The following is a 57,545-nucleotide window of genomic DNA, read 5'->3' as shown; positions in this document are numbered from 1 at the left end:
CCCGGCTCAACGACCAGGTCCAGGAGCTGCTCCAGGAGTACGCCGACCTGATCTCGATCACCGGCGGGGACGCCTTCCGGGCCCGCTCCTACGAGAAGGCCGCCCGCGCGGTGGGCGGCCACCCGGAGGACGTCGCACGGCTGGACGCCAAGGGGCTCCAACAGATCCCCGGCGTCGGCAAGTCCACCGCCGAGAAGATCGCCGAGTACCTCGCCACCGGCCGGATGTCCGCGCTGGAAGCGCTGCGCGCCAAGATCCCGCCCGGCGTCCGCGAGATGATGGCCGTGCCGAGCGTGGGGCCCAAGCGCGCGCTCGCCCTCTACCGCGACCTCGACATCGCCTCCGTCGACCAGCTCGCCGAGGCCGTCCGCGCCGACCGCCTGAGCGAGGTGGCCGGCTTCGGCGAGCGCAGCGGCGAGAAGATCCTGCACGGCATCGAGCTGATGCGGCAGTCCGGCGGCCGGACCCTGCTCGACGCCGCCACCGAGCAGGCCGAGCAGATCGTCCGGGCGATCTCCGCCGTTCCGGGCTGCACCCGCTGCGCCTACGCCGGATCGCTGCGCCGGATGCGCGAGACCGTCGGCGACATCGACGTGCTCGCCACCGCCGAGGACTCCGAGCCGCTGATGACCGCACTCACCGAACTCCCGTACGTGGCCGAGGTGATCGTCCGCGGGCCGACCAAGACCTCGGTGCGCACCGCCAAGGGCCTGCAGGTGGACCTGCGGGTGGTGCCCGAGGAGGACTGGGGCGCCGCGCTCGTCTACTTCACGGGCTCCAAGGCCCACAACATCAAGCTCCGCACCATGGCCGTCCGGGCCGGGCTGAAGCTCTCCGAGTACGGGCTGTTCGACGCGGAGAGCGGGGAGAAGGTCGTCTCGGCGACGGAGGACGAGGTCTACGCCGCGCTCGGGCTGCCCTGGATCGCACCGCCGCTGCGCGAGGACCGGGGCGAGGTCGAGGCGGCGCTGCGCGGCGAGCTGCCGGACCTGGTGGCCGAGTCCGACCTCCGCGGCGATCTGCACACCCACACCGACCTCACCGACGGGCTGGCCACCCTGGAGGACATGATCGACACGGCCGCCGCCCGCGGCTACAGCTACTACGCGGTCACCGACCACGCCCCCGACCTGGTCATGCAGCGGATGACGGACGAGAAGATGCTCGCCCAGCGCGAGCAGCTGCGCGGGCTCGCCGACCGGCACAAGCGGATGCGGCTGCTCCACGGCACCGAGCTGAACATCGGCCCGGACGGCGGGGTGGACTGGCCCGCCGAGTTCCTGGCCGGCTTCGACGTCTGCGTGGCGTCCGTCCACTCGCACTTCGGCGCCGACCGGGCCGCGCAGACCCGCCGGCTGATCCGCGCCTGCGAGAACCCGCACGTGCACGTCATCGGCCACCTCACGACCCGGCGGATCGGCCGGCGCGGGCCGATCGACGTCGACCTGGACGCCGTCTTCGAGGCCGCCGCGCGGACCGGCACCGCGATCGAGATCAACAGCTCGCCCCAGCGGCTCGACCTGCGGGACGAGGACGTCCAGCGCGCCAAGCGGTACGGCGTGAAGTTCTCGATCGACAGCGACGCCCACGCCACCGGCCACCTGGCCTACCCCCGGTACGGGATCGGCACCGCCCAGCGGGCCTGGCTGACCACCGAGGACGTGATCAACACCTGGACCTGGCAGCGGCTGAAGAAGTTCCTGCGAAAGGACGCGCTGCGCTGACCACGCGGCCCGGAACATCGCAGTTCGCCCGGATTCACGGCGGCAGAACCCTGGTGCAACGACCAGGACAGGCGCATCATGGAAGTGGACCTGCGAGGTAGACGCGGAAGTTCGACCGCAGGAGGCAGTGGCGACAGATCGAGACGGATCAGGGTCTGCCGCTGGTACCTAGGTCGACGATCGAACTACAGGCCGGAGGACGCGACGTCCGGAGGCCACCCCCGCCTCGCAGGTTCCGCACGTCCGGACCACCGCCGGCCTCCCGCACACACCGCCGGCGTTCCCGGGCGCCGGACACCCGCTACCGTTCCTCCGTACCGACAACGGCCCGGCCGCCCGACGGCGCCGGGCCGCCCGCCACCGCCCCGGAGGACGGCCCGATGCCCGACTACCGCCGACTCGCCGTCGCCGGGCCGTACTTCGCGCTGGACACCGCCACCGCACCCACCGACACGCCGCCACCGGGCTACCGTCCGCTGCGCGAGCTGTACGCGACCGGGTCAGACTCCCTGCTGGCCGCGCGGGTCCGGGAGGTCGCGCGCCGGCTCGGCACCGCCGAGCCCCGGGTGGCGGCCTCGATCCTGCACCTCGGACTCGCCGCCCGGTTCTGCTCGGTAGGCCTCGGCGCCGCCGTCCTGCTCGGCACCGTCCCGGAGTTGGACCCCGACCGGGCCCACGTGCGCATACCCGAGCAGGGGCCGATCGAGCTGTGGACGCCCCAGCGGCCGCAGCCCGCGGGTGAGGACGCCTCCCCCGGCGAGGCCGGCCCCGACCGCCTCCCGGAGCTGGCCGACCGGCTCCACCGGGTGCTGGTCCAGGGCCAGTTGGCGCCGCTGGCCGTCGCCGTCCGGGCCGCGGTGCCGCTCTCCGAGCGGCTGCTCGACGGCAACGCCGCCTCGGCACTGGCGGGCACGCTGCGGATGCTCCGCCCGCACGCGGCCCCCGGCCGGGCCGAGGCACTCGTCGCGCACCTGCTGGAGAGGCCACCGCTCGCCGGCACCGGGACGCTGCACGCCGGCGGCTTCCGGCGCAGCAGTTGCTGCCTCTACTACCGCGTCGGCCCGGCCGCGGGCGTCTGCGGCGACTGCTGCTTCACCCGCCCACCCCGCCGCTCCTGAGCCGCATCGGCCGCAGCCGCATCGGCGGGCGCTCCGCCGGCGCCCCCGACGGCCGGCGGCCCACGGACGGCTCCACCCGCCCACCGGGTCACCGGTCCGGCCCCCACCGGCAGCAGCCCCCCCGGGGAGTCCCCCCGCACGGGCCGGCGGGTAGGGTCGCGCCGTGTCGCTCGCTCTCCTCCTGCTCGCCGTGGTGGCCGTCGGGGCCTACTGCCTCGGCCTGCTGGCCGTCCGGTTCACCGTCGGTGCCGGTCGGTTCGCGGCGGTACTCGCTGCGCTGCTGGTCGCGGGCGCCGTGACGGCGACCGCCGGCTGGGCGGCGTGGCCGTCCTACCTCACCCCGTTCTTCGCCCTCGGCGGCGCGGTCGGCTCCCTGCTCGGCGCGGGCCGCGGCCTCCTCGGCCGGGGTTCGGCCGGCCGCTACGCCCAGGTGCCGGGCCGGCGCTGACCGCGCGAGCCGCCGGCCCGGGCCGGCGCCGCACGCCCGCCCGGGCCACCGCCGCCGGGCCGGCTACCGGTGCAGGGTCGCGAGCAGCAGGTTCGGGTCGGTCTGGGTGAAGAAGGCCGCGCTCGGGACGTAGACGGTGTCCCCGCGGACGGCCACCGAGGTGGGGTTGGAGAGGCCGTCCTGCGAGGTGAGGACGGTGCGGCGGTTGCCGTGCTCGTCGAGGTAGACGGCCTCGCTGGGCGTGTTGAGCGCCGCGATCAGCCTGTCACTGCGACCGATGAAGCCGAAGTCGTCCAGGCCGGTGAGCCCGGTGGCCCGGACCTGCGGCGTCCCGGCGGCGCCGTCGTGCTCGATCGGGATGCGCAGCAGCGTGCCGGTGTCGGTGTTGCCCACCCAGACGGCGTGGTGGTGCAGCTTGAGGCCGTTGGCGCCGAACCCTCCGGGGGCGGGCTTGAGCAGCGCGTCGTCCGACCAGACCGCCGGGTCTCCACCGGCCACCGGCACCGTGCGGACCAGGCCGAGCGCCGAGTCCGCGGAGTAGAGCAGCCCGGCGCGCTCGTCGAGGGCGAGGCCGTTGGGCAGGCTGTCGACCGGGAAGGCCGAGATCCGCTCCGGCGTGCCGCCGGGGCAGAGCCGCCAGATGCCGGTGAGATCGGCGGTGCCGGTCGCGTAGGCGAAGTACAGGGTTCCGTCGTGCGCGCGGGCGATGCCGGTGACGATCGGGGCGGTGATCAGCGGGGTGTTCGGGTGGTCGGGCGCGGGCAGCGTGGCCAGGATCGCGAGGTGTCCGGCGGGGTCGACCCGGCCGACCTGCCGGGCGAAGGCGAAGGTGAGGTCCGCGGAGCCGTCCGGTTCGAGCGCGATGTTCTCCGGCGTCTGGCCCTGGGCCAGGTCGAAGTGGGCGATGATCCGCGGGTCGGACAGGGGCGGCGAGACGGCGACGGCCGGCGTGGCGGCGAGCAGGGCGAGCGCGACGGAGGCGGCCGAGGCCGTACCGAGCAGTCCGGCGAGGCGGTGGCGGGGCGGGCGGGGCATGGACATCTCCTCGGATCGTCGAATCGATCGGATTTCGGCGTGGGAACGGGCGACGCGCGGGAACGGGCGACGGGCGCGCACCTGTCAGCAGAGCACGCCGAACGGCCGCCGCTTCGCCCTGCGGCGCCGCGCCACCGGGAGATCCCCCGCTCGGGCGGCCCCTGTTCGGGGGACTACCGGACGCACCGCGAGCGACCGCCGCCCGCACAGCCGGCCGAAGACAGGTCGTCCGGCCGGAACGCCCACTGCCCAGGAGGCCGCGCCCATGCCCAGAATGATCCGGAGCCGGAGCCGGCCCCGGACCCGGACGGGCAAGCGGGCGGGCGGCCGACGTGAACGACGAGAACGCCAGGGAGAACGATGCGGCAGACGGCGCGGAAGGTCCTCACCACCACCCGGACGGTGCCCGTCCACACGTCCGCCGGGGGTGCGGCATGAGCGGCGACCGCACCCGACCCGCCCGGCCGACGGCCCCGGCCCTCCCGCTCTCCGACGTCCTGGTCGCCGACTTCGGGCGGGTGCTGGCCGCCCCCTACGCGACGATGCTCCTCGCCGACCTCGGCGCCGACGTGGTCAAGGTCGAGCGGCCGGGAGCCGGGGACGACACCCGCGCCTGGGGCCCGCCGCACGCGCAGGGCGAGGCGACCTACTTCCTCTCCGTCAACCGCAACAAGCGCTCGATCGCGCTGGACCTGCGCGATCCGGCCGACCACGTCCGCGCCGTCGAACTGGTGCGTCGGGCCGACGTGTTGGTGGAGAACTTCCGTCCGGGCACGATGGCGCGGCACGGCCTCGGCCACCAGGACGCGCTCGCGCTCAACCCCCGGCTGGTCTACTGCTCGGTGACCGGCTTCGGCGCGGGCGCGGGCGCCGCCCTGCCGGGGTACGACCTGCTGGTCCAGGCCGTCGGCGGCCTGATGAGCATCACCGGCGCCGCCCCGGGCGAACCGGTGAAGACCGGGGTCGCGGTGGTGGACGTGCTGACCGGGCTGCACGCCGCCGTCGGGGTGCTGGCCGCACTGCGCGAGCGCGAGGCCACCGGCGAGGGGCAGGTGGTCGAGGTCGATCTGCTCACCACCCTGCTGTCCAGCATGGTGAACCAGTCCGCCGGCTACACCCTGGCCGGCGCGGTCCCGGGCATCCTGGGCAACCGCCACCCGTCGATCGCGCCGTACGAGGTGTTCCCGGCCGCCGATCGGCCACTGGTCGTGGCGGTGGGCAACGACCGCCAGTTCGCCGCGCTCTGCGGCGGGTTGGGCGTACCGGATTTGGCCGGGGACCGGCGGTTCGCCACCAATCCCGACCGGGTGGCGCACGTCGGGGAGCTGGCCGCCGAGCTCTCCGCGCGGCTCCGACTCCGCACGGCCGCCGAGTGGTTCGCCGTCCTCACACCGCTCGGCGTACCGTGCGGACCGGTGAACGACCTGGCCGACGCCTTCCGGCTCGCCGACAGCCTCGGCCTGGAGCCGCGGGCGACGGTACCGGGCCCGGACGGCGAGCCGCTCGACCTGGTCGCCAACCCGATCAACCTCTCCCGTACGCCGCCGCGCTACGCGCACCGGCCGCCCCGGCTGGGCGAGCACACCGAGGAGCTCAGGGCCTGGCTGGACGCCCCGGCAACCGGGGACGCCGGCGATGCCCCGGCGACCGGGGACGCCGCGGCCCCCGGCGCCGCGCCCTGACACCGTCCGCGTCGACCCCGTCGCCGTCGCACGGTCAGACCGCGACGGCCTCGTCCATCTCCGCCTCCGCCTCCGTCGCGGGCGCCGCGGCCCGCCCGCGCCGCTCGTACAGCGCCGCGCCGGTCATCACCAGCCCGCCGAGCAGCAGCCAGAGCGCCAGCGTCAGGACGTGCCCGCCGAGCCCGGCGCCGCCGTCGAAGTAGAGCAGGCTGCGCACGCCCTCCAGGAAGCCGGCGCCGGTCCAGAAGGAGTGCAGCGTGCCGAAGAAGCCGTTCTGCAGGTCCGGCCGGTAGACCCCGCCGGAGGTGGTGAAGTTCAGCATCACGAACAGGACCATCATCACCAGCGTGGTCCACTTCCGGAGGAAGGTGTGCAGGCCGATGCCGACCGCGACGACGCCGGCCGAGTAGAGCCAGCCCAGCGCCCAGACGGCCGCCAGGTCGTGGTCGACGACGTGGAAGACCGGTCCGGCGGTGACGATGCCGATCAGGCTCACCACCAGCGAGACGGCCAGGCCGACCAGCGCCCGGATCCGCATGCTCAGCGCCGCGCCGGCCGCGCCGATCACCGCAACGCTCGCGTAGCAGCCGATGCTGAGCGCGACCAGCAGGAAGAACAGGCCCTGGCCGGTCGGGTCGCCCTCGGCCGGGGCGGCGAGGTCGGTGACGGTCAGCGGCACGCCCTGCCGGTCCGTGACGTTCTGGAACACCGCTTCCGCCGCCATCGCGGAGGTGTCGGAGCCGGCCTTGGCGACGAGCAGTTCGGGCCGCCGGGCGTCCGGGAGGAACGCGCCGACCAGGTCGCGGTCGTGCAGGTGCCGTTCGGCGGCCGCGCGGTCCGGCAGGGTGCTGACGTCGAGCGCCGGGCCCGCCTTGGCCCGCACCGCGTCGGCGAGGCCCCGGTCCTGCGCGGAGGTGCCGACGACCGCGACCTTCAGGTGGTGGGGCTCGGGCTGGTGGAACGCGCCCTGGTAGGCGAGCGCCATGCCGAGGCACATCAGCAGCGGGGTGAGCAGGTGGACGGCGAGGTGCTTGAGCGCATGCCCCGGGGTGGGCGCCGCGGCGGTGGTCTGGGGTGTGCTCATGGCGTTCGTCCGGTCCTCCGGGTTCGGGCTGCGGCCCGGGCACGAGCCCGGACGAAAAGGATGGTAAATGCAACCATCTGGATGCAGTCTACAACCACCTTGCGGCCGTACGAAAGCCCGGGCCGCTGCCCGAGGCGCGCCGTGCGGAAGCCGCGCCGGGCGCGCGCCGCGGCCCGGGCGCCCGGCGACCTCACCGAACGCCCGGAGCCGCCCCACCCCTCACGCCAGCTCGAACACCCCGTACGAGAACCCGTCCGCCCGCAGCCGCCCGTCGACCACCCGCACCCCCTGGACGTCCAGCGGCCGCACCCCGACCCGCCCGAGCGGCACCTCGCCCGGCTCCCGCCGCGGGTTGACGGCCACCAGGTACCGCCCGGCCCGGGTGTACACCAGCGGGTACCCGGCGTGCCGGACGTCCACCTCCCCCGCCGCGCCCAGCCCCGGGTGGGCACGGCGCAGCGCGATCAGCCGCCGGACGGTGTGCAGCAGCGAGGTCGGGTCGGCCCGCTGGCTGGCGACGTCGGGCCGGTGCGGATCGGGGTCGATGGGCAGGTAGAGGCGGTCGGCGGGCGCGGTCGAGAAGCCGGCGTTCGGCCCCGGCTCCCACTGCATCGGGGTGCGCGAGCCCGCCCGGTTGTACTGCGGGCCGAGCACGCTGCCCTCGACGTCCGGCAGGCCCGGCAGGTAGCGCATGCCGATCTCGTCGCCGTAGTAGACCGCCGGCAGGGTGGGCCAGGTGAGCAGGAAGGCGAAGGCGGGGGCGAGTTGGGCGCCGGTGCGCGGGCCGGTGGCGAGCCGCGAGAAGTCGTGGTTGGCGGTGGGGAGGGCGATGTACCCGGCGCCCTCGGTGAGTTCGGCGGCGGAGCGCCAGGCGTCCAGGAACACCTGCGGGGTGCCGCGGCCCTCGGCCTCGAAGTAGCAGGGGCCCTGCTGCCAGAACTCCTCCACCGTGCCGGCGTTGTTGTTCCAGAGCGAGCGCAGCGGCAGGCCGCGGTCGGCGCCGCCGAACTGCAGGAAGAAGTCGGCGTGGAAGCCGGCCGCGACGGCGGCGGCCGGGTCGCCCCACTCGGCGAACAGGGCGGCCTGCGGGTGGGCCCGGTCGAGCCAGTCGCGCAGTTCGGTCCAGAGCTTGGCGGTCTCGGTGAACCCGGGGTCGTCCTTGACCAGCGAGGACGCCATGTCGACGCGGAAGCCGGCCACTCCGAGGCCGAGCCAGTGCGCCATGATCCCGCGCAGCGCCCGGCGGTTGGCGCGCGGGCCGTCGGCGTCGACCGGCTGGCGCCACGGCTCGTCGGAACGGCTGCGCGCATAGCCGAAGTTGAGCGCGGGCTGGCAGTCGAAGAAGTTCGGCCGGTACCAGCCCGGGCGGCTGCCGGGCGAGGCGACGAAGCCGTCCACCCGGTCCTCGGACCAGATGTAGCGGTGGTCGGACGGGTCCTCGGCGGCGGCCAGGAACCAGGGGTGCCGGTCGGAGGTGTGGCCGGCGACCAGGTCGAGCAGGATCCGGATGCCGCGGCGGCGGGCGGCCTCGACCAGCGCCGCCAGGTCGTCGGAGGTGCCGTAGCGCGGGGCGGGCGTGAGGTAGTCGCTGACGTCGTACCCGGCGTCGCGGAACGGCGAGGCGAAGCAGGGGGTGAGCCAGACCGTGTCCACGCCGAGCCAGGCGAGGTGGTCGAGCCGCTCGGCGGCACCGGCGAAGTCGCCGATGCCGTCGCCGTCGGAGTCGGCGAAGGTCTGCGGGTAGATCTGGTAGAGGACGGCGTCGGCCAGCCAGTCGGGGCCGGGGCGGGTCGAGGTCATGGGGTGGATCCTCCTGCCGGTTGCCGGGGGCCGGGTCTACCGATTCTCGTCCAATCCCGGCCGTCCCGACAGCCCGCACCGGCCCCCGGCGTGGCGCCGGCAGCGGCCCCGGCCCGGTCCGGTGCGACCCCGCCGCCGCACTACCGACCGGCGCAGGCCTCGGTGAACGCCTTGGCCCGGCGGGTGATCTCCGCCCAGTCGCCGGCCGCCACCGCCTCCGGCGCCACCACCTCCGAGCCGGCGCAGACCGCGAGCGCGCCCTGGGCCAGGAACTCGCCGGCGTTGCCCGCGTTCACGCCGCCGGAGGCGACCAGCGGGACCTCCGGGAAGGGGCCGCGCAGGTCCTTGAAGTAGCCGGGGCCGAACGCCCGGGCCGGGAAGATCTTGACCGCGGCCGCGCCGAGCTCGTGGGCCTGGAGCACCTCGGTCGGCGTCAGCGCGCCGAGCATCACCGGCACCCGCTCGGCGTGCGCGCGCCGCGCCACCTCCGGGCGGAGCCCGGGCGTGACCAGGAACCGGGCACCTGCGCCGATCGCCCGGTCGGCCTGCTCCGCGGTCAGCACGGTGCCGGCCCCGACCCGCCACCCCACCCGGGTGGCGCGCCGCAGATGTGTCGTCACGTCCGGTGTGGTGAAGGTGAATTCGGTCAGGTGGATGCCGCCCTCGGAGAGCGCGGCGCAGAGCGCGGCGGCGTCCGGTATCCGAGGGGCGCGGACCACGGCGATGACGGGGAAGGCGGCCAGCACGGCGCGGGTGCGGGCGAGAACGGCGGGCGTGGGGTTCATGCGGCAAGCGTTCCTCGGTCGGTGCGGCGCAGCGCCCGCCCGGGGCGGGCGCCCGTGGCGCGGCCCTGCCGGACGACGGCGGTGCCGTTGACGTAGACGTGCTCGATACCGGCGGCGGGCCGCCGCGGACGGTCGAAGGTGGCGGTGTCCTGGACTCTTCCGGGGTCGAGGAGCACCAGATCGGCGTGGTGGCCGGGGGCGATCCGCCCGCGGCGGTCGAGCCGGAGCCTGGCGGCGGGGCGTCCGGTCATCCGCGCGATCGCCTCCTCCAGCGTGAGGACGCCCAACTCGCGGCTGTACCGGGCCAGGTAGCGGGGGAAGGTGCCCCAGGCGCGCGGGTGCGGGCGGGCGCCGACCAGCAGGCCGTCGCTGCCGACGGTGTGCGCGCGGTGGCGCATGATCGCCCGGACGTTCTCCTCGTGGCCGACGTGCTGGAGGATGCCGGTGGCCAACTCGTCGCGGCGCAGCAGGTCGAGGAAGACCTCGGTGCCGCTGCGCCCCTCGTCGGCGGCGATGTCGGCGACCGTCCGGCCGACCAGGCCCGCCAGGGCGGGGTTGCGAACGCCGGAGAGCTGGACGGTCGCCCAGTCGGTGACCACGCCGTGGCAGCCGTCGCTCCCCTTCTCCTCCACCTCGTGCCGGATCCGCTCGCACGCGTCCGCCTCGGCGAGCCTGGCCAGGGTGGCCTGCGGGCCGCCCTCGGTGGCCCAACTCGGCAGCAGGGCGGCCAGCGTGGTGGAGCCGGGCAGGTAGGGGTAGCTGTCCAGGGTGAGGTCGACGCCGTCGGCGAGCGCCCGGTCCACCAGGTCGAGCAGTTCGCCGGCCCGGCCCCGGTTGACGCCGAAGTTCATGGTGGCGTGGGTGAGGTGGAGCGGGCAGCCGGACCGGCGGGCGATCTCGACCATCTCGGCGTACCCCTCCAACGCACCCTCCCCGTAGGAGCGTTGGTGCGGTGCGTGGAATCCGCCGTACCGGGCGACCACCCGGCACAGCTCCACCAGTTCGGCGGTGTCGGCGTACATGCCCGGCGGGTAGCTGAGGCCGCTGGAGAGCCCGACCCCGCCCTGCTCCAGCCCCTCGGCCAACAGCGTGCGCATCCGGTCGAGTTCGGCCGGGGTCGGCGGCCGGTTCGCCCAGCCCATGGCGAGCATTCGCAGTGAGCCGTGCGGGACGAGGTAGCAGGCGTTGACCCCGGGGCCCGTCCGGTCGAGGCGGTCCAGGTAGCCGCCGACCGTGCGCCAGTCCCAGTCGAAGCCCTCCGGATCGCCGTTCCAGCCGGCGAGCTGGCGGCGCAGCGCGACGAGCGTGGTGTCGTCCACGGGCGCGTACGCCAGGCCGTCCTGGCCGAGGACTTCGCAGGTGACGCCCTGGGTGACCTTGGCCGGGTGCTCGGGTTCGAGCAGCAGGGCGAGGTCGGAGTGGGCGTGCATGTCGATGAACCCGGGGGCCAGCACCAGTCCGTCGGCGTCCACCTCGGCCGCCGCCCCGAGGCCGCGGCCGATCGCGGTGATCAGCCCGCCCTCGATCCGGACGTCGGCGCGGTACCGGTCGGCGCCGGTGCCGTCGACGACGGTGGCGCCCTTGAAGACCAGCGGGCCGCCGGCCATCAGAAGAAGGTCCTGACCAGCCCGGTAACCTTCGGCTCGGCGGCCGAGGCGTCGTCCAGCACCGGGATCAGCGCCCATTTGTCGAAGGCCGTGCACGGGTGCGAGATGCCCAGCCGCAGCACGGCGCCGACCGGTGCGAGGTCGCCCGCGTCGCGCAGGAAGGCATGCTGGTCGTTGAGCGCGGTGACCCGGGCCGCCGTGCCGGTCAGCGCCGGGCCGCCGCGGACGAGTTGCGGCTCGGGCAGGCCCTCGTCGAAGGGCAGGTCGCGCTTTCCGGCGTCCAGCAGGGCGAGTTGGGGCTCGGGCCGCGAGACCACCCGCGCCCAGCCGTGCAGTGCGCCGCGGAACGGCGCGTCGCCGGCGCCGCGGACGAACGGCGAGATCCCCCGGTAGAAGCCGTCGTCGTGGGCGAGGTAGGCGCCGGAGCGCAGGACCACGGCGGCCTCCGGGAGCGCGGCCAACTCCTCGGCGACCAGGTCGAAGTAGGCGCTGCCGCCGGCCGTGACCACCGGCGGCGCGTCGTCGGCGTACGCGGCGGAGAGCCGGCCGTGCAGGTCCGCGAGGTCCCGCAGGTAGCCGCGGACGGCGGCCAGCCCGTCGTCCGTGGCGTCGTGGGCGAGCGCCCCCTCGTACCCGCCGATGCCGGCCAGCCGCAGGGTGGGCGCGCGCAGCACCGCGGCGGCCACGTCGACGGCGGCGTCGACGCCGCGGACGCCGGTGCGCCCGCCGGGGCCGCCGAGCTCGACCAGCACCTCGACCGGGCACTCGGCGCCGGCCGCCCGCAGCGCCCCGTCCATCTGCCGGACGCTCTCGACCGAGTCGACCCAGGAGGCGAAGGCGAACGCCGGGTCCGCCGCCAGCTCGGCGGCGAGCCAGCCCAGTCCGGCCGGGTCCAGCAGGGTGTTGGCGAGCAGGATCCGCCGGACGCCGAAGGCCCGGGCCACCCGGAGCTGCGGCAGGCTGGCCAGGGTGATGCCGTGGCCGCCGGCGTCCAGCTGGGCCTGCCAGAGCGCGGGCGCCATCGTCGTCTTGCCGTGCGGGGCTAGCGCGACGCCGGCCTTGGCGCACCAGTCGGCCATGGTGCGCACGTTGTGCTCGACGGCGGCACCGTCGAGGGTGAGCAACGGCGTGCCGAACCCGGCGAGGGTGGGCCCGGTGGCGAGGTAGTCGCGAACTCTCACCCCCCGGGCGGCGTCCGGCAGCGCCTTGAACCGCCAGTCGAGCACTTCGTCGGCGAGGGCCGCCACCTTGCCGACGTCGATGCCCGGCCCGGTGCCAGCGCTCGCGAAGGTCTGATCCACGGTCACCCTCCCTCTGCAGGTTGCAACATGTGCAACGCTGGTTGCGCATGTTGACATCACGGTTCTAGCATCGGCGCCGGACGAAGGTCAACGGAACCGAGGACCGGCGGAACCGACGGAATCGAGGACCGACGGAACCGAGACCGGCGGAACCGACGCTCGACGGAACGGCAGCCGCAGACGAGGAGCCCGCAGATGCCCCGACAGGAGTCCACCGGGAGCCCGGGCGCCCCGCCGCCGCCCGACGGCCCGACGGCGGTCTGCGTGGGCGAGTCGATGGCCGTGCTGCTCCCGGACCGGCCGGGCCCGCTGGAGTCGGTGGAGGGCTTCCGCCTCTCCGTCGGCGGCGCCGAGTCCAACGTGGCGGCCGCACTGGCCGCGCTCGGCGTGTCGAGCGCCTGGATCAGCCGGGTGGGTGACGACGGCTTCGGTCGCCGCCTGCTCGCCGAGCTGGCCGCCCGCGGGGTGGACGTCTCGGCCGTCGCCGTGGACCGGCACCGCCCGACCGGCCTCTACCTCAAGGAGGTCGGCGGCTCCACCGGAAGCCGCCACGACCTCGGTCCGGGCCGCAGCCGGCTGCACTACCACCGCCGCGGCTCGGCCGCCTCCGCGCTCTCCCCGGCGCTGCTGGACGACCCGGCGGCCGCCCGCCTGTTGGCCGGCGCCCGGCTGCTGCACCTCTCGGGGATCACGGCCGCCCTCTCCGACGACTGCCTCGCCCTGCTCCGCGCCCTGCTCGCCGACCGCCGGCCGGGCCGCCTCGTCAGCTTCGACCTCAACTGGCGCCCCGCCCTGTGGCGCGAGCGCGACCCGGCCGTGCTGCCGCCGCTGCTGAACGCCTGCGACCTGCTGCTGCTCGGCGCCGACGAGGCCGAGGAGGCGTTCGGCACCGGCGACGCGCAGGCGCTGCGCCGCCGTTTCCCCTCCCCCGCCACCCTCGTGGTCAAGGACGCCGCCCGGACCGTCACCGCCGTGGACCGGGACGGCACGGCCGTCACCGAGCCGGCCCTCGCCGTCGAGGTGGTCGAGGCGACGGGCGCCGGCGACGCCTTCGCGGCCGGCTACCTGGCGGCCACCCTGCGCGGGCTGGACCGGCGCCGCCGGCTGCGGCTCGGCCACCTCAGCGCCGCCTGCGCCCTGACCGCCCACGGCGACCAGGCCGAACTGCCGCCCGGACCGGTGCTGGCCGCCCTGCTCGACGCGTCCACGGACGCGTGGGCGGCCACCACGGTCTCGGCGGACGGGATCACCTCCCCCGCCCTGCCCCCGCCCGGTGACGCGACCGCCGGCCCCCGACCGACCCCTTCCCCGGCCCTGGGAGGCCACCGATGAGTCAGACCGTCACCCGCGCCCTGCGCATCCTGGCCGAGCTCGGCGAGGGCGAGCGCTCACTGGACCAGCTCGCCGAGGTGCTCGGCGTGCACAAGACCACGGTGCTGCGACTGCTCCAGAGTCTCGAAGAGGAACGTTTCGTCTACCGCGACCAGGCGTACCGCTACCACCTCGGCGCCGGCCTGTTCGCCCTCTCCGGCCTCGCCCTGGAAGAGCGCGGAATCCGCCGGATCGCCGCCCCGCACCTGGCCGAACTGAACGCCGCCACCGGCCAGACCGTGCACCTGGCCGCCCACGAGGGCGGCGAGGTGGTCTACATCGACAAGTACGACTCGCGCCACCCGGTGCGGATGTACTCCCGGATCGGGCTGCGCGCCGTCCTGCACAGCGCGGCCGTCGCCAAGGTCCTGCTGGCCGACCTTCCGCTGCCCGAGCGGCGACGGGCGGTGGCCGGCATCGAGTTCACCCCGCACACCCCGCGCACCCTCGCCACCCCCGAGGCGCTGCTGGCCGAGCTGGAGAAGGTCGCCGCCCAGGGCTGGGCGCAGGACCACGCCGAGCACGAGGCCTTCATCAACTGCGTGGCCGCGCCGATCCGGGACGCCGGCGGACGAGCCGTCGCCGCCGTCTCGATCTCCGTCCCGGACGTGGTCCTCCCGTACGAGCAGGTGCTGGAGCTGCTGCCCCAGTTGCTCGCCACCGCCCGCGCGGTCTCCGCCGACTGCGGCCGACCGCATCAGGAGGGCTGACCGGGGCCCGCGCGGTCAGCCCTCCCGGGAATCCCCACCCGCGGGCCCGCCCACCGTCGCGCCGCCCCCGCCATCCGCCCCCTGCCGCAAGCCCGCTGCCATACACCCCCCTGCCACACGCAACCGCCCGTCCGCGACACGAAGGAAGCCATGAGCGGCAACGAGAAGACCGAGATCCGCACCGACGGCGCCCCCGCCCCGGCCTGGACGTTCTCCCAGGGCGTCCGCAAGGGCCCCATCCTGCAGGTCTCCGGCCAGGGGCCGCAGGACCCGGCCACCGGCGAGTACCTCCACCACGGCGACGTGAAGGCGCAGACCCGGCGCACGCTGGAGAACGTCAAGGCGATCGTCGAGGCCGGCGGCGCCACCATCGAGGACGTGGTGATGTTCCGCGTCTACCTGACCAAGCGGGCCGACTTCCCGCTGATGAACGAGGTCTACGCCGAGTTCATCGAGGAGAACGTCAAGCCCGGCGGCGTGAGGCCCTGCCGCACCACGGTCTTCGTCGAACTGCCGCAGGAGCCGATGCTGGTCGAGATCGACGCCCAGGCCGTGATCGGCTGATCCACCGCCGGACAGGCGGGGCCCGGGGACGGTCGCCGAAGCGCGGGGCCCGGGCGGGCGCCGTCCGGGCCCCGGTACCCGACGGGCACCGGGCGGGCGGCCCTTGCCTTCCACGCGACCAAAATGATTAGGTAAGCCTCACCTAACTCGATGGAGGTCGCCATGAGCCCCACGCCCGCCGACGCCGAGGCCCCCGAGCCCACCGCCGCCGAACGGATCTGCAGCCTGCTCAGCGCCACCTCCTCGGTGGTGGTCCGGGCCCGCGGCGAGCACCACGACCTCGACACCCCGGTCTCGGTGCACGGCTCCCGGCTCCGCCTGACCGCCCCGCTCGGCTCCGGGCTCACCCTCGCCGCGACCGGCGAGACCGAGGGCCTGGCCGTCGTCCTGGACGTGACCGACATCGCCCCGGTCGCCGTCCGCGACCGCGTCCGCGGCCGGCTCACCATGGCCGGCCGGCTCCGGCTCGCCCACCTGGCCGACGACGGCCTCAGCGTCCACCTACACCTGGACGTCGCCCACGCCGTCCTCGCCACTCCGTACGGCACCAGCGCGCTCACCGGCGCCGACCTCGCCCTCGCCGGGCCCGACCCGCTCGCCCGCTACGAGGCCGGCCTGCTCACCCACCTCATCGACGACCACCCCGACGCGCTCGCCGCGCTCACCCGACTGCTCGACCCCCAACTCCTCGCCGGGCGGCCGGAGATCCGCCCGCTGGCGCTCGACCGCCACGGCCTGGTGCTGCGCCTGGACCATCCGCACGGTCACCGCGACGTCCGCCTGGTCTTCCCCGAACCGGCCTGCGACACCGAGGAGTTCGGCGAGCAGATGCACCGGCTGCTGACCGCCGCACAGACCGGCCTGCCCGCCCGCCGGTCGTGACCGGACCGGGCCGGACAGGCCTTCCGGAACCGCTTCGCTGCGGAGGCGCCGCGGAAACGGCGCCGAAGCGGACGTGGACGACGAAAGCGGCCGGCCCGGCTCGCGAGGGAGGTCTCGCGAGCCGGGCCGGCCTGGGCGTGTCCCGCGCCCGTATGTCCGCCACTGGTGCGGCGATCACCCGGTCGAGCGGTCACCCGACATGACCATCCCGGGAGTTCGTTCGCCCCGCACCTGGCGGTGGTCTGAACTCGGTTGTGGACCGGGTCAGATGGAGACGCCGTGCGCCCGCAGGTAGGCGATCGGGTCGATGTCCGAGCCGTACTCCGAGCCGGTGCGGATCTCGAAGTGCAGGTGCGGGCCGGTCACGTTGCCGGTCGCACCGGAGAGGCCGATCTGCTGGCCGGCGGTGACGGCCTGACCGACCTTCACGCCGATCGAGGACAGGTGCGCGTACTGGGCGTACTTGCCGTCGGCGAGCTTGATCTCGACCTCGTTGCCGTAGGCGCCGCCGTTGCCGGCCTTGACCACGGTGCCGGCCGCAACGGCGCGCAGCGGGGTGCCGGTGGCCGCGACGAAGTCGGCACCGGTGTGGTGGCCGGAGGCCCACATCGAGCCGGCGACGCCGTAGGCGGTGCCGAGCTTCGGGTTGGCCAGCGGGGCGACGTAACCGGAGGTGGAGGCCACGGCGGCCGGGGCCGGGGTGGTGGCCGGGGCGGCCGGCTTGGCGGCGGGGGCCTGGGCCGGCTTGGCGGCGGGGGCGGCCGGCTTCGCAGCCTGGACCGGCTTCGGCGCCTGCGCCGGGGCGGCCGGCTTCGCGGAGTCGTGCGAGACCTGCGGCTTGGCGGCGGGGGCGGCCGGCTTGGCGGCCTCGGCCGGAGCGGCGGCCTTGGCGCCCAGGGCCAGCTTCTGGCCCGGGAAGATCAGGTTCGGGTTGGAGCCGACGACCGAGCGGTTGTGCTCGTACAGCGCCTTCCAGCCGCCCTGGACGTCCTTGGCGTCGGCGATCTTCGACAGGGTGTCGCCGCTGACGACCTTGTAGCTCTCCTCGACCGGGGCGGCGGCCGGAGCGGCGGCCTCGGCGGCCGGCTGCGCGGCGGCGGCCGGAGCGGCGTCGACGCTGGTGGCGCCGGTCCAGGTGGCGGTCTGCTGCGGCTTCGCGGCCGGGGCGGTGTGGGCCTGGGCGCTGATGGTGGTCACCAGCGGGAGGGCGAACGCGGCGCCGGTGACGGCGGTGGCGATACCGATGCGGGCGGCGCGGGGCAGGGCGATACGACGGGCCTGTGCGGGCATGGGGGAGTTCCTCTCCGACGCCTGCGAGGTGAGCTGTCGGGTTCGGGCTGGAGTTGCCCGGCCGCATAGGCGGCTTCACCCCAAGCCGGACCGCGAATTCCGGTCCGGCGACTTACCTGTGGGTCCCCCGCTCCTGCCGTACAGAGTTCAGTTCGTACCACCGGGCAGCGGCAGGACTAGGCGTTCCACCCGGTGGCCACCCGGGCTGACGCCGGGCGGTCGCTGAACTAAAACCCATCCGTTCGAGCGAAGCAATGTCGATCTCCCGCATCGGTGAATTCCTCCGGCGACAATGTGACGCTCCGGATGATCCGCTGCACAGTACGTGCACAATCGATTCACGGCGCGCCACTGATCCGCGACACTCCGCCGATTTCGCTGGCCGTCCGCACACGATCACTCACGGAAAGCCAACCGCCGACACACCCCCGGTGACCCTTGTCACTCGGGCCCCGCTGGGCGGACCATCGGGCCGTGGCCACTTCCGAGGCCGGCACCCTGCGCCTGAGCACCGCGCAGGGTCGCTGGGTACTTCTGGCGACGGTGCTCGGCTCCAGCATGGCGATGCTCGACGGCACCGTGGTGAACGTCGCCCTGCCCCGGATCGGCGAAGACCTCGGCGCCCCGCTCGCCGCCCTGCAATGGACGCTGAACGCCTATCTGCTCACCCTGGCCGGGCTGATCCTGCTCGGCGGCGCACTCGGCGACCGCTACGGCCGGCGCCGGATCTTCCTGCTCGGCGTGGTCTGGTTCGCCGCCGCCTCGGCGGCCTGCGCCGCCGCACCCACCATCGAGGTGCTGATCGCCGCCCGCGCCGTCCAGGGCATCGGCGGGGCACTGCTCACCCCCGGGTCACTGGCGATGCTCCAGGCCGTCTTCCACCCGGACGACCGCTCGACGGCGGTCGGCCTCTGGTCCGGCCTCGGCGGGGTGTCGGCCGCGGTCGGCCCCTTCGTCGGCGGCTGGCTGGTGGACGGCCCGGGCTGGCGGTGGATCTTCCTGCTGAACGTCCCGCTGGCCGCGCTGGTGGTCGTGGTGGCCTCCCGGCACGTGCCGGAGAGCAGGGACGAGAGCGCGACCGGCCGCTTCGACGCGCTCGGCGCGGTGCTGGCCGCCCTCGCCCTGGGCTCGTTCACCTACGCGCTGACCGCGGCCGGTGACGGGCTCTCCGCCGGCGTCTGGATCACCGGCGTGGCAGGTCTGCTGCTCGGCGCGGCCTTCATCGCGGTCGAGCGCCGCACCCCGGAGCCGATGCTGCCGCTCGGCCTCTTCTCCTCCCGGCTGTTCAGCTCGGTGAACCTCGTCACCCTCTGCGTCTACGCCGCCTTCAGCGGGGTGTTCTTCCTGCTGGTCGTGCAGTTGCAGATCGTCGCCGGCTTCTCGCCGCTGGTCTCCGGGCTGGCGCTGGTCCCGATCACCGTCCTGATGCTCGCGCTCTCCGCCCGGGCGGGCCGGCTCGGCAAGGCGATCGGCCCCCGGCTGCCGCTGACCGTCGGGCCGCTGCTCTGCGCGGCCGGGGTCCTGCTGATGCTGCGGATCGGGCCCGGCGCCTCGTACTGGACGGACGTGCTGCCCGCCGTCACGGTGATGGGCTGCGGCATGGTGCTGCTGGTCGCGCCGCTCACCGCCACGGTGCTGGCGGCGGTGGACGTCCGGCACGCGGGCATCGCCAGCGGGGTCAACAACGCCGCCGCCCGCGCGGCCGGCCTGCTCGCGGTCGCCGCACTGCCCGCACTGTCCGGCCTCAGCGGCGACGCCTACCGGGTGCCCTCCTCGGTGGACGCCGCCTTCCACACCGCGATGCTGATCTGCGCCGGGCTGCTGGTCACGGGCGGGCTGATCGCGTTCACCACCGTCCGGGGCAATGTGCTCGCCCCCGAGGACCACCCGGTGGCCGAACCCGAGTGCCGCTACAACTGCGGCACCAACGCCCCGCCCCTCGACCCGGGCCACCCGGCCGCCGGCACCTCGTAGGGCGCGCCCGGGAGCGGAACGGCGAGCGCCCCGCCACCGGAACGGTGACGGGGCGCTCGTCGACGCAGCAGGGGTGACGGATCGTCAGAGGATGTCGCCCGGGGCGTACTTGGCGGCCTCCGGGTAGGCGGCCGCGACGACCTCGACCCGGCGGACGACCTCGGCGACCTGGGCACCGGCCGCGCCGGTGAAGGCGAGCCGGTCGGCGAGCAGCGCGTCCAGCGCGGTGCGGTCCAGCGGGATCCGCTGGTCGGCGGCCAGCCGGTCCAGCAGCTCGTTCTCCCGCGCGCCGGCCCGCATCGCCAGCGCCGAGGCGACGGCGTGCTCCTTGATGACCTCGTGCCCGGTCTCCCGGCCGACGCCCGCGCGCACCGCGCCCATCAGCACCTTGGTGGTGGCGAGGAACGGCAGGTAGCGGTCCAGCTCGGCCTCGATCACGGCGGGGAAGGCGCCGAACTCGTCGAGGACGGTCAGGAAGGTCTCCAGCAGGCCGTCGAAGGCGAAGAAGGCGTCCGGCAGGGCGACCCGGCGGACCACCGAGCAGGAGACGTCGCCCTCGTTCCACTGGTCGCCACCGAGCTCGGCGGTCATCGAGGCGTAGCCGCGGAGGATGACGGCAAGGCCGTTGACGCGCTCGCAGGAGCGGGTGTTCATCTTGTGCGGCATCGCGGAGGAGCCGACCTGGCCCTCCTTGAAGCCCTCGGTGACCAGCTCGTGGCCGGCCATCAGGCGGATGGTCTTGGCCAGGCTGGACGGCGCGGCGGCCAGCTGGACGAGCGCGGTGAGCACCTCGAAGTCCAGCGAGCGCGGGTAGACCTGGCCGACGCTGGTGAGCACGTTCTCGAAACCGAGGTGGCCGGCGACCCGGCGCTCCAGCTCGGCGAGCTTCTCGGTGTCGCCGCCGAGCAGGTCCAGCATGTCCTGGGCGGTGCCGACCGGGCCCTTGATCCCGCGCAGCGGGTAGCGGGCGATCAGCTCCTCCAGGCGGTTGAAGGCGACCAGCAGCTCGTCGGCGACGGTGGCGAACCGCTTGCCCAGGGTGGTGGCCTGCGCGGCGACGTTGTGCGAGCGGCCGGCCATGACCAGCTCGGAGTGCTGGGCGGCGAGGCGGGCCAGGCGGACCAGCACGGCGACGGTGCGGTCGCGCACGTGCTCCAGCGACTGGCGGATCTGCAGCTGCTCGACGTTCTCGGTGAGGTCCCGGGAGGTCATGCCCTTGTGGATCTGCTCGTGGCCGGCGAGCTCGCTGAACTCCTCGATCCGGGCCTTCACGTCGTGGCGGGTGATCCGCTCACGGGCGGCGATCGAGCCGAGGTCGACCTGGTCGAGCACCCGCTCGTAGTCGGCGACGGCACCCGCGGGCACCTCGACGCCGAGGTCCTGCTGGGCCTTCAGGACGGCGAGCCACAGGTGGCGCTCGAGGACCACCTTGTGCTCGGGGGACCAGAGCTGGGCCAGGGTCGCCGAGGCGTACCGGGAGGCCAGGACATTGGGGATCTGGGGCTTCGCGCTCACGCTTCGCAAGCCTAACAGCCGAGGTCAGCCGGACCGGCGCCGGACCGGCTGCCAACGGCGGTGCCGCCACGGGCGCCACCACGTGCGCAGCACATCGGCGCCCTGCGCGCCGTCACGGAGGCCGCGGACCGCGCCGCCCGGGCCCGTGTCGCTACCGGCGCTACTGCGCCCCGGCCGAGCGGCCGGCGAGCACCGGGAGCACCTGGGCGCAGATGGAGTGCAGCGCCACCCGCTGTTCGTCGCTCATCGCCTCGAAGGCCTGGTGGGTGCGGGCCATCTCGCCGCGGATCAGGTTCAGGATCTCGCGGCCCTGCTCGGTGATCACGACGATCTTCACCCGCCGGTCGCCCGCCGCCGCCTCACGGTTGGCCAGGCCCAGCGACTCCAGCCGGTCGACGATGCCGGTCACGTTCGAGGCGTCGCACCCCAGCCGGCCGGCCAGCGCCCGCATCGGCACCGGCTCACGCACCGCGCCGAGCGCCTTCGCCTGCGAGGAGGAGAGCCCGTGCCGGGCCGCCGCCGCGGCGAAGTCCTGGAAGTAGGCGGCGCCGACGGCGGCCAGCGCCTCCATCAACTCGGCGTTGGTCGGTACGGTCGTCGTCGCTGTCGAACCCATGGGACAAGGGTACGGCGGAGTGCTTCAGCAACTCAAGCTTTGACCACGGCAACGGTCCGCCCGTGGGGAGACCGCCACCTGCCGCCGGCTCAGAGCACCAGCTGGTCGAAGAGCCGGCGCAGCTCCGTCTCCGGGTCGGCGGTCAGCCCGGTGTGAACCGGGCCCGGCTGGACCACGGCGCTGCGCGGCGCCGTCAGCCAGCGGAACCGCTGCCCGGGGCTGTCCCCCGCCGCCGGACCGGCCGCCGCACCACCCGCGCAGACCGCCTCGATCCCCTGCAGGGCCCGCCGCACCCCGGCGACGTCCGCCACCGGGTCCAGCGCCAGCAGCCGCGCCTGGTCGAGGTGGGTGCGCGCGGCCAGGTGACCGTTCTGCCGGCAGTACAGCAGCACGCCGACGTTGACGCACTCGCCGCGCTCGACCCGGGGCACCGCCCGGATCACCGCGTACTCGTAGTCGTGCAGCTCGGCGGCGGCCGCCGGCGCGGGGGTCGTGGGCTCGGTCATGCGGGCACCTCCGGCAGCCAGTCGCGCGGACCGGCCAGCCGCCCGGTCAGCTGGGCGCGGTACGCGGCGCGCACCGCCTCGGGCGAGTCGAAGCCCGGCTCGTCCTCCAGCCAGACGTCCGGGATCTGCGCCACCGCCTCCCCGATCGCCGCCTCGGCGAGCGGGGCCAGCGCCTTGTCCGCGGCCGCCAGGTCCGGCTCGGCGCCCAGCAGCGCGTGGTCGGAGGCGTCGTACGGGCGGCGGATCCAGGCGGCCGCGCCGGCCCAGTGGTGGTGGAAGATCAGGCTGGCGCCGTGGTCGATCAGCCGCAGCCCGCCCGTCGCCACCAGCAGGTTGGGGTTGCGCCAGGAGCGGTCGACGTTGCCGATCAGCGCGTCGAACCAGAGCACCTGGCCGGCCAGGCCCGCGTCCACGTCGAAGCAGAGCGGGTCGAAGTTGAGCGCGCCGCTGACGAAGGCCATGCCGAGGTTGAGGCCGCCGCTGGCCCGCATCTGGTCCTGGATCTGCTGGTCCGGCTCGCTGCGGGCGAGCACCGGGTCCAGGTCGACGGTGACCAGCTCCGGCACCGGCAGGCCGAGCCGGCGGCCGAGCTCGGCGGCCAGCACCTCCGCCACCAGCGCCTTGCGGCCCTGGGCCGCACCGACCCACTTCAGCGCGTACAGCCGCCGGTCGTCGGCCTCGACCAGGCCCGGCATCGAGCCGCCTTCTCGCAGTGGCGTCACGTAGCGGACCGCCGTCACCTCGGGGAGCACGCCGGACAGCCTATCGGGCTGCCGCCCGGGCGGCCCCGCCGACCGCCCGCACCGCCCCTGCCTACCGTCCGTGCCACCGCCCCCGTTCCCGTGGCCGCCCCCGATCCCCGGGCGCCCCGACCGGGCGCTGCGCCGCCCCGCACCTCGCCGTCGACGGCCGACCCTCCGGCGCCCCGCCGGTCCCACCGGCCCCGCCCTCCGCCCGTCCGCACCGCCCCGGTGGCAGCCCGCGCTGCTCCGTGCGAGTGTGGCGGGCAGAAACGGCCTCGGACCCTGCACGGTACGACCTGCACCTAAGGGATGAGCGATGGAACGACCTCGGATCCTGATCGTCGGCGGTGGCTTCGCCGGACTGGAGTGCGCCCGCCGGCTGGAGCGCAAGCTCGCGCCCTCGGAGGCGGAGATCTCGCTGGTCACGCCGTTCAGCTATCAGCTCTACCTGCCGCTGCTGCCGCACGTCGCGGCCGGTGTGCTGACCCCGCAGTCGGTCGCGGTGTCGCTGCGCCGCTCCCTGCGCCGCGTGCACATCGTCCCCGGCGGCGCGATCGGCGTCGACCCGCGCTCCAAGGTCTGCGTGGTCCGCAAGATCACCGACGAGGTGGTCGCGCAGCGGTACGACTACCTGGTGCTGGCCCCCGGCAGCGTCACCCGCACCTTCGACATCCCGGGCCTGACGGACTACGCGCGCGGCATGAAGACGCTGGCCGAGGCGACCTACGTCCGCGACCACGTGATCTCCCAACTCGACCTCGCCTCGGCCACGTTGGACCAGCGGGAGCGGGAGTCCCGGCTGCAGTTCGTGGTGGTCGGCGGCGGCTACGCGGGCACCGAGACGGCGGCCTGCCTGCAGCGGCTGACCACGGCGGCCGCCCTGCGCTACCCGCGCCTGGACGCCCGGCAGATCAAGTGGCACCTGATCGACATCGCCCCCAAACTCATGCCCGAGCTGGGCGAGGCGCTCGGCACCGCCGCACTGGAGGTGCTGCGCGGGCGCGGCATCGACGTCTCGCTCGGCGTCTCGGTGGCCGAAGTCGGCGCGGAGTCGGTCAAGTTCACCGATGGCCGGGTGCTCCCCTGCCGCACCCTGATCTGGACCGCCGGCGTCGCGGCCAGCCCGCTGATCGCCACCCTGGACGCCGAGACGGTGCGCGGCCGGATCGCGGTGACCGCCGAGATGCGGGTGCCCCAGTTCGAGGGCGTCTTCGCGCTCGGCGACGCGGCCGCGGTGCCGGACCTCGCCAAGGGCGACGGCGCGGTCTGCCCGCCGACCGCGCAGCACTCCGCCCGCCAGGGCAAGGTGGTGGCGAACAACGTGATCGCCGCCCTGCGCGGCCAGCCCCTGGAGCCGTACTACCACAAGGACCTGGGCCTGGTGGTGGACCTCGGCGGCAAGGACGCGGTGTCCAAGCCGGTCGGCATCGAGCTGCGCGGCGTCCCGGCGCAGGTGGTGGCACGCGGCTACCACCTGATGGCGATGCGCACCAACGTCGCCAAGTTCCGGGTCGGCGCCAACTGGCTGCTGAACGCCGCCGCCGGCGACGACTTCGTCCGCACCGGCTTCCTGGCCCGCCAGCCCGCCCGGCTGCGCGACTTCGAGTACACGGACGCCTATCTGACCAGGGATCAGGTCAGGGCGCACGCCCAGGCGTTGCTCGCCAAGGGCTGACCGCCGACGGCCGGTGCCCCGCCCCGCGACGGTCCGCGGGGCAGGGCGCCGGCCGTTGGCCCGGAGACCCACAGGCCCACAGGCCCCGCAGGCCCACAGGCCCGAAGGCCCGTCCGGCGAAGCTACTCGGCGACCAGGTACATCCCGCTCGCGTCCCGCCCGGCGGTGTTGCGGCACGCGTAGTCACCGCTCGGCCGCGCGTACATCAGGGTCAGGCACTGGCCGAGCGCCTGCTGCCCGTAGTAGTTGGGATGCATCGACTCCTGGACGGTGCCCTGCGAGCTGTTGAGGCCGCCGTCGACGAACCGGGCCCACTCGCTGGTGGTCGCGGAGGGCGCGGAGGTCGAGGTGGGCTGGCGGGTCGCCGTGGAGCAGACCTCGCGACCCTGCAGCATGTCGGCGAGGTCCATGAACTGCACGCCCTTGGCGGCGGCCACCTTGCCCAGTTCGCCGGAGATCTGCGGCACCAGCGAGTCCCGGGCCCAGTCGGCGTCGCCGTCCCAGAACGGGCAGCCGCCGGTGTTGGAGCGGGTCCAGCCGCTCTCCGAGTAGCGCATCTCCGCGCTGCGCGGGATCGGCGAGGGGTAGGACTGCAGCACGATCCGGTAGTCGCCGGCCCGGTAGCCGGCGTTGGTCATCACCGCCCGGATCTCGTCAAGCGCCTTGCCGACGCCGGCCATCGCCCCCGGCATCCGGGAGTCGATCTCCCCCTGCTGGTCGTCGTGGCAGTAGGAGTACCAGACCAGGTAGTCCTTCACGCAGGTCTCGATGACGTCGGAGAAGCCGAGGTCGTTGCCGCCGATCGAGAGCGTGATCAGCTTGACGTTGTACTGGGCCGCCACGGCGGCGAGTTGGTCGGCCTGCGGGGCCTCGCCCTTGAACGACTGGCCGCCGTTGGCGGCACGGTAGACGTTGGCGGCGACGGCGCCGGAGCAGGCCAGGTTGATCTGGGTCTGCGCGACGGTCGGGGCGCTGCGCACCTCGGCGACGTCCGAGCGGTCGCACCCGCTCGCGTACGTGCTGCCGTAGATCCGCGACGGGTCGTAGCCGCTGCCCGTCCAGGACCGGTCGGTACCGGCCCGGTTTCCGCCGGTGGCAACGGAGTTGCCCTTCCAGCGGCCGGCCTCGCCGGAGATGTAGCTGTCGCCCAGGGTGACGCTGGCGGTGGTTCCCGTCCCGGCGGCGGCGCGGGCCGGGGCGGCGGCGCCGACCACCAGGCCGACGGCGCTCAGCGGGAGGGCGAGGACGGCGGCGAGCAGTCGCCGGGTGAAGCGGGTGGTTCTGCGGGTGATGCTCGAACTGCTTTCGGGCACGGCGGAACTCCTGCTGTCGGTCCCACCCGTGTGTGGGGACGGGTGGGACGCGTAGGTGAGGGTGGGCCGCCGGCCGGTGGCGCGATGAAGATGACATGCCCGCGGTTGTTACCGCTAGGTATCTGCAGCAGGTTTCTCGTTGTGTTACCGGGCGGTTCAGATCAGTCGCGGGACGGCACCGCCCGTTCCCAGGACGGCCGCCAGATCGTCGGCCAGCCGCCGCGCGTCCGCGGGGTCGAGCTCGGAGACGGTGATCCGCATCCCGGGCGGCGACTGCAGCCGGTAGCGCGCCCCCGGCGCCGCCACCCAGCCGCGCTGCACCAGCGCGGAGAGCACCGTGGTCTCGTCCGGCACCGGCACCCAGACGTTCAGCCCGCTCGCGCCGTGCGCCTCGATCCCGCGCGCGGCCAGCTCGCCCAGCAGGGCGTCCCGCCGCTCCCGGTAGGCCGCCGCCACCCGCGCGGCCGGCGCCGCGTCGCTGCGCCACAGCTCCGCGACGGTGTGCTGCAGCAGGTGGCTGACCCAGCCCGCACCGAGCCGCTGCCGCCCGAGCACCCGGCCCACCGTCTCCGGGTCGCCGACCGCGACCGAAAGCCGCAGGTCCGGCCCGTACGCCTTCGCCGCCGAGCGCACCACCGCCCAGCGCACCGACCCGGCACCGACCAGCGGGTGGTAGGGCTGGTCGACGATGCCGTGGCCGTGGTCGTCCTCGATCAGCAGCGCGTCGGGGTGGCCGGCCAGGACGGCGCGCAGCGCCTGCGCGCGCTCGGCGGTGAGGGCGGCACCGGTCGGGTTCTGCGCCCGGCTGGTGACCACGACCGCGCGGGCGCCGCGGGCCAGCGCCTCGTCGAGCGACTCGGGCAGCGGCCCCGCGTCATCCAGGCGCACCGGTGCGGCGCGCAGGCCGAGGGCCGGCAGCAGGTCGAGCAGGCTCCCCCAGCCCGGGTCCTCCACCGCGACGGCGTCGCCGGGGCGCAGCCAGGCGAGCATGATCCGCTCGACGGTGTCGAGCGAGCCGGAGGCGACGGCGATCGGGGCGTCCGGCAGGCCGTCGGACCGGAAGCCCTCCGCGGCCAGGGCGAGCAGCCCGGGGTCGGCGGACGGGTGCCCGTAGCGCACCGGGTCGCGGCGGGCGGCCTCGGCGGCGACCGCGAGGGCCGGGGCGAGGTCGGGCAGCTGGCCCAGGTCGGGGTTGCCGTGGGAGAGGTCGCGGGCGTGCGGCGGGACGGGCAGCCGGATCTGGTCGCGCGGGGTGTGGGCGGGCCGGGAGCGGATCCGGCTGCCCCTGCGGCCGGCGGTCTCGATCACGCCCCGGTCGCGGAGCAGCCGGTAGGCGGCGGCCACGGTGTTGGGGTTGACCCCGAGTTCGGCGGCGAGGTCGCGCAGCGGGGGCAGGGCGGTGCCCGGCGCGAGCCGTCCGCTGCTGACGCCCTGCTCGACGTCGGCCGCGATATCGCTGGCGCGCCGCCCCTTGATCGGATAGTCTCCTAGCACAAAAGAGATTATGCACTAGTACATAGAGGTTGTCATGTCAGACGGCGCCGCGTCCTACGCCCGCACCCCGCGGACCACCCCCACCCGGTACAAGGAGCGTGCGACCTGGGAACAGGACGCCATCCACGCCGTCCTGGACAGCACCTGGCTCTGCCACCTGGGTTTCGTGGCCGACGGCGCCCCCGTCGTGCTGCCGACCATCTACGCGCGGGTCGGCGACCGCCTCTACATCCACGGCTCCACCGGCAGTCGGCCGATGCGCGGCGCCAAGGGCGGGCAGGGACTTCCGGTCTGCGTCACCGTCACGCTCGTGGACGGGCTGGTGCTGACCAAGTCCGCGTTCAACCACTCCGTCAACTTCCGCTCGGTGGTCGCCCACGGCACGGCCCACCAGGTCACCGACCCCGAGGAGCTCTCGGTCGCGCTGGACGCGCTGGTGGACCAGGCCGTCCCCGGCCGCTCCGCCGAGGTCCGTCCGGCCAACGCCAAGGAGCTCGCCGCCACCGCCGTCATCCGCCTGGTCCTCGACGAGGTGTCCGCCAAGACCCGCGACGACGGCGCCGACGACGACGAGGCGGACCTCGACCTCCCGTACTGGGCCGGCGTGGTACCGGTGTCCACGGTGCTGGGCACGCCCGCACCGCACGCCTCGACCACCGTCCCGCTCCCCGCGCACCTGCGCGACCTCGTCGGCTGACCGGCGCCCGCCATGCTGATCCGCTCCTGGGACCGCGGCGACGAGGCCGAGTGGCGGGCGTGGCTCGCCGAGGGCCGCGACTTCGGCCTGCTCGCCGCCAACGGCCCGCCCGGCGAGGGCCCGGTGCTGGTCCCGACGCACTTCCTGCTGGACGCCGGGCGCGGCGAGATCCTGCTCCACCTCGCCGCGCCCAACCCGCTGCTCGCCGCGGTCCGCGCCGATCCGGCGGTCACCCTGGCGGTCACCGACGACTACGCGTTCGCCCCCGGGCACTGGCGCGGCGAACCCGGCACCCCGACCAGCTTCTACGCCTCGGTGCACTTCCACTGCACCGCCGAGCCGGTCGAGGACGCGGCCGGCAAGGCGGAGATCCTCAACCGCCAGCTGGCGCACTTCCAGCCGGAGACCCCGGACGTCCGCGTCGTCCCGGGCGAGGGCCCGCTCGGCCGGCAGCTGCCGGGTCTGTGCGGACTGCGGCTGACGGTCCGCGAGGTGCGCGCCAAGTTCAAGTACGACGACAAGAAGCCCGCCGGCGAGCAGTACGCCCTCGCCCAGCGCCTGGCCGAACGCGGGCAGGGCCTGGACGCCGCCGTCCGCGGCCAGGTGCTCCGCCGCAACGCCCGGCGCGCAGGGCGCACGTCCGGGCGCGCGGCCGACCCGCGCCCCTGACACGCACTCACCCGAACGGCCGGAAATCGGGCGAATCCGGCCGGACGCTGATCGAATGTGAGACGAATCCTGCCCACTCGGCCGCGCCGACGGGCCCGTCCACTCGGGGAGCGTCCGTGTCGACAACCCGCAGTCATCCGGTCTCCGGCGAAGCACACCTCGGGCACGTCGTGTTCATCTCCGCCGCCGCCGCGATGGGCGGTTTCCTGTTCGGCTACGACAGCGCGGTGATCAACGGTGCGGTGACGGGCATCCAGAAGCACTTCGGCGTCGGCAACGGCGAGACCGCGTTCGTGGTGGCGATCGCGCTGCTCGGCTCGGCGGCCGGCGCGGTGGCCGCCGGCCGGCTCGCCGACCACCTCGGCCGGGTCCGGACGATGCTGCTGGCCGCCACGCTCTTCGCGATCAGCGGCATCGGCTCGATGTTCCCGCCTACCGTCCAAGTGCTGGCGCTGTGGCGGGTGGTGGGCGGTGTCGCGATCGGCATCGCCTCCGTCATCGCCCCGACCTACATCGCCGAGGTCGCGCCCACCGCCTACCGGGGGCGGCTCGCCTCGTTCCAGCAGATGGCGATCGTGCTCGGCATCACCGTCTCCCAGCTCGCCAACTGGGCGCTCAACCAGGCCGCCGGCGGCGAGTCCACCGGCCACCTCGGCGGCATCCAGGCCTGGCAGTGGATGCTCGGCGTCGAGACCGTGCCCGCCGTGGTCTACGGCCTGATGGCACTGGCCATCCCGGAGTCCCCGCGCTACCTGATCGCCGACCACCGCGAGGCCCAGGCCCGCAAGGTGCTGCTGGAGGTGGAGGGCGAGGGGGTCGACCTCGACGCCCGGGTGGCCGAGATCCGCGCGGTGCTGGAGTCCGCCCACAAGCCCCGCGCCCGCGACCTCCTCGGCGGGCGCTTCGGCCTGCTGCCGATCGTCTGGGTCGGCATCGGCGCCTCGGTGTTCCAGCAGTTCGTCGGCATCAACGTGATCTTCTACTACTCGTCGTTCCTCTGGCAGTCCGTCGGCATCAACGAGTCCAACTCGCTGCTGATCAGCCTCTCCACCTCGATCGTCAACGTGATCGGCACGGTGGTCGCGATGGTGCTGGTCGACCGGATCGGCCGCAAGCCGCTGGCGCTGGCCGGCTCGGCCGGCATGGCGGCGGCCCTCGCCACGGCGGCCTGGGCCTTCTCGTTCCGGGTGGGCACCGGCGACACCGCCACCCTGGACGACACGTACGCCACCGTCGCACTGGTCGCGGCGCACGTCTTCGTGTTCTGCTTCGCGTTCTCCTGGGGCGTGGTGGTCTGGGTGCTGCTCGGCGAGATGTTCCCCAACCGGATCCGGGCGCTCGCCCTGTCCGTCGCCGCCTCGGCCCAGTGGATCGCCAACTGGGCGATCACCGTCAGCTTCCCCGACCTCGCCGACTGGAACCTGTCGGCGACGTACGTCATCTACACGGTCTTCGCCCTGCTCTCCATCCCCTTCGTGGCCTTCTGCATCAAGGAGACCAAGGGCCGGCCCCTGGAGGAGATGGGCTGATCCACCCACCGGCCGACGGCCCTCCGACCGGTCCGGCCCCGGCTCCCCGGCCGGACCACCGGTCCGCCGACCGGCCCACCTGCTGCGCCACCGCCGACCACGCCGCCGCGCGCGGCCCGTCCCACCGAGAGGAAGCCATGCCTGACCAGGGCGGCTCCCGGCAGAACGTCACCTTCCCGAGCAACGGCCGCGAGGCCCACGGCTACCTGGCCCGCCCTTCCCAAGGCGTCGGCCCCGGCCTGGTGGTCGTGCAGGAGTGGTGGGGGCTCACCTCACACGTCGCCGCGATGGCCGACCGCTTCGCCGCCGAGGGCTTCACCGTCCTCGCACCCGACCTCTTCGGCGGTGCCACCACCCACGACAGCGCCGAGGCCGCCCGGCTCAAGCGCGAGCTGCCGGTCGAGCGGGCCGTCAGGGACCTGCGCGGCGCGGTGGACTTCCTGCTCGGGCTGGACGGCGTGGTGGGCGACGCGGTCGGCGTCGTCGGCTTCTGCATGGGCGGCGGCTTCGCCCTGCTGCTGGCCGCCGCCGAGGGCGACCGGGTGGCCGCGGTGGTCCCGTTCTACGGGCTGCCGCCCGACCCGGACTTCGACTACCGGGGCCTCACCGCCCACGTCCTCGCCCACTTCGGCGAGCACGACCGGTCGATCCGGATGGCCGCCGTCGACGAGGCCGCGATCCGGATCGGCGAGGCCACCGACGTCCGGCCGGAGGTCCACTTCTACCCGGCCGGGCACGCCTTCATGAACGACGAGAACCTGCTCGGCACCTACGACGCACTGCAGGCCGGCATCGCCTGGCAGCGCACCCTCAGCTTCCTCTGGGGCCACCTCGGCTGACCCCGCCGAACCGGCCCGGCCGGCCTCCCCGCCGCACGCCGCGCCGGGGCCCACCAGCCCACCAGCCCACCAGCGGATCGTCCGGTAATCGGATGGACGCGGAGCATCCGCCCCGGCATAGTCACGGGGTGCAGAGCCCACCCCCACCCCCACCCCCGCACGCCCCCCGGTTCGCCTGGGCCGGCCGCAACTTCCGCATCCAGACCGCCGCCACCGTGATCAGCGGACTCGGCAACGCGGGCGCCCCCATCGCCACCGCGTTCGCGATCCTGGAGGGCGGCGGTTCCACCGCCGACGTCGGCTACGTCACGGCCGCCCGGCTGCTGCCCACCGTGCTGCTGCTGGTGCTCGGCGGCGCCCTCGCGGACCGGCTGCCGCGCCACCACATCATGGTCGCCGCCAACCTGTTCAGCGCCCTCGCCCAGGCCGCCCTCGCCGTCCTCGTCCTCACCGGTGAGGCCGAGCTCTGGCAACTGCTGCTGCTCTCCGCCGGCGGCGGCGCCGGCTACGCCTTCTACTCCCCCGCCGCCGGCGGCATGATCCTGGAGAGCGTCGCCCCCGAACACGCCGCACGCGCCTTCTCGGTGTTCCGGATGGGCCTCAACGGCGCCCAGATCGGCGGCGCCGCGCTCGGCGGCGCACTGACCGCCGCGATCGGCCCCGGCTGGGTGCTGGCCGTGGACGCCGGCTGCTTCCTGGTCGCCGCCGCCCTGCGCTTCTTCCTGGAGACCCAGCCGCTCACCACCGCGCGGGGCGGCGGCATGCTGCGCGACCTGCGCGAGGGCTGGCAGGAGTTCGCCTCCCGCCGCTGGCTCTGGGTGATCGTGCTCCAGTTCTCCGTGCTGGTGGCCTGCGTCAGCGCCGTCGAGGCGGTCTACGGGCCGATCGTCGCCAAGCAGCACCTCGGCGGGGCGCGGGCCTGGGGGCTGGCGATGGCCGCCTACGGGATCGGCCTGGTCTCCACCGGCCTGCTGATGGTCCGCTGGCACCCGCGCCGGATCCTGCTGGTCGGCAACTGGGGCGTCTTCCTGTTCGGCGTGCCCGCGCTCGCCCTGGCGGTGGCCGCCCCGCTGCCGGTCCTGGCGGTGGCGATGTTCCTGTCCGGCGCCGGGGTCACCGTCTTCGGCGTCAACTGGATGATCGCGCTCCAGCAGGAGATCCCGGCCGAGGCGTTCTCCCGGGTCGCCGCCTACGACGAGCTCGGCTCGCTCTCACTGGCCCCGCTCGGCACGGCGCTGGCCGGACCGGCCGCCGACGCCCTCGGCCTCTCCGGCGCGCTCTGGGCGTGTGCGGCGATCTCCCTGGTGCTCAGCGCCGCCGTGCTGCTGGAGCCGCAGGTCCGCCGGCTCTCCCGGCGCACCCCCGCCGCCCCGGCCGCGCAGTCCGGCGGGGCGGCCGAACCGGTCGCGCCGGCCGACGCCCACCGCTGACACCCCCGGCGTGACCGGCGTGACCGGCGTGACCGGCGTCGACGCGCCCCGTGCTCCCCCGCCTGCGCCCTCCGGTGGGCAACCACCGGCGGGCGCCGCTCGTCCGACCAGGTGAACGACGGAGTGACGCCTGGGGGGCCCGATGCCGAAGCCACTGCTGTTCCTGGACGTCGACGGTGTGCTCAATCCGGTCTGTCCCGGCCCGGACGGCGACTTCGACACCCACACCCTGCTCGGCTACTCCGTCCTGCTCTCGGCCCGGCACGGCGAGTGGCTCCGCGAACTCGCCGGGAGCTACGAGCTGGTCTGGGCCACCACCTGGGAGGAGGAGGCCAACACCCACATCGCCCCGGCGATCGGCCTGCCCGAACTCCCGGTGGTCCGCTTCACCGGCTACGTCCCGCAGCCCGGCGACCCGCGCGTACCGCTGATGGAGCTGTTCTCCGCCCACAAGTGGGCCCCGCTGCTGCGCTACGCCGGCGGCCGCCCGTTCGCCTGGGTCGACGACGTGATCCCGCCCCGCCTGGTCCGCGGCTCGGTCCTCCGCCGCGACCGCCTGCTGCTCCCGATCGACCCCGCCCAGGGCCTGGAGCGCCGGCACGTCGACCGGCTGCTCGCCCGCCCGCCGCGCACCGCCCTCGCCCGGGCGGCGATCAGCCGGTGGGCAGCCAGCTGACGTGCCCGGCCAGCAGGGCGTACCCGACGAAGGCCACCGTGTCGATCAGCGCGTGCGCCACCACCAGCGGCATCACCCGCCCCCACCGCCGGTACAGCAGGCAGAACACCACGCCCATCACCATGTTGCCGACCAGCCCGCCGACCCCCTGGTAGAGGTGGTACGAGCCGCGCAGCACCGAGCTGGCCACCACCGCGGCCGGCCACGACCAGCCCAACTGCCCGAGCCGGCGCAGCAGGTAGCCGAGGACGACGACCTCCTCCAGGATGGCGTTCTGCCAGGCGGAGGCGACCAGTACCGGGATCCGCCACCAGACGTCCGGCAGCCCGGACGGCGCCACCGTCAGGTTGTAGCCGGCCGCCTGCGAGAGCAGGTACAGCGCCAGCCCGGAGCCGCCGATCGCGGCCGCGACGACGGTGCCGCGGCCCAGGTCGCGCAGCTTCTGACCGAGGTCGAAGCCGAGCACCCTCAGTGAGGTTCCCTCGCGCACCAGCAGGTAGCCGACCAGGACGACCGGCATCAGCCCGCGGGCGACGTAGTAGAGCTGCCAGGCGAGGTCCAGCCAGGGGCGGCCGGGGGCGCGCGAGGCGTTCAGGGTCGCGACCTGCTGGCCGAGCTTCAGCGCCTCGGTGAGCGAGCCGGTGAAGCTGATCAGCGCGCCGATCCCGCTGGCCCCCAGCGAGAGGCCGAGGACGGTCAGCAGCTCCACTCCGAGCAGCCGGCGCGTCGGCTTCGCGGTCTCCGGTTGTTCGGTCGAGGCGGTGGTCACGGCGTGCTCCAGCGGTCCGGCATCGCTCCGGCCGTCGGCCGACCGCCGGAGCGGTCATCCTTCCACAGGAGGGCGTCGGGGCCGGGTCAAGCGCCCACCGACCGGCACGGACCCCGACGGGCTCGCAGGACCCTGGCCCCGGCCGGACAGGCCCTAACCGACCGGCCAGGTGTGGACGGGCTCACCGGCGCGCATGTACTCGGCGTACCGGCGGGTCATCGCCGCCAGCGCGGCCGGCCGGTCCATCCCGAACTGCTCGCGCAGCCGGTGGAAGGTGGCGCTCTGCCAGGAGGCGCCGTTGACCCGGCGCAGACAGCGCTGCTCGATGATGCCGAGGTAGCGGTCCCGGTCCGCCGGCTCCACGCCCCACTCGTCCAGCCCCTGGTAGGCCAGCGGGAGCAGCTCGTTCAGCACCAGGTCGACGGCGGGGACGGCGGCCAGGCCGCCGCCGCGCCCGGCGCGGCCGTGCCGCGGCCACTGGAGGACGGCGTCGATGCCGTACCGCGCGGCCTGCCGGAAGTTCTCGTCGGCCCGCTCGAACGGCATCCTGGTCCAGATCGGGCGGGACTGCTCGGCGAGCACCCGGACCAGCCCGTAGTAGAAGGCCGCGTTGGCCAGCGTGTCGGCGACGGTCGGCCCGGCCGGCAGCGCCCGGTTCTCCACCCGCAGGTGCGGCACGCCGCCGCTGACGTCGTACACCGGCCGGTTCCACCGGTAGATGGTGCCGTTGTGCAGCCGCATCTCGGCGAGCCGCGGCACGCCGCCGGAGGCGAGCACCTTGAGCGGGTCCTCGTCGTCGCAGATCGGCAGCAGCGCCGGGAAGTACTTCAGGTTCTCCTCGAACAGGTCGTACGCCGAGTCCACCCAGCGCTCGCCGAACCAGGTGATCGGGCGCACGCCCTGCGCCTTGAGCTCCGCCGAACGGGTGTCGCAGGCCTGCTGGAACAGCACCGGCCGGGTCTCCCGCCACAGCTCGCGCCCGAACAGGAAGGGCGAGTTGGCGCCCAGCGCCAGCTGCACGCCGCAGAGCGCCTGGGCGGCGTTCCAGACCGAGGAGAACCGCTCGGGGGTGACCTGCAGGTGCAGCTGCAGGGAGGTCGCGGCGGCCTCCGCGACCATGGTGATCGACTCCAGCTGGAGGTGCTCGACGCCCTCGATGTCCAGCGTGATGTCCTCGCCGCGGGCGGCCAGGATCTGGTCGCTGAGCAGGCTGTAGCGCTGGTTGTGGGACATCGCGTCCAGCCCGGTGTGGTCGTGCTCCAGGGTCGGCAGGATGCCCACCATCACGATCCGCGCCCCGGCCTCGGCGGCCCGCCGGTCGGCGTAGCGCAGCCCGGTGTCGATCTCCTCGCGCAGCTCCTCGAAGACGTGACCGCAGAGCCGGTGCGGCGCGATGTTGACCTCGATGTTGAACTGGCCCAGCTCGGTCTGGAAGTCGCTGGAGCCGATCGCGCTGAGCACCTGGGCGTTGCGCATCACGGGCAGGCCCTGCTCGTCGGCCAGGTTGAGCTCGATCTCCAGGCCCATCACCGCCCTGGGGCGGTCGAAGCGCTCCTCCCGGAGCATCCGTCCGAGTGCGTCGAGACAGGACTGGAGCTTGCGGCGGTAGAGCTGCCGGTCCGACAGGTCCGCCCGCGTCGCCACGACCTTCTCGCCCATGATCCCCTCCTCTGAGCCGCCCGGCCGAGCGACCGTGCAAGCATCATGCCCACCCCGAAGATCGATACCCGATTGGTTCGAACGGCTTGCAAAGCAAGGAAACTGATGGTCTTTCAGCACATCTGCCGACTTGCCCGGCGCCACGGCCTGTGATAAACAGGTCACCCTGCGCACCTGTTCGATAGAATTCGCACTGCGCCCAGGCCGGCCCGCTACCGCTCCGAAACCCTCGTCGACGGAAGCGACCGCGCCCGCACCGCGATCATGCACAACCGGACACGGCCAGGTCCCGTCACCGACGCACACCGCGCCCCGCCGGTATGCCGCACTCGCACGCCGATCTCGCACGGAGAGGCGACCCCGCCATGACTCTGCAGACCCCCCAGCCCCCGCCCAGCGCCCTGCGCGCGGTCCTCGCCGCGCTCGACTCGGAGACCGCGCTGCGCCAGCCCGCCGCCGCCGCGCTGCGCCATCCGGCCGGCCCGCTGCTGCCCGCGCATCCGCTCGCGGTCCACGTCCTGGACGGGCCGCGCCCCGAGCTCGCCGCCGCCCGGCGCACGGGCTGGCGCTTCCTGATCAAGGACGGGGCGGAGGTGGCCGCCGCGGCCGAGGTGGTGCAGGGCGTCGAGGGCCACACCTTCTCCCACTTCACCGCCGGCCCGTACCTGGACTCCACGGTGCGGGCGCTGCGCCAGGCCTGGCAGCTCGCCCAGACCTCCCGGGCCCGCCGGCAGCCCCGGCTGCTGACCTTCCCGGGGCAGTACGCGACGGCGCTCTGGCTGCACGGCCCGGACGGCGGGCCGGAGGGGGACCTGCTGATCCCGCTGGCACCCGCCCCGCTCGGGGTCACCGCGCACCGCGCCTACCCGGCCGCCGACCTGCTCCCGGTCCTGGCCCGGGCGCCGCTCGGCCGCCCGTTGCTGCTCGGTTCCCCCTGAGCCATCCCCCCACCGCCGGGCCCGCCCGGGCGACCCCCGCCCCGGGCGGGTCCCGAGCGACACCTCCGCCACCCGTCACCCCCGCCACTCGTTTCGCCCGCCCCACCCGGACGGGCCATCGGGCATAGCCCTCCTGGGCCAGCCGCCGGATGGCCCGTCCGGGCGCGATTTCCGGCCGAAGCCACCTGAACGGGTGATCTCTGCCCGCCGCTTGTGGCCCATGTCACCGAATTGCTGCGCGAGCGTCCCGGGATGCCGACACTGGGAACCAGCGTGGAAGGACCACCTGTCCTACCCACTTGAGCGCCGGTCCACACCTGCTCCGGCGCCGGACAGGATCCGACTACCGCGGCGGCTCCCGACGGCCACCCGAGGGCGCCGCATCACGGGGAGGATCGCAGAGCGAAGCGAGGGTACGCGTATGTGCCAGCACCGTCCTGAGTGCCCATCGGCCGAGTCCGAGGACCGCGAGGCGGCCGTGCCGGTGGCCTGCCACCCGGAGCAGGGCTGGAGCCTGCTCTGCAACGGCGTCCTGATGTTCGAGGACACGGGGGAACTGTTGCCCGACGGCCGGGTGATCGCCCCGCGCCGCCCCGTCGCCCACGCGGCCTGACGGCCGTCGGCGGGGGCAGCCGCCACACGAACGGAGCAACGGGCAGGGCCCCGGCGGATCGTTCCGCCGGGGCCCTGCCGTCTCCCGTCCGGGATCGGACGCCGTCCTACGTCAGACGCCGTACTCGTCCAGTGGCGGGCAGGAGCAGACCAGGTTGCGGTCGCCGTACGCGCCGTCGATCCGGCTGACCGGCGGCCAGTACTTGTCCGCCGGGTTCACGCCCGCCGGGAAGACGGCCTCCTGGCGGCTGTAGCCGTGCGCCCAGTCGCCGGCCAGCGCGGCGGCGGTGTGCGGGGCGTTGCGCAGCGGGTTGTCGTCCGCCGCCCACTCGCCCGAGCCGACCTTCTCGATCTCGGCGCGGATCTCGATCATCGCGTCGCAGAACCGGTCGATCTCGTGCAGGTCCTCGGACTCGGTCGGCTCGATCATCAGCGTGCCGGCCACCGGGAAGGACATCGTCGGCGCGTGGAAGCCGTAGTCGATCAGGCGCTTGGCGATGTCGTCCACCGTCACGCCGGTCTCCTTGGTGAGCGGGCGCAGGTCGATGATGCACTCGTGCGCGACCAGGCCGCCGGGGCCGGTGTAGAGCACCGGGAAGTGCGGGGCCAGGCGCTTGGCGATGTAGTTGGCGTTCAGCACCGCCACCTGGGTGGCGCGCTTGAGGCCCTCGCCGCCCATCAGCCGGACGTACGCCCAGGAGATCGGCAGGATCGCCGCCGAGCCCCACGGCGCGGCCGAGATCGGGCCGACGCCGGTGGCCGGGCCGGCCTCCTCCTGCAGCGGGTGGTTGGGCAGGTACGGCGCGAGGTGCGCGCGCACCGCGACCGGGCCGACGCCCGGGCCGCCGCCGCCGTGCGGGATGCAGAAGGTCTTGTGCAGGTTCAGGTGCGAGACGTCCGCGCCGAACTTGCCCGGCTTGGCCAGGCCGACCAGGGCGTTGAGGTTGGCGCCGTCGACGTACACCTGGCCGCCGGCCTCGTGCACCATGCCGCAGATCTCGGTGATCTGGGTCTCGTACACGCCGTGGGTGGACGGGTAGGTGACCATCAGCACCGACAGGCTGTCCCGGTGCTGCTCGATCTTGGCCTTGAGGTCCTCGACGTCGACGTCGCCGTCGACCAGGGTCTTCACCACGACCACGCGCATGCCGGCCATCACCGCGGAGGCGGCGTTGGTGCCGTGTGCGGAGGACGGGATCAGGCAGACGTCGCGCTGGGTGTCGCCGTTGGCGTGGTGGTAGGCGCGGACGGCCAGCAGGCCGGCCAGCTCGCCCTGGGAGCCGGCGTTCGGCTGGATCGAGACGGCGTCGTAGCCGGTCACCTCGACCAGCTGCTGCTCCAGCTGGCGGATCAGGGTCAGGAAGCCCTGCGCCTGGTCGATCGGTGCGAACGGGTGCAGCTGGCCGAACTCCGGCCAGGTCACCGGCTCCATCTCGGTGGTCGCGTTGAGCTTCATGGTGCAGGAGCCCAGCGGGATCATGCCGCGGTCCAGCGCGTAGTCGCGGTCCGACAGGCGGCGCAGGTAGCGCAGCATGGCGGTCTCGGAACGGTGGCTGTGGAAGACCGGGTGGGTCAGGTACTCGTCCTCGCGCAGCAGCGCGGCCGGCAGCGCGTCGGCGCTCTCCGCGACCTCCACGCCCTCGACGCCGAAGGCGGCCCAGACGCCCGCCAGGTGCTCGCGGGTGGTGGTCTCGTCGGTGGAGACCGAGATCCGGTCCTCGCCGTCCTGGTACACGTTGATGCCGTTGGCGCGCGCGGCGGCGGCGATCTCGGCGGCGCGGCCGGGGACGACCGCGGTCACGGTGTCGAAGAACTCGCCGTGCAGCAGCTCGACGCCGCCGGCCCGCAGGCCCTCGGCGAGGGCGGCGGCGTAGCGGTGGGTGCGGCGGGCGATGTCGGCCAGACCGTCCGGGCCGTGGTAGACGGCGTACATCGAGGCCATCACGGCCAGCAGCACCTGGGCGGTGCAGATGTTGCTGGTGGCCTTCTCCCGGCGGATGTGCTGCTCACGGGTCTGCAGCGCCAGGCGGTAGGCGCGGTTGCCGTCGACGTCGACCGAGACGCCGACCAGGCGGCCCGGGAGCGAACGGGCGTACTCGGCGCGCACCGAGAGGTAGCCGGCGTGCGGACCGCCGAAGCCCATCGGCACACCGAAGCGCTGCGAGGTGCCGCAGGCGATGTCGGCGCCCAGCGAGCCCGGGGACTTCAGCAGGGTCAGCGCCAGCAGGTCGGCGGCGACGGCGACGACCGCACCGAGGCCGTGCGCCTGCTCGATGACGGCGGTGAGGTCACGGACCACACCGGTGGCACCCGGGTACTGCAGCAGCACGCCGAAGACGCCGCGCTCGGCGACCTCGGCCGGGATGCCCCCGGACAGGTCGGCGACGACGACCTCGACACCGGTCGGCACGGCGCGGGTGTTGATCACCGCGATGGTCTGCGGCAGGGTCTCGACGTCGACCAGGAAGACGCCGCCCTTGACCTTGGTGACGCGGCGGGCCAGCGCCATGGCCTCGGCGGCCGCGGTGCCCTCGTCCAGCAGCGAGGAGCCGGAGGTGGGCAGGCCGGTCAGGTCGGAGACCACGGTCTGGAAGTTGAGCAGCGCCTCCAGGCGGCCCTGCGAGATCTCCGGCTGGTACGGCGTGTACGCGGTGTACCAGGCCGGGTTCTCCAGGACGTTGCGCAGGACCACCGGCGGGGTGAAGGTGCCGTAGTAGCCCAGACCGATCATCGGCTGGAGCACCTGGTTGCGGCCGGCCAGCTCGCGCAGCTCGGCCAGGACCTGGGCCTCGCTGCGGCCGGCGGGCAGGTCCAGCCCGGTGATGGAGCGGATCGCCTCGGGCACGGCGGTGGCGGCCAGCTCGTCCAGCGAGCCGTAGCCGACCTGCGCCAGCATCTTCTCCTGCGCGGCGGCGTCGGGGCCGATGTGGCGGTTCTCGAAGGGGCTGGCCAGCTCAAGTTCGGTGAGGGTCGAGGCGCCGGTGGGGCGTCCCGCGTTCGGCTGGGCGTTCATGTGGTCGAGGCCTCCTGGTCACGGACCGGCGGGGGTACGCACGCCGGGCGGCTTCGCCGCTGCGGACAACAGCGGATCGGCCCGGACGGGCGAACCCGACAGGCCTCCCCCTCTGTCATCGGGACCTGAGAGCTTCGCCCGCACGGGGCGCGGGGGCGACCCGTCGGCTTGCACCGTCGGTGAGGGTGGTTCCCGTCGGCTCCCTCGCCGGCGGTCCTGCCCTGCTTTCCAGAGTGACCTATCCCACACGGTACGGATGCCTGAGAGATTCCGGGGAGGAGTTGCTCCTTCGGCGCCCCGACCAGCGACTTCCGATGTCGGGGACTCTCCCGAGCGGGCTCGGCGGTCGCGCCCAGGGTACCAGCGGGAGGCCGTTCGATCACGGGTGTGCCGGGTCACTCGACCGCCGCACGGGTGACCCGTACGGAGCAGCACGGGGCCCGTCCGGCGGTTCCCCGGTCGCGGGCGTCCGGTTCATGGCTTTTGGTGTGAAGTGGCGGTGTCGGACGGGCGGGCCGGCCGCCGGCCCGCGGGAGTTCCGCAGGCGCAGCGCACTGGAGGAAAGAGTGCAGACCGATATCGACCCCCGGGACCTCATCGGCCACAAGGCGGTCGACCGCAACGGAGACAAGATCGGCACGGTCGACGAGGTGTACCTGGACGACGCCACCGGGCAGCCCGAGTGGGCCGCCGTCCGGACCGGCATCTTCGGCCGGGACGCCTTCGTCCCCCTGACCACGAGCGAGTTCTCCGGCGACGAGCTGAGGGTGCCGTACGACAAGTCGCTGGTGAAGGAGTCACCGGACTTCGGCGTGGGCCAGCACCTGTCGCCGGCCCAGGAGCTCCAGCTGTACCGCTACTACGGGCTGGACACCCCGGTGGACGGCAGCCCGTCGAACGGCGCGGGTTCCGGCTCGCAGCCCGCCGACCTGGACTTCGGCACCGTGCCCGCCGGCCCGGCCGCGGCCGCCGGTACCGCCGCGGCCACCGGTACCGCCGCGGCCGCCGGCACTGCCGCGGCCACCACCAAGCCGTCCGCGCTCCACTCGGCCGACACGGCCGCCCCCGCCCACCACACCACCCCGGCGGCCGACCTCGGCAAGCCGTCCGAACCCGCCACGGAGGCCCACGTGCGGACCCTCGACAGCACCGCACCGGCCGCCGCCCCGGCGACACCGGCGACACCGGCAACACCCGCGACACCGACAGCACCCGCGACCCCCGAGCCGCGTCCGCAGGTCTCGGTCCCGACCGCCCCGGCCGTGCCCGTCACGACGACGACGGCGGCCGGCCCGGACACGACGGCCCCCGCCGCCCCCGTGGAGATCACCTGCCGCGAGGAGCGGCTGGACATCACCACCGAGTGGCACGTGCTCGGCACCGCGAAGCTGCGCAAGTACGTCACCAGCGAACCGGTGGAGCGCCGGGTGCCGGTGGTGCGCGAGCGGGTCCGGGTCGAGCGCATGCCGGTCGGCGAGGCGGAGCGGGCCGCGCTCACCGACAAGGAGATCGCCGAGGCGGTGGAGGAGGTGACGCTCCGCGAGGAGAGGCCGGTGGTCCGCAAGTACCTGGCCCCGATCGAGCGGGTGCGCCTGGTGGTGGAGCGGTACACCACCGAGGAGGTGATCCGGGACGAGCTGCGCCGCGAGCAGGTCGAGGTGCAGGACGACACCGCCTCCGCGGCCGACCGCGGCACCTCCGACCGCAACGTCTCCGACCACAGCGCCTCCGACCACTCCGCCGCACCCGCGTCGGCGACCCCGGCCTCGGGCGAGCACCCGTCGCCCGACGCACCGTCCCACCCGGCCCCCCTGCGGCCGCTCGCCTGACCTCTCTCCTCCTCCTCCCTCCGTCCGAAGGACCCCGGGCCCGGCCCGGGGTCCTTCGACTTTGCCAAAGCTTCACCGATCGATATTTGACACAATGAAGTATCTCCCGGCATGGTTGCTTCAGTTCATTCACTATGTACGGGAGGAAGCAACCGTGAGTGAGGCACCCCAGCCCACCACCGCGGCCGAGAAGCAGAGCAGCGCCCGGGTCCTGCCGGCCCTGATTCTGGCGATGCTGTCGTTCAGCGTGGTGCAGACCGCGGTCGTCCCGATCCTGCCCTCGCTGGCCAAGGAACTCAGCGTCTCCGGCTCCAGCATCACCTGGCTGATGACGGCCAACCTGCTCTCCGCCGCCGTGCTCACCCCCCTGCTGGGCCGGTTCGGCGACCTGCGCGGCCGCAAGCCGATGCTGCTGATCTCGCTGACCGGCCTGGTGGCCGGCTCCGCGCTGGCCGTCAGCACCCATTCCTTCACCTGGCTGGTCGTCGCCCGCGTCCTCCAGGGCGCCGGCGGTGGTGTGCTCCCGCTGGCCATCAGCATCGTCCGCGACGAGCTGCCGAAGCAGAAGGTCACCGGCGGCGTCGCCGCCATCAGCGCCTCGATGGGCGTCGGCAGCGGCCTCGGCCTGGTCGCCACCGGTCTCCTGCTGGAGCACTGGAGCTACAAGTCGATCTTCTGGATGGGCCTGGTCTTCGGCCTGCTCGCGGTCGCCCTGGTCGCCCTGCGGGTGCCCACCGACCCGGTCACCGACAAGGACGGCGGTGCCGACCCGCTCGGCGCGATCACCCTGGCCGGCTGGCTCTCCGCCCTGCTGGTCGCGGTCAGCCAGGGCAACAACTGGGGCTGGACCTCCACCCGGACGCTCGGCCTGTTCGCCGTCGCCGCCGTGGTCGCCCTGGTCTGGGGCGTCATCGAGGTCAAGGTGAAGCACCCGCTGGTGGACATGAAGATGATGTCCCGCCCGGCCGTCGCCTTCACCAACCTCGCCGGCCTGCTGATCGGCTTCGGCATGTACGGCTCGTTCATGGTGATCAGCAACTTCGCCCAGACCCCGGAGAAGCTCACCCACTACGGCTTCACCGCCACCGTGCTGCACGCCGGCGTCATGCTGCTGCCCTCCGCGATCGGCTCGATGGTCGCCGCCCCGCTGGGCGCCCTGCTGATCGCCCGCCGCGGCCCGCGCCTGCCGCTGGTCCTCGGCGGCGTGCTCGGCGCCGTCGCCATGGCCTACCTGGCCCTGCGGCACAGCCACGAGGGCGACATCTACACCGCCTCGGCGATCTTCGGCCTCGGCATCGGCCTCGCCTTCTCGGCCATGCCGGCCTACATCAACGGCGCCGTCCCGGTCGAGCAGAGCGGCATCGCCAACGGCATGAACGCCGTGCTCCGCACCGTCGGTGGCGCGATCGGCACCGCGGTCATGGCCGCCATCCTGACCGGTGACACCATGAAGCTCCCGATCCCCGTCACGCTGCCCACCCTGGACGCCTACAAGCACGCGTTCTGGGTCGCCGCCGCGGTCTGCGCGGTCGCCGGCGCCGTGCCGTTCCTGATCCGCACGATCAAGCCCGCCGCCACCGTCACCGACGGCGGCAAGACGGCGGAGCTCGGTTCCAGCCCCGCGCTGGCCAAGACCGACGCCTGACGAGGCGTCCACCCCCCGCGCTCAGGGACAGGGCGCGGGGGAACCGGTCCCCGAACGGTCGACGAGGGCATCACGACCGCCGTGGCCGGCACTGCGAACGGCCCTACCCGGCCCCCCTGCCGGGTGGGGCCGTTTCGCGTCCTCAGCCCTCCTCAGCCCTCCGCGGCCGGGTCCCGCCCGGCGGGATCCGCACCGGCGGAGCCCTCGCGACCGGGCCGCTCCCCCGGCTCGGCGGCCCCGTCCTCACCGGTCCCGCCGTCACCGGGCCGGCTGTCACCGGCCCCGTTCCCACCGGCCGCGCGGTCACCGGCCCCGCCGTCCTCGGGCTCACCGCCGGCGGGCTCCCCCCAGCCCGCGCCCCGGCGCAGCGGGAGCGGCCGGGCCGGCTCCAGCACCGGATCGTCCACCGCGAAGGTCCGCACCCGCCCGGGCCCGCTCCACGGCGTCTCGAACCGCACCGTCACCCGCCCGACCCCGCTGCCCTGCACCCAGCCGGGGCCGAACTCGGCGTGGTGCACGTCCTGCCCGGGCATCCAGTGCCGCACCACGGCCTCCTCCTCCACCTCCGGCCCGTGCTCCTCCCCGGTCGGCGCCGGGTGCTGCTCGGCGGCCGCCTCCTCCCGCTCCGCCTGGGCGAAGAGGTCCTCCTGGGTGTAGTCGGCCAGCTGGGAGACCCCCACGCCGAGCAGCCGCACCCCGCCGGTGATGTCCACCTGGGAGGCCAGCCGGCGCGCGGTCTCCGTGATCACCGCCTCGTCGTCCGTCGGACCGCGCAGCGTCTCCGAACGGGTCAGCGTGGAGAAGTCGAAGCGCCGGACCTTCAGCACCACCGTCCGCCCCGACCGGCCGGCCGCCCGCAGCCGCCGCACGCACCGCGCGGCCAGCACGTCCACCTCGCGCAGCACCCGCTCACGGTCGGCGAGGTCCACCTCGAAGGTGTCCTCCACCGAGACCGACTTCGCGTCCTGGTCGGCCACCACCGGCCGGTCGTCCAGCCCGATCGACATCTGGTGGACGCCGACACCGTGCGACCGCCCCAGCAACTGCACCAGCTCGGCCTCCCCCGCCTCCGCGAGGTCGGCCACCGTGTTCAGCCCCGCGCGGCGCAGCACCTGCTCGGTGGCCGGGCCGATGCCCGGCAGGGCCCGCACCGGCATCGGCCCGAGCACCGCCCGCTCCTCCCCCGGCTCGATCAGCACCAGCCCGTCCGGCTTGGCCTGCTCGGAGGCGATCTTGGCCATCAGCTTGGACCCGGCGGCCCCGACCGAGGCGGTCAGACCGGTGCGCCGCTCGATGTCGGCCCGCAGGTCCTCCGCGAGGGCCAGCACCAGCCGTTCCCCCGTCCCGTGGTCCGCCTCCGCCAGCACCGGCCCGTACGGGCCCGCCTCCAGGTCGACGAACGCCTCGTCCAGGCTGAGCGGCTGGACCAGCGGCGACAGTTCCCGCAGCAGACCCATCACGATCTCGCTGACCTGGCGGTAGGCCTCGAACCGCCCGGCCAGGAAGGCCGCGTTCGGGCAGAACCGGCGCGCCTGCGCCATCGGCATCGCCGAGTGCACCCCGAACCGCCGCGCCTCGTACGAGGCCGTCGAGACGACCCCGCGCCCGCCCAGGCCACCGACGATCACCGGCTTCCCGCGCAGGCTCGGCTTGGCCGCCTGCTCCACCGCCGCGAAGAAGGCGTCCATGTCGAGGTGGATGATGCTCGGCAGCGACCGCACCTGCCGATCATGCCGTACGGGTCCGACAGTCCGTGCGAACCGCGGCCCGCGACGGCTGCGCCGTGCCCACCGCCCACGCCGGCGCCCGGGCGGCCGGGCGGCCCGGGCGCTACAGTCGGGCCGCGGCCGCGTCGGCCAGCGCGCGGGGGATGCCCTCCTCCTTGGGCCCGAGGAAGAGCGGGTCCGGACGCATCAGCACGTTCAGCGCCGCCTTGCCCGCCCCGGGGATCTCGCGCACCCCGCCGTACAGCCAGGTGGCGTCACGCCACTCGGGCACACCGACGGCGTACGAGTCGATGCCGGCCGCCTCGCAGAGCGCCAGCGCCCGCCGGACGTGGAAGTCCTGACTCACCAGCACCGCCCGGTCCACACCGAAGATCCGGTGCGCCCGGGTGCAGGAGTCCCAGGTGTCGAAGCCCGCGTAGTCGCCGACCACCCGGATCCGCGGCACGCCGTGCTCGATCAGGTAGTCGCGCATCGCGTCGGTCTCGTCGTAGCTGTCGCGCCCGTTGTCCCCGGTGACGAGGATCGCCTGCACCTTCTGCGCCCGGTACAGGTCGACCGCCGCATCCAGCCGGTGCGCCAGGTAGGGCGAGGGCTTGCCGTCGAACAGCCCGGCGCCGAACACCACCGCCACCGGAGCGCTCGGCGCGCTCGCCACCGTGCCGACCCGGTCCCCCGCGGCGATCCACAGCCAGGCGCTCGGCGCCAGCGCCAGCGCGCAGCCCGCGGTGACGAGTTGGAACAGCCGCCGCTGGGTGCGCCGCTGCCGCAGCCGCACCCCGAGCCGGCGCGCCCGCCGCACCGTCAGGTCGATCATTCCCGAGCCGCCCCGCACGTTCCCTCCCCCGCTCGGTGCGCCGGTTCCCCGGTGCGCCCGGCCTGTTCGATTCCACCAGGCACGACGAGGCCGCGGGCCCGGACGGTTCCCCGTCCGGGCCCGCGGCCTCGTCCTCCGTTCGGTGGCTCCGGCGGTCAGACCGCGCGGTTGCGGCGCTGCGCCAGCTCGTCGCCCGGGTCGTGCCCGACCAGCGTCTCGCCGGTGTCGGTCCGCTCGGCGTGCAGCCGCCCGAGGGCCAGCTCCAGCTCCTGCCAGACCGCGCCGACCGCGATGCCGAACACGCCCTGACCGCCCTTCAGCAGGTCGACCACCTGCTGCGGCGTGGTGCACTCGTACACCGTGGCGCCGTCGCACATCAGCGTCAGCCCGGTCAGGTCGCCGACCTCGGCGGACTGCAGGTGGGCGACCGCCACCCGGATGTTCTGCAGCGACACGCCGGCGTCCAGGAGCCGCTTCACGATCTTCAGCAGCAGGACGTCGCGGAAGCTGTACAACCGGTGGCTGCTCGCGGGGTAGACCGCGCGGACGCTCGGCTCCAGCAGGCCCGTCCGGGCCCAGTAGTCCAGCTGGCGGTAGGTGATCCCGGCCGCGGCGCAGGCCGTAGGCCCGCGGTAGCCGATCAGCTCCGAGGTCGGGGCGAGCCGCTCGATGGCGGGCTGACCCGGCTGGACCGCCGGAAACCGGCCCATGCGGGGCAGCTCCGTCCGGGGCAGGTCCGACACGGTACGGCCGGTGCGCGGCATGTGCACGGCACACAGGCCTCCCACGGCCGCGTCATCGCCGGTGCCGGTCATGCCTACCTCCGTCCACTCGTGCTGCGGGCAACCCAGACTGCGGGCGACAGGCACCCGGACAGCCACTCCTGACGGTAGGCAGTCGCCCATGACCCGTCAACGATCGCCACGCCGGGCCGGGGAAACCCCATCGCTCAGGAGAGTGGTTTTTCGTGCCCCTAGTGTGGGTAGGCGGACGCTATTTGGCAAAACGACCAAACGAGTACGTCCTATCGGCCCGGCTGCTTGCCGCACGCAGCGGCGGCCGGGCGGGAATCACCGGATCGGGCTACTGCGGCGCGCCGCCGCCGAAGTCCTCCGGCGAGACCTGGTCGAGGAACTCGCGGAACTTCTCCACCTCGTCCTCCTGCTCGTCCGGGATCGCGATGCCCGCCTCGGCGAGCACCTCCTCGCTCCCGTAGATCGGCGTGCCCGTGCGAAGCGCCAGCGCTATCGCGTCGGACGGCCGTGCGCTGACCTCCACCCCGCCGGCGAAGACCAGCTCCGCGTAGAACACGCCCTCCCGCAGATCGGTGATCCGCACCTCGGTGAGCTGCTGGCCGAGCGCCTCCAGGACGTCCTTGAAGAGGTCGTGCGTCAGCGGGCGCACCGGCGTCATGCCCTGCTGGGCGAAGGCGATCGCGGTCGCCTCGCCGGGGCCGATCCAAATCGGCAGGTAGCGATCGCCCCCGACCTCCCGCAGCAGCACGATCGGCTGGTTGGAAGGCATCTCCACCCGGACACCCACGACGTCGAGCTCATTCACACAGGCAACCCTATGGCCCGCGCCCCGGATATGAAAGCGCAGAGCCGACGGCGCTGGTCAGCGGCCCGGAGTCGTCACGCGCGGGTACGCAGACCGGCCTGGACCATGGCCGCGTGCAGCCGCACCGAGAGCGTCGCGAGCTCCCGTGCCGTGGCCTCGGCGTGCGCCCTGGTCTGCGGGTTCCGGTGCCGGCGCAGCGGCGCCACGACCTGCTCGACCAACGCGATCTCGCGGTCGGCGGCGGCCTTCATGGCCCGCAGGTGGCGCGGCTCCAGCCCGTACCGGCCGAGCTCCGCGACCAGCCGGGCGACCTGCAGCGCCTCGCCGTCGTAGCCGCCGTCCGGCCCGGGCGCGACCAGCCCGTACGACTCCCACTCGGCCAGCTCGCCCTCGCCGGCCTCGGCCGCGGCCAGCAGCTCGGCCCGGCCCAGCCGGACCCCGGTGGAGGCCTCCGCGGTCGCCACCAGCTCGCGGTCCGCCTCCTCCAGCGGTCCCGGGCGGCTTTCGGCGGCCGGCAGCGCCGGCGGGCTCTCGCCCCGCTCGATGGCGTCCAGGTGTTCGCGGATCACCCGCAGCGGCAGGTAGTGGTCACGCTGCATCCGCAGGACGTAGGCCAGCCGCTCGACGTCGGCCGGGCTGAACTTGCGGTACCCCGAGGGCGTGCGCTGCGGCTCCACCAGGCCTTCGGCCTCCAGGAAGCGGATCTTCGAGATGGTGACCTCGGGGAAGTCGTCCCGCAGGAAGGTCAGCACCGCACCGATGCTCAGCAGCTCGTCGCCGCCGCGCCGGCGGCCGCCCCCGGCCGGCCGGTCCGGGCGGACCGGCTGCCTGGGGGCCGCGACCGCCCCCCACGTGCTCTGGTCCGTCTGCGGACCGGAGGGTGCGGGGGCGGCCGCCCCGAGCGGAGAGGAAGGGGTATTCGTGCTCACTCGGGCTCCTGCCGAAGTTGGGTTCAGTACCCCCGGTTGTGGCTGGCGAAGAACACCAGCCGGTACTTCCCGATCTGCACCTCGTCGCCGTTGTTCAGCGGCACCTCGTCGATCCGCTCGCGGTTGACGTAGGTGCCGTTGAGGCTGCCCACGTCCGCGACGGTGAAGCCGCCGCCCGGCGTGCGGCGGAACTCCACGTGCTTGCGGGAGACCGTGACGTCGTCCAGGAAGATGTCGCCCTGCGGGTGGCGACCGGCCGTGGTCTTGTCCGAGTCCAGCAGGAAGCGGCTGCCGGAGTTCGGGCCGCGCTGGACGATCAGCAGGGCCGAGCCCGGGGGCAGAGCGTCGATCGCCGACAGCACCTCGGCCGACAGGGCCGGCGTGCCGGTCCCGGTCGTGGTGTTCGGGTCGTAGGACTCCAGGCCGGAGATCGAGATGGTCGACGTGGTCTCCACCGCCCCCTCGGGCAGCGCGCCACCGCGCAGGGCCGTACCGCAGTTGGAGCAGAAGCGGGCCGACGCCGGGTTCGGGTTACCGCACCGGGGGCACGGAGTGGGGCCAGCCATGTTCACAGCCTCCTGGCGAGGCACACCCGACGGGTTGTGCCCGGCGTACGGGTCCGGGGCAAACCCTCCACCAGAGATTGAGGGTCCTGACTGGAAACCTATGCGCGGGTCGCCGGAGGGGTCAACCGACGCGCCGTAGCCCGCCGGATTCCCGGCGAACTGCTGGCCCCCGCCCTCACGGAAGAGCGGGCGCTCGGCGTACTCCACCCCCTCGGGGGCGGGTCGCATGCCCGGCACGGCGGGCTCCTCGTCGGCACGGCGGTGCCGCGCGGTGGGCGCCTCGACGGCGGCTGCGTCACGGTCCTTGCTACGACCGAACAACTTCGAGAAGAAACTCACGGGCGAATCCCCTTGCGTGTGACAGACCCGCCCGCGGGGCAGGGTGAGAACCTCGGACAGGCTGCGGGCCCGGTCTGCGATCGGGCCGGCTGGAGTGGTACTCCGACGTGTGGTGCTCCGACATGTGCTGGTGTGGACCAGTCTCGCCCACCCGACGGCGGCACCCCGCACCGGGGGCCGCCCGCAGGTGACGGACCGTGCGGCAGGCGCCCCGTCACTTCGGAGCCGGCTTGGCGTACTGCGGCGTCTTCAGATCGACGAGGGCGTCGACGACGACCTTCTGCTGTTGGGAGATGGTGGCCCGTGCCTGGTGACTCTCCAAGGTACGGACGACACCTCCCGGGATGTTCAGCGCGGGTGTGAGGTCCTGCGGGTTCCCCACGACGGTGAAGCGGTACGGCTGCGAGACCTTCTTCCCGTCGATCAGCACGCCGCCGCCGGACACGTCCGTGAAGTAGGTGTTGACCACCACGCGCACATCGTTGATCTGAATCGCCTCCGCCCCCGCTGCTCGGAGTTCCTGCAGGGTGTCCAGCAGCATATCCGCCTTCACCTGCCCTTGGGGATCATCGACCGTCAGTACGATGCCCGGACCAGTGGCTTTGACGGTGCCGGCGAGCACGCCGAGCTCCGTCACCTTCTTCCTGGTCTGTTCCTGGGCCTCCTTGGCCTGGTTGGAACTGTTCTCCAACTTGGCCAGGGACTGCTCAAGCTCCGCCTTCTCCTGTTGGAGACGCTGCTGACGGCTGTCCAGTTCGTCGAGAATCCGGACCAAGTCCTCCTGACGTGCGCCGCGCAGCTGGCTGTGGTGGTCGTTGGTCGAGCGGACCTGGATCGCCAGGGCCAGACCGAGGGAGAACAGCAGCAGCGCCACCACCAGCTGGCCGCGGGAGAGCCGCGGCGGCCAGAGCACCGCCTTCAGCCGGCGGCGTCCCGCGCCACGGTCGACGGCGGGAGTGGCCGATGGGGCGGGCGTCGCCGGCCCGGGCTGTGCAGGGGCGGCCTCGGGTGCGCGCGCCGGCTCCGGGTCCGACGGCCCGCCCTCCGCCTCGGGCTTCTCCGCCGGCTCTGCGACAGGCTCGGTCACGGCCTGGTCGGCCTGCTCCTCGGCCTGCGCGGCCTCGGTCGCCTCGGCGGCCTCGCCGTTCTCGGCCGGTATGTCCTCGGCCCGCGCTTCGGCGGCCGGCTCCTGCGCTGCCGGTTCCTGAGCGGCCGGCGACTCCTTCGCCGCCGCCGGCTCCGGACGCTTCACCGGCACGCCCGGGGCGGGCAGCTCGGCCCTCCCGGATTCCACGGCCTTCTCGGTGGTCCTTCCGGTCTCGGCCGGCTCGGCCGACTCCGCCGCTTCGACCACCGGCTCGGCCGTCGGCTCGACCACGGGTTCGACCGTCGGCTCGGCCGGCTTCGGGAGCGGCTTCACCGGATCCGGCGCCGTACCGCGCGGAGCCGTCCCGCACGGAGCCATCCCGCGCTCCGCGTCGCCGTCCTCACGCACGACCTCTCCCGCCTGTCCGTCCACCGTCGTTCCGGCCACCGTCCTCCCGGCCTTCGCCGCGTCCTCCGTCTCCACGTCCGGCCTCCTTGCGGCGGCCGGCCCGCGGCCCGGCTCAGGCGCGGAAGACATGGCGCCTGATCGCTGCGGCGTTGGAGAAGATGCGGATGCCGAGCACGACGACCACGCCGGTAGAGAGCTGGGAACCGACGCCCAGCTGGTCCCCGAGGAAGACGATCAGTGCCGCGACCACCACGTTCGACAGGAACGAGACGATGAACACCTTGTCGTTGAAGATCCCGTCCAGCATCGCCCGGACACCGCCGAACACGGCGTCCAGCGCCGCCACCACCGCGATCGGCAGGTACGGCACGACGGCGTCCGGCACCTCGGGCTGGACGAAGAGCCCGACGACCACCCCGATCACGAGACCCAGTACGGCAATCACGGTCTAGCTGCTCCTGTCCCTGCGGAGGAGGGCGACCCGCTCGCGGGCGCCGTCGACGAGTGGGTTGTCGTGGTCTTGGTGGAACCGCCCGAGGGGCGTTTCCCGGAGGAGGACGTGCTCGGCGCCGCCGACGGGCTCGTGGAGGGGCTCGCCGACCGGCTGCCGGAGGCCGTGGGGCTCGGGGACTGGCTCGCAGCCGCGGACGGGCTCGCGCTCTGGCCGGCACCGGGGCCCGCCGTCGGCGTGGGCTCCGGCGTGGCCGGCTGCGCGGTCCGCAGGGTCACACCCACCGCGGCGGGCAGCGTCAGACTCTTCTGCGCCGAGATCGTCGACTTGATGCCGTACTTCTCCTGCAGCAGACGCAGGTACTGGCCCGCCATGTGGCTCTCGAACGCACCGACCAGCTTCGGACCGTCGCCGAGCGCCTGCACGGTGTACGGCGGGACCAGCGGCCGGTTGTCCACCAGCACCGCCTCACCCGCGGCGCGGATCGCCGAGAGCGCGGTCAGCCGCTGGCCGTTGATCGAAACGGCCTCCGCACCGGACTCCCAGAGCCCGTTCACCACCAGTTGCAGATCGCGGTCACGCAGCCGGCCGCTGTTGGAGAAGCCCTGGCCTGCCCGTGGATCGACGTTTCCGCCGGCGCCGGTCCCGGCGGCGTCCTCCAGGACCAGCCGGACACCCGGGCCGGTCACCTCGCCGAGGCCGACCGCCCCCGCCAGGGCGGCCGGATCGCCCTCCCCCGGGGCCAGCGCCTGCTGCTGGGCGCTGTCGACCTTCCGTCGCAGGTCCTGGACCTGCTGTTGCAGCCGGTCCGCCGAGCCGTTGCTGTCATTGACCCGGTGGATCAGCGCGTCGCGCTCCTTGGCCAGCGTCGGCGCCGCCTTGTGCGCGTTCACCGCGCCCACCGTCAGGACCGCCCCCACCAGGGCGAGGCCCGCGCCCAGGGTCAGGAGACCCCGGGCGGTGCCGGGTATCCGGCTGTCGTGGTCCCCACCCCTCGCCGCGGCCGCCTCGGCATAACCCTCGTCCAGACTGTGGTCCATCACGTTGGTCAGCAGGGACATCGAGGCGTCCGGACGGTTGAACCGTCCGTTGCTGGCACTCGGCGTCGGCGTCGCTGGCATGCGGACCATCGTCCCACGTCGGCGGAGGGGCCCGTGCACGCCCCCTGAGGTGGGAACCCCCCAGAAGCCGCAGACCGCCATCAAGGGCGACAGAACGGACAACGGGGCGGTACGGCATCCCTGCCGCCCGCCCCGCCGTCCGCGTCCCGTCCCCGCACCGCGGCGCCGGTCAGTGCCACCCGGCACCCGGCACCGCGGCCGCGGCCGCGGCCGTGGTCAGGTCGTCACCGCCCGGCGCTGTCGACCACCGCCGCCCACTCGTCGAGCAGGGCCTCGGTCGCCTCGTCGTCCGGACCCTCGGCCCAGAGGTGGGTGGTCGCCTCGGCCGGGTCGGGCAGCACCAGCGTCCACCGCCCGTCCGCCTCGACCACCCGGACGCCGTCGGTCGTGTCCAGCCGCCGGTTCCCGGCGGCCTCCACCACCGAGCGCATGACCATGCCCTTCGCGGCCCACGGCGTCGCGATGTCCCGCCGGCGGATGTGCGCCTGGGGGATCCGCGCGTCGATCTGGCTCAGCGTGAGCTGCGTCCGGGCCACCAGCCCGACCAGCCGGACGAAGGCCGCGGCCCCGTCCAGCACCCCGCTGAACTCCGGGACGACGAAACCGCCGCGCCCGTCCCCGCCGAACACCGTTCCCTCGGCGGAGGCCGCCTTGGCCAGGTCGTCCGGCGTGGTCGTGGTCCAGATGACCTGGGTGCCGTGGTACGCGGCGACCTGCTCGGCGATCCGGGTCGTGGTGACCGGGAGCGCCACCTGCCCGCTCCGGCGCTCTGCCGCGACCAGGTCGAGCAGCACCAGCAGCGCCCGGTCGTCGTCGATCACCCGGCCCAGCTCGTCCACGAAGGCCACCCGCTCGCCCACCGGGTCGAAGCGGACGCCGAACGCCGCCCGGGAGGACGCCACCAGCTCGCCGAGCCTGGCCAGGCCGGCTCGGCGCTCCTCCGCGTCCTCGGTGGGCCGCGCCTCGTCCAGCCCGCTGGAGACCGTCAGGGCCTCCACCCCGAGCCGGCCGAGGATGCTCGGGAGAACGAGCCCCGCGCTGCCGTGCGCGGTGTCCACGACCACCTTCAGGCCCGCCTCGCGGACGCCGGTGGTGTCCACCGCCCGCAGCAGGTTGCCGGCGTAGGAGTCGAAGACGCTCGACGGGAAGGTCAGGTCCCCGATCTCGCCCGGGAACGCGCGCCGGTACTCCTGGCGTGCGTAGACCCGGTCCAGCTTGCGCTGTCCGGCCTGGGAGAGGTCGGCGCCGCGCTCGTCGAAGAACAGGATGTCCAGCGAGTCCGGCACCCCGGGCGTGGTCCGCAGGAAGATCCCGCCGGCGCTCCCGCGCGCCGTGTGCTGGCGCGCCACCGGCATCGGCACGTTCTCCAGGTCGCGCACGTCGATCGCGCTGGTCTGCAGCGCCGAGATCATCGCCCGTTTGAGCGCACGCGCACCACGTGAGTGGTCACGCGCGATGGTGACGGTGGCACCCTTCTTCAGCGTGGTGGCGTACGCGCCGGCCAGCCGCACGGCCAGCTCGGGGGTGATCTCCACGTTCAGGATGCCCGAGACGCCGCGGACCCCGAACAGGTGCTCCTGACCGCGGGACTCCCAGATGACCGAGGTGTTGACGACCGCGCCGGCCTCGATGGTCTTGAACGGGTACACCCGGACGTTGGCCGCGATGATCGACTCCTCGCCGACCAGGCACTCGTCCCCGATCACCGCGCCGTCCTCGATCCGCGCGGCCCGCATGACGTCGGTGTTCTTGCCGACCACGCAGCCCCGAAGATTGCTCTGCGGCCCGACGTAGACGTTGTCGTGGACGACCGCCTTGTGCAGGAACGCCCCGCGCTTGACGACCACGTTGCTGCCGAGCACGGTGTGCTCGCGGATCTCCACGCCGGCCTCGACCTTGGCGTAGTCCCCGATGTACAGCGGCCCGCGGAGGACCGCCTCCGGGTCGACCTCGGCGCCCTCGGCCACCCAGACGCCCGGTGAGATCTCGAAGCCGTCGAGCTCGACGTCGACCTTGCCCTCCAGGACGTCCGCCTGGGCCTTGCCGTAGCTCTCGTGCGTGCCCACGTCCTCCCAGTAGCCCTCGGCCACGTAGCCGTAGACCCGCTTGCCCTCCTTGAGCAGCTGCGGGAACACATCGCTCGACCAGTCGACGGACTCGCCGGCCGCCACGTAGCCGAAGACCTCGGGTTCCATCACGTAGATACCGGTGTTGACCGTGTCCGAGAAGACCTGCCCCCAGGTCGGCTTCTCCAGGAAGCGCTCGACCCGCCCCTCGTCGTCGGTGATCGTGATGCCGAACTCCAGGGGATTCGGCACACGGGTGAGACAGACCGTGACCAGTGCGTTCTTACTGCGGTGAAACTCGATCAATTCCGAGAGATTGAAGTCGGTCAGCGCGTCACCGGAGATCACCAGAAAGGAGTCGTCCTTGAGCGCGTCCTCGGCGTTCTTGACACTCCCCGCAGTGCCCAGGGGCGTCTCCTCGTTGGCATAGGTGAGGTTCATACCCAGCTCTTCGCCGTCGCCGAAGTAGTTCTTGACCAGGGAGGCCAGGAACTGGACGGTAACGACGGTGTCGGAGAGACCGTGCCGCTTCAGCAGCCGAAGCACGTGCTCCATGATCGGCCGGTTGGCCACCGGAAGCAGCGGCTTCGGCATGCTGGAGGTCATCGGGCGGAGTCGGGTGCCTTCGCCCCCTGCCATTACTACGGCTTTCATTACGGGTGCGTCCTCCTTCGCGGTGGTGGACCTGCAGGTCCATCAAACCGTTCCAGGGGGTGTCTACCCGGAAGATATCGTCCGACTCACCGTGTCGTCGTGGGACTTCTCTCAGATCACGTCTCAGACTGTGGACGCGGAGGAGGCCGCGGCACCGCGGATGATCTGCCGCACCTGGATCGCGTACAGAATCCCGGCCCACCAGTAGAGCGTGGTGCCCCACCAGATGAAGGCCCAGCTCACAATCTCCGCCGGCTGCGCGATCCAGCTGTCCCCGGTGCCGAGCAGCAGAAGCGGAAACGCGTACATCAGATTGAATGTCGCGGCCTTCCCCAGGAAACTCACCTGCAACGGCCCGTAGCCGTGCCGGTTGAGAATCGGCAGGAGCGCCGCGATAAAGAGCTCACGGGCCAGCAGGATCGCCGTGAGCCACCACGGCAGGATCTCACGCCAGGTCAGGCCGAGGAGCGTCGACAGGACGTAGAGCCGGTCCGCCAGCGGATCGAGCAGCTGGCCGACCCGGCTGATCTGCCCCCACCGGCGGGCGAGCTTCCCGTCGAGGTAGTCGCTGATGCCGCTCAGCATCAGGATCAGCAGCGCCCACCCGTCATTGTTCGGCCCGCCGAACACCGGCCAGAGAATCAGCCAGAGGAAGAGCGGAACGCCGACCAGCCGGCCCATGCTCAGCAGGTTGGGGATGGTGAGGACGCGATCCGTCTGGACCTGCGTCTCCTGGACCTCCACCCGGGGGCCTCCTGTACGTGTGACGACCGTGCACGTTTGCACGTTGACCTTACAACAGAGAAGCCCCCGTCCGGTTCCCCGGCGGGGGCTTCTCTCGAAGAATTGTTCGGCGGCGTCCTACTCTCCCACAGGGTCCCCCCTGCAGTACCATCGGCGCTGTGAGGCTTAGCTTCCGGGTTCGGAATGTAACCGGGCGTTTCCCTCACGCTATGACCACCGAAACACTATGAAACTATCTGCCACCCACCCGTATCGATGGGGGTCGTTGTTTCAGAACAACACAGTGGACGCGAGCAACTGAGGACAAGCCCTCGGCCTATTAGTACCGGTCAACTCCACCCCTCACAGGGCTTCCATATCCGGCCTATCAACCCAGTCGTCTACTGGGAGCCTTACCCTCTCAAGGAGGTGGGAGTGCTCATCTCGAAGCAGGCTTCCCGCTTAGATGCTTTCAGCGGTTATCCCTCCCGAACGTAGCCAACCAGCCATGCCCTTGGCAGAACAACTGGCACACCAGAGGTTCGTCCGTCCCGGTCCTCTCGTACTAGGGACAGCCCTTCTCAACACTCCTACGCGCACAGCGGATAGGGACCGAACTGTCTCACGACGTTCTAAACCCAGCTCGCGTACCGCTTTAATGGGCGAACAGCCCAACCCTTGGGACCTACTCCAGCCCCAGGATGCGACGAGCCGACATCGAGGTGCCAAACCATCCCGTCGATATGGACTCTTGGGGAAGATCAGCCTGTTATCCCCGGGGTACCTTTTATCCGTTGAGCGACGGCGCTTCCACAAGCCACCGCCGGATCACTAGTCCCTACTTTCGTACCTGCTCGACCCGTCAGTCTCACAGTCAAGCTCCCTTGTGCACTTACACTCAACACCTGATTGCCAACCAGGCTGAGGGAACCTTTGGGCGCCTCCGTTACCCTTTAGGAGGCAACCGCCCCAGTTAAACTACCCACCAGACACTGTCCCTGATCCGGATCACGGACCCAGGTTAGACATCCAGCACGACCAGAGTGGTATTTCAACGACGACTCCACAACAACTGGCGTTGCTGCTTCAAAGTCTCCCACCTATCCTACACAAGCCGAACCGAACACCAATATCAAGCTATAGTAAAGGTCCCGGGGTCTTTCCGTCCTGCTGCGCGAAACGAGCATCTTTACTCGTAATGCAATTTCACCGGGCCTATGGTTGAGACAGTCGAGAAGTCGTTACGCCATTCGTGCAGGTCGGAACTTACCCGACAAGGAATTTCGCTACCTTAGGATGGTTATAGTTACCACCGCCGTTTACTGGCGCTTAAGTTCTCAGCTTCGCCCCACCGAAATGGAGCTAACCGGTCCCCTTAACGTTCCAGCACCGGGCAGGCGTCAGTCCGTATACATCGCCTTACGGCTTCGCACGGACCTGTGTTTTTAGTAAACAGTCGCTTCTCGCTGGTCTCTGCGGCCACCCCCAGCTCGGAGTGCAAGACTCGTCACCAGGAATGGCCCCCTTCTCCCGAAGTTACGGGGGCATTTTGCCGAGT

47 protein-coding genes, 2 rRNA genes and 2 riboswitches (2 of these 51 only partly in view) are annotated in these 57,545 nt (G+C 73.4%); of the genes, 20 read left to right on the top strand and 29 right to left on the bottom strand.

Going from position 1 to position 57,545, the window contains the following annotated elements; genetic code table 11:
* The 3 genes from polX to RMN57_RS31720 form a co-directional block, all read left to right on the top strand.
* On the top strand, positions 1-1,724 hold the 3' portion of the coding sequence (gene polX / locus RMN57_RS31730) for a DNA polymerase/3'-5' exonuclease PolX (protein WP_313766728.1). Its footprint begins 4 nt before the window's first position; only the last 1,724 of its 1,728 coding nucleotides appear in the window; its start codon lies off the left edge, out of view; its stop codon occupies positions 1,722-1,724.
* 380 nt (positions 1,725-2,104) lie between these two features.
* The gene (locus RMN57_RS31725) at positions 2,105-2,842 is read left to right on the top strand and encodes a (2Fe-2S)-binding protein (RefSeq protein WP_313766727.1); all 738 of its coding nucleotides are present in this window, start codon (positions 2,105-2,107) and stop codon (positions 2,840-2,842) included.
* 163 nt (positions 2,843-3,005) lie between these two features.
* Positions 3,006-3,290 carry a hypothetical protein gene (locus RMN57_RS31720; protein WP_313766726.1) on the top strand — a complete coding sequence of 95 codons (285 nt, stop codon included), beginning with the start codon at positions 3,006-3,008 and terminating at the stop codon, positions 3,288-3,290.
* Between the two features lie 63 nt (positions 3,291-3,353).
* Here RMN57_RS31720 and RMN57_RS31715 read toward each other — a convergent pair whose 3' ends face one another.
* Positions 3,354-4,325 carry a hypothetical protein gene (locus tag RMN57_RS31715; protein WP_313766725.1) on the bottom strand — a complete coding sequence of 324 codons (972 nt, stop codon included), beginning with the start codon at positions 4,323-4,325 and terminating at the stop codon, positions 3,354-3,356.
* Between the two features lie 434 nt (positions 4,326-4,759).
* Between RMN57_RS31715 and RMN57_RS31710 the strand changes: the two genes are divergently transcribed.
* A complete protein-coding gene (locus RMN57_RS31710; protein WP_313766724.1) occupies positions 4,760-6,007 on the top strand; it encodes a CoA transferase in 1,248 nt (415 codons plus the stop codon).
* A gap of 34 nt (positions 6,008-6,041) precedes the next feature.
* Here RMN57_RS31710 and RMN57_RS31705 read toward each other — a convergent pair whose 3' ends face one another.
* From RMN57_RS31705 to RMN57_RS31685, 5 genes are all read right to left on the bottom strand, one after another.
* Positions 6,042-7,091 (bottom strand): hypothetical protein, encoded by a 1,050-nt coding sequence (locus RMN57_RS31705; protein WP_313766723.1) that lies wholly within the window; start codon positions 7,089-7,091, stop codon positions 6,042-6,044.
* A 219-nt stretch (positions 7,092-7,310) separates the two neighbouring features.
* A complete protein-coding gene (locus RMN57_RS31700; protein ID WP_313766722.1) occupies positions 7,311-8,891 on the bottom strand; it encodes an alpha-amylase family glycosyl hydrolase in 1,581 nt (526 codons plus the stop codon).
* Between the two features lie 140 nt (positions 8,892-9,031).
* On the bottom strand, positions 9,032-9,676 hold the full coding sequence (locus RMN57_RS31695; RefSeq protein WP_313766721.1) for a bifunctional 4-hydroxy-2-oxoglutarate aldolase/2-dehydro-3-deoxy-phosphogluconate aldolase: 645 nt from the start codon (positions 9,674-9,676) through the stop codon (positions 9,032-9,034).
* On the bottom strand, positions 9,673-11,283 hold the full coding sequence (locus RMN57_RS31690; RefSeq protein WP_313766720.1) for a D-aminoacylase: 1,611 nt from the start codon (positions 11,281-11,283) through the stop codon (positions 9,673-9,675). The genes RMN57_RS31695 and RMN57_RS31690 overlap by 4 nt, the downstream gene beginning before the upstream one ends.
* A complete protein-coding gene (locus RMN57_RS31685) occupies positions 11,283-12,584 on the bottom strand; it encodes an alanine racemase (protein WP_313766719.1) in 1,302 nt (433 codons plus the stop codon). Before RMN57_RS31685 ends, RMN57_RS31690 begins: the two co-directional genes overlap by 1 nt.
* A 195-nt stretch (positions 12,585-12,779) precedes the next feature.
* On the opposite strand from RMN57_RS31685, the gene RMN57_RS31680 reads away from it, so the two are divergent.
* The 4 genes from RMN57_RS31680 to RMN57_RS31665 all read left to right on the top strand — a co-directional run bounded on the left by RMN57_RS31680 (position 12,780) and on the right by RMN57_RS31665 (position 16,111).
* On the top strand, positions 12,780-13,916 hold the full coding sequence (locus RMN57_RS31680) for a sugar kinase (protein WP_313766718.1): 1,137 nt from the start codon (positions 12,780-12,782) through the stop codon (positions 13,914-13,916).
* Positions 13,913-14,665 (top strand): IclR family transcriptional regulator, encoded by a 753-nt coding sequence (locus RMN57_RS31675; protein WP_313766717.1) that lies wholly within the window; start codon positions 13,913-13,915, stop codon positions 14,663-14,665. The genes RMN57_RS31680 and RMN57_RS31675 overlap by 4 nt, the downstream gene beginning before the upstream one ends.
* Positions 14,666-14,815: 150 nt before the next feature.
* The gene (locus tag RMN57_RS31670) at positions 14,816-15,229 is read left to right on the top strand and encodes a RidA family protein (RefSeq protein ID WP_313766716.1); all 414 of its coding nucleotides are present in this window, start codon (positions 14,816-14,818) and stop codon (positions 15,227-15,229) included.
* A gap of 162 nt (positions 15,230-15,391) precedes the next feature.
* Entirely contained in the window at positions 15,392-16,111 is a 720-nt protein-coding gene (locus RMN57_RS31665; protein WP_313766715.1) for a DUF2470 domain-containing protein, read from the top strand.
* A gap of 264 nt (positions 16,112-16,375) precedes the next feature.
* On the opposite strand, the gene RMN57_RS31660 is transcribed toward RMN57_RS31665, so the two are convergent.
* Complete coding sequence (locus RMN57_RS31660) at positions 16,376-17,401, bottom strand: LysM peptidoglycan-binding domain-containing M23 family metallopeptidase (RefSeq protein ID WP_313766714.1); 1,026 nt, start codon at positions 17,399-17,401, stop codon at positions 16,376-16,378.
* Positions 17,402-17,406: 5 nt separating this feature from the next.
* Positions 17,407-17,564, bottom strand: a riboswitch (cyclic di-AMP (ydaO/yuaA leader).
* A gap of 311 nt (positions 17,565-17,875) precedes the next feature.
* Between RMN57_RS31660 and RMN57_RS31655 the strand changes: the two genes are divergently transcribed.
* Positions 17,876-19,375 (top strand): MFS transporter, encoded by a 1,500-nt coding sequence (locus RMN57_RS31655; protein WP_313766713.1) that lies wholly within the window; start codon positions 17,876-17,878, stop codon positions 19,373-19,375.
* Between the two features lie 84 nt (positions 19,376-19,459).
* On the opposite strand, the gene purB is transcribed toward RMN57_RS31655, so the two are convergent.
* The 4 genes from purB to RMN57_RS31635 all read right to left on the bottom strand — a co-directional run bounded on the left by purB (position 19,460) and on the right by RMN57_RS31635 (position 22,764).
* A complete protein-coding gene (gene purB / locus RMN57_RS31650) occupies positions 19,460-20,890 on the bottom strand; it encodes an adenylosuccinate lyase (RefSeq protein ID WP_313766712.1) in 1,431 nt (476 codons plus the stop codon).
* A gap of 160 nt (positions 20,891-21,050) precedes the next feature.
* Positions 21,051-21,506 carry a MarR family transcriptional regulator gene (locus tag RMN57_RS31645; RefSeq protein ID WP_313766711.1) on the bottom strand — a complete coding sequence of 152 codons (456 nt, stop codon included), beginning with the start codon at positions 21,504-21,506 and terminating at the stop codon, positions 21,051-21,053.
* Between the two features lie 89 nt (positions 21,507-21,595).
* Positions 21,596-22,012 carry a DUF3037 domain-containing protein gene (locus tag RMN57_RS31640; protein ID WP_313766710.1) on the bottom strand — a complete coding sequence of 139 codons (417 nt, stop codon included), beginning with the start codon at positions 22,010-22,012 and terminating at the stop codon, positions 21,596-21,598.
* Positions 22,009-22,764: a HipA family kinase gene (locus tag RMN57_RS31635; RefSeq protein ID WP_313766709.1), complete on the bottom strand. Its 756-nt coding sequence runs from the start codon at positions 22,762-22,764 to the stop codon at positions 22,009-22,011. The genes RMN57_RS31640 and RMN57_RS31635 overlap by 4 nt, the downstream gene beginning before the upstream one ends.
* 307 nt (positions 22,765-23,071) lie before the next feature.
* Between RMN57_RS31635 and RMN57_RS31630 the strand changes: the two genes are divergently transcribed.
* A complete protein-coding gene (locus RMN57_RS31630; protein WP_313766708.1) occupies positions 23,072-24,430 on the top strand; it encodes an NAD(P)/FAD-dependent oxidoreductase in 1,359 nt (452 codons plus the stop codon).
* Between the two features lie 122 nt (positions 24,431-24,552).
* Here RMN57_RS31630 and RMN57_RS31625 read toward each other — a convergent pair whose 3' ends face one another.
* Complete coding sequence (locus RMN57_RS31625) at positions 24,553-25,743, bottom strand: GDSL-type esterase/lipase family protein (RefSeq protein ID WP_313766707.1); 1,191 nt, start codon at positions 25,741-25,743, stop codon at positions 24,553-24,555.
* A 156-nt stretch (positions 25,744-25,899) separates the two neighbouring features.
* Positions 25,900-27,237, bottom strand: a complete 1,338-nt coding sequence (locus RMN57_RS31620) for an aminotransferase class I/II-fold pyridoxal phosphate-dependent enzyme (protein ID WP_313766706.1) — start codon at positions 27,235-27,237, stop codon at positions 25,900-25,902.
* 34 nt (positions 27,238-27,271) lie between these two features.
* On the opposite strand from RMN57_RS31620, the gene RMN57_RS31615 reads away from it, so the two are divergent.
* From RMN57_RS31615 to RMN57_RS31590, 6 genes are all read left to right on the top strand, one after another.
* Positions 27,272-27,934 carry a pyridoxamine 5'-phosphate oxidase family protein gene (locus RMN57_RS31615; RefSeq protein ID WP_313766705.1) on the top strand — a complete coding sequence of 221 codons (663 nt, stop codon included), beginning with the start codon at positions 27,272-27,274 and terminating at the stop codon, positions 27,932-27,934.
* Positions 27,935-27,946: 12 nt separating this feature from the next.
* The gene (locus RMN57_RS31610; protein WP_313766704.1) at positions 27,947-28,603 is read left to right on the top strand and encodes an FMN-binding negative transcriptional regulator; all 657 of its coding nucleotides are present in this window, start codon (positions 27,947-27,949) and stop codon (positions 28,601-28,603) included.
* Between the two features lie 116 nt (positions 28,604-28,719).
* Entirely contained in the window at positions 28,720-30,132 is a 1,413-nt protein-coding gene (locus RMN57_RS31605; protein ID WP_313766703.1) for a sugar porter family MFS transporter, read from the top strand.
* Between the two features lie 137 nt (positions 30,133-30,269).
* Positions 30,270-30,971: an alpha/beta fold hydrolase gene (locus RMN57_RS31600; RefSeq protein ID WP_313766702.1), complete on the top strand. Its 702-nt coding sequence runs from the start codon at positions 30,270-30,272 to the stop codon at positions 30,969-30,971.
* A 128-nt stretch (positions 30,972-31,099) separates the two neighbouring features.
* Positions 31,100-32,401, top strand: coding sequence for an MFS transporter (locus RMN57_RS31595; RefSeq protein WP_313766701.1), 1,302 nt, complete (start codon positions 31,100-31,102; stop codon positions 32,399-32,401).
* 142 nt (positions 32,402-32,543) lie between these two features.
* On the top strand, positions 32,544-33,077 hold the full coding sequence (locus RMN57_RS31590) for an HAD domain-containing protein (protein ID WP_313766700.1): 534 nt from the start codon (positions 32,544-32,546) through the stop codon (positions 33,075-33,077).
* Here RMN57_RS31590 and RMN57_RS31585 read toward each other — a convergent pair.
* On the bottom strand, positions 33,055-33,846 hold the full coding sequence (locus tag RMN57_RS31585) for a CPBP family intramembrane glutamic endopeptidase (RefSeq protein WP_313766699.1): 792 nt from the start codon (positions 33,844-33,846) through the stop codon (positions 33,055-33,057). The two genes, RMN57_RS31590 and RMN57_RS31585, sit on opposite strands and share 23 nt — an antisense overlap.
* 153 nt (positions 33,847-33,999) lie before the next feature.
* The gene (locus RMN57_RS31580; RefSeq protein WP_313766698.1) at positions 34,000-35,505 is read right to left on the bottom strand and encodes a glutamate-cysteine ligase family protein; all 1,506 of its coding nucleotides are present in this window, start codon (positions 35,503-35,505) and stop codon (positions 34,000-34,002) included.
* A gap of 365 nt (positions 35,506-35,870) precedes the next feature.
* Here RMN57_RS31580 and RMN57_RS31575 point away from each other — a divergent pair, with 365 nt between their 5' ends.
* Together RMN57_RS31575 and RMN57_RS31570 are read left to right on the top strand one after the other, a co-directional pair.
* On the top strand, positions 35,871-36,443 hold the full coding sequence (locus RMN57_RS31575) for a hypothetical protein (protein ID WP_313766697.1): 573 nt from the start codon (positions 35,871-35,873) through the stop codon (positions 36,441-36,443).
* Between the two features lie 421 nt (positions 36,444-36,864).
* On the top strand, positions 36,865-37,056 hold the full coding sequence (locus RMN57_RS31570; protein ID WP_313766696.1) for a DUF5999 family protein: 192 nt from the start codon (positions 36,865-36,867) through the stop codon (positions 37,054-37,056).
* A 111-nt stretch (positions 37,057-37,167) separates the two neighbouring features.
* Here RMN57_RS31570 and gcvP read toward each other — a convergent pair whose 3' ends face one another.
* Positions 37,168-40,068 (bottom strand): aminomethyl-transferring glycine dehydrogenase, encoded by a 2,901-nt coding sequence (gene gcvP, locus RMN57_RS31565; RefSeq protein WP_313766695.1) that lies wholly within the window; start codon positions 40,066-40,068, stop codon positions 37,168-37,170.
* Positions 40,069-40,306: 238 nt separating this feature from the next.
* A riboswitch (glycine riboswitch) is annotated at positions 40,307-40,410 on the bottom strand.
* Between the two features lie 224 nt (positions 40,411-40,634).
* On the opposite strand from gcvP, the gene RMN57_RS31560 reads away from it, so the two are divergent.
* Together RMN57_RS31560 and RMN57_RS31555 are read left to right on the top strand one after the other, a co-directional pair.
* The gene (locus RMN57_RS31560; protein WP_313766694.1) at positions 40,635-41,897 is read left to right on the top strand and encodes a PRC and DUF2382 domain-containing protein; all 1,263 of its coding nucleotides are present in this window, start codon (positions 40,635-40,637) and stop codon (positions 41,895-41,897) included.
* A gap of 154 nt (positions 41,898-42,051) precedes the next feature.
* Positions 42,052-43,542 (top strand): MFS transporter, encoded by a 1,491-nt coding sequence (locus tag RMN57_RS31555; protein ID WP_313766693.1) that lies wholly within the window; start codon positions 42,052-42,054, stop codon positions 43,540-43,542.
* A 152-nt stretch (positions 43,543-43,694) separates the two neighbouring features.
* Here the strand turns inward: RMN57_RS31555 and RMN57_RS31550 are convergent, their stop codons facing one another.
* From RMN57_RS31550 to RMN57_RS31490, 13 genes are all read right to left on the bottom strand, one after another.
* A complete protein-coding gene (locus RMN57_RS31550; protein ID WP_313766692.1) occupies positions 43,695-45,263 on the bottom strand; it encodes a DNA polymerase IV in 1,569 nt (522 codons plus the stop codon).
* A gap of 109 nt (positions 45,264-45,372) precedes the next feature.
* Entirely contained in the window at positions 45,373-46,083 is a 711-nt protein-coding gene (locus tag RMN57_RS31545; protein ID WP_313766691.1) for an ElyC/SanA/YdcF family protein, read from the bottom strand.
* Between the two features lie 155 nt (positions 46,084-46,238).
* Positions 46,239-46,898 carry a MerR family transcriptional regulator gene (locus RMN57_RS31540; RefSeq protein ID WP_313766690.1) on the bottom strand — a complete coding sequence of 220 codons (660 nt, stop codon included), beginning with the start codon at positions 46,896-46,898 and terminating at the stop codon, positions 46,239-46,241.
* 268 nt (positions 46,899-47,166) lie between these two features.
* Positions 47,167-47,643: a bifunctional nuclease family protein gene (locus RMN57_RS31535; RefSeq protein ID WP_148641491.1), complete on the bottom strand. Its 477-nt coding sequence runs from the start codon at positions 47,641-47,643 to the stop codon at positions 47,167-47,169.
* A 74-nt stretch (positions 47,644-47,717) separates the two neighbouring features.
* Positions 47,718-48,410 (bottom strand): MerR family transcriptional regulator, encoded by a 693-nt coding sequence (locus RMN57_RS31530; protein ID WP_380235664.1) that lies wholly within the window; start codon positions 48,408-48,410, stop codon positions 47,718-47,720.
* 185 nt (positions 48,411-48,595) lie between these two features.
* The gene (locus RMN57_RS31525; protein ID WP_313766689.1) at positions 48,596-49,138 is read right to left on the bottom strand and encodes an FHA domain-containing protein; all 543 of its coding nucleotides are present in this window, start codon (positions 49,136-49,138) and stop codon (positions 48,596-48,598) included.
* A gap of 553 nt (positions 49,139-49,691) precedes the next feature.
* On the bottom strand, positions 49,692-51,047 hold the full coding sequence (locus RMN57_RS37140) for a DUF881 domain-containing protein (RefSeq protein ID WP_380235658.1): 1,356 nt from the start codon (positions 51,045-51,047) through the stop codon (positions 49,692-49,694).
* A 37-nt stretch (positions 51,048-51,084) separates the two neighbouring features.
* Positions 51,085-51,417, bottom strand: coding sequence for a small basic family protein (locus tag RMN57_RS31515; RefSeq protein ID WP_030062488.1), 333 nt, complete (start codon positions 51,415-51,417; stop codon positions 51,085-51,087).
* Complete coding sequence (locus RMN57_RS31510) at positions 51,414-52,544, bottom strand: DUF881 domain-containing protein (RefSeq protein ID WP_313766688.1); 1,131 nt, start codon at positions 52,542-52,544, stop codon at positions 51,414-51,416. The genes RMN57_RS31515 and RMN57_RS31510 overlap by 4 nt, the downstream gene beginning before the upstream one ends.
* A 224-nt stretch (positions 52,545-52,768) precedes the next feature.
* Positions 52,769-55,264 (bottom strand): mannose-1-phosphate guanyltransferase, encoded by a 2,496-nt coding sequence (locus RMN57_RS31505; protein WP_313766687.1) that lies wholly within the window; start codon positions 55,262-55,264, stop codon positions 52,769-52,771.
* A gap of 123 nt (positions 55,265-55,387) precedes the next feature.
* Positions 55,388-56,008, bottom strand: coding sequence for a CDP-alcohol phosphatidyltransferase family protein (locus tag RMN57_RS31500; RefSeq protein ID WP_313766686.1), 621 nt, complete (start codon positions 56,006-56,008; stop codon positions 55,388-55,390).
* A 104-nt stretch (positions 56,009-56,112) separates the two neighbouring features.
* Positions 56,113-56,229 (bottom strand): 5S ribosomal RNA (gene rrf, locus RMN57_RS31495).
* A gap of 78 nt (positions 56,230-56,307) precedes the next feature.
* A 23S ribosomal RNA gene (locus RMN57_RS31490) occupies positions 56,308-57,545 on the bottom strand (it continues 1,880 nt past the right edge of the window).

This window comes from Kitasatospora sp. CM 4170 (assembly GCF_032110285.1).
Classification (GTDB): domain Bacteria; phylum Actinomycetota; class Actinomycetes; order Streptomycetales; family Streptomycetaceae; genus Kitasatospora; species Kitasatospora aburaviensis.
Note: the sequence above shows the minus strand (reverse complement) of the source record. Positions and strands in the feature narration are given on the sequence as shown.

Bases quoted from the DNA above. Each gene is read 5' to 3' on its own strand.
- RMN57_RS31665 (WP_313766715.1), top strand. From the start codon at position 15,392: ATGAGCCCCACGCCCGCCGACGCCGAGGCCCCCGAGCCCACCGCCGCC.
- RMN57_RS31630 (WP_313766708.1), top strand. From the start codon at position 23,072: ATGGAACGACCTCGGATCCTGATCGTCGGCGGTGGCTTCGCCGGACTG.
- RMN57_RS31615 (WP_313766705.1), top strand. From the start codon at position 27,272: ATGTCAGACGGCGCCGCGTCCTACGCCCGCACCCCGCGGACCACCCCC.
- RMN57_RS31680 (WP_313766718.1), top strand. From the start codon at position 12,780: ATGCCCCGACAGGAGTCCACCGGGAGCCCGGGCGCCCCGCCGCCGCCC.
- RMN57_RS31725 (WP_313766727.1), top strand. From the start codon at position 2,105: ATGCCCGACTACCGCCGACTCGCCGTCGCCGGGCCGTACTTCGCGCTG.
- RMN57_RS31505 (WP_313766687.1), bottom strand. From the start codon at position 55,264: ATGAAAGCCGTAGTAATGGCAGGGGGCGAAGGCACCCGACTCCGCCCG.
- RMN57_RS31700 (WP_313766722.1), bottom strand. From the start codon at position 8,891: ATGACCTCGACCCGCCCCGGCCCCGACTGGCTGGCCGACGCCGTCCTC.
- RMN57_RS31710 (WP_313766724.1), top strand. From the start codon at position 4,760: ATGAGCGGCGACCGCACCCGACCCGCCCGGCCGACGGCCCCGGCCCTC.
- RMN57_RS31640 (WP_313766710.1), bottom strand. From the start codon at position 22,012: ATGACCGAGCCCACGACCCCCGCGCCGGCGGCCGCCGCCGAGCTGCAC.
- RMN57_RS31545 (WP_313766691.1), bottom strand. From the start codon at position 46,083: ATGATCGACCTGACGGTGCGGCGGGCGCGCCGGCTCGGGGTGCGGCTG.
- gcvP (WP_313766695.1), bottom strand. From the start codon at position 40,068: ATGAACGCCCAGCCGAACGCGGGACGCCCCACCGGCGCCTCGACCCTC.
- RMN57_RS31575 (WP_313766697.1), top strand. From the start codon at position 35,871: ATGACTCTGCAGACCCCCCAGCCCCCGCCCAGCGCCCTGCGCGCGGTC.
- RMN57_RS31670 (WP_313766716.1), top strand. From the start codon at position 14,816: ATGAGCGGCAACGAGAAGACCGAGATCCGCACCGACGGCGCCCCCGCC.
- RMN57_RS31525 (WP_313766689.1), bottom strand. From the start codon at position 49,138: ATGGCTGGCCCCACTCCGTGCCCCCGGTGCGGTAACCCGAACCCGGCG.
- RMN57_RS31540 (WP_313766690.1), bottom strand. From the start codon at position 46,898: ATGACCGGCACCGGCGATGACGCGGCCGTGGGAGGCCTGTGTGCCGTG.
- RMN57_RS31695 (WP_313766721.1), bottom strand. From the start codon at position 9,676: ATGAACCCCACGCCCGCCGTTCTCGCCCGCACCCGCGCCGTGCTGGCC.
- RMN57_RS31645 (WP_313766711.1), bottom strand. From the start codon at position 21,506: ATGGGTTCGACAGCGACGACGACCGTACCGACCAACGCCGAGTTGATG.
- RMN57_RS31510 (WP_313766688.1), bottom strand. From the start codon at position 52,544: ATGCCAGCGACGCCGACGCCGAGTGCCAGCAACGGACGGTTCAACCGT.
- RMN57_RS31570 (WP_313766696.1), top strand. From the start codon at position 36,865: ATGTGCCAGCACCGTCCTGAGTGCCCATCGGCCGAGTCCGAGGACCGC.
- RMN57_RS31690 (WP_313766720.1), bottom strand. From the start codon at position 11,283: ATGGCCGGCGGCCCGCTGGTCTTCAAGGGCGCCACCGTCGTCGACGGC.
- RMN57_RS31715 (WP_313766725.1), bottom strand. From the start codon at position 4,325: ATGCCCCGCCCGCCCCGCCACCGCCTCGCCGGACTGCTCGGTACGGCC.
- RMN57_RS31580 (WP_313766698.1), bottom strand. From the start codon at position 35,505: ATGGGCGAGAAGGTCGTGGCGACGCGGGCGGACCTGTCGGACCGGCAG.
- RMN57_RS31600 (WP_313766702.1), top strand. From the start codon at position 30,270: ATGCCTGACCAGGGCGGCTCCCGGCAGAACGTCACCTTCCCGAGCAAC.
- RMN57_RS31705 (WP_313766723.1), bottom strand. From the start codon at position 7,091: ATGAGCACACCCCAGACCACCGCCGCGGCGCCCACCCCGGGGCATGCG.
- RMN57_RS31590 (WP_313766700.1), top strand. From the start codon at position 32,544: ATGCCGAAGCCACTGCTGTTCCTGGACGTCGACGGTGTGCTCAATCCG.
- RMN57_RS31610 (WP_313766704.1), top strand. From the start codon at position 27,947: ATGCTGATCCGCTCCTGGGACCGCGGCGACGAGGCCGAGTGGCGGGCG.
- RMN57_RS31660 (WP_313766714.1), bottom strand. From the start codon at position 17,401: ATGCCCGCACAGGCCCGTCGTATCGCCCTGCCCCGCGCCGCCCGCATC.
- RMN57_RS31675 (WP_313766717.1), top strand. From the start codon at position 13,913: ATGAGTCAGACCGTCACCCGCGCCCTGCGCATCCTGGCCGAGCTCGGC.